At 63.1% G+C, this 57,042-nt stretch carries 53 protein-coding genes and 1 tRNA gene (1 of these 54 only partly in view); 25 read left to right on the top strand and 29 right to left on the bottom strand.

Annotated features, from left to right (window positions below; all coding sequences use genetic code 11):
• Positions 1-1,201, bottom strand: the 5' portion of a protein-coding gene (locus NKI17_RS28470; RefSeq protein ID WP_352457561.1) for a DUF3422 family protein. It extends 134 nt beyond the left edge of the window; the window shows 1,201 of its 1,335 coding nt (coding positions 1-1,201); it begins with the start codon at positions 1,199-1,201; the stop codon falls past the left edge of the window.
• A 315-nt stretch (positions 1,202-1,516) separates the two neighbouring features.
• On the opposite strand from NKI17_RS28470, the gene NKI17_RS28465 reads away from it, so the two are divergent.
• The 3 genes from NKI17_RS28465 to NKI17_RS28455 are packed head-to-tail and all read left to right on the top strand — an operon-like array spanning position 1,517 to position 4,324.
• The gene (locus tag NKI17_RS28465; RefSeq protein ID WP_352457560.1) at positions 1,517-2,320 is read left to right on the top strand and encodes an FCD domain-containing protein; all 804 of its coding nucleotides are present in this window, start codon (positions 1,517-1,519) and stop codon (positions 2,318-2,320) included.
• A gap of 58 nt (positions 2,321-2,378) precedes the next feature.
• Positions 2,379-3,515, top strand: a complete 1,137-nt coding sequence (locus NKI17_RS28460) for an alpha-hydroxy acid oxidase (protein ID WP_352457559.1) — start codon at positions 2,379-2,381, stop codon at positions 3,513-3,515.
• Positions 3,516-3,553: 38 nt separating this feature from the next.
• Positions 3,554-4,324, top strand: coding sequence for a metallophosphoesterase (locus NKI17_RS28455; protein WP_352907109.1), 771 nt, complete (start codon positions 3,554-3,556; stop codon positions 4,322-4,324).
• 28 nt (positions 4,325-4,352) lie between these two features.
• Here the strand turns inward: NKI17_RS28455 and NKI17_RS28450 are convergent, their stop codons facing one another.
• Entirely contained in the window at positions 4,353-4,484 is a 132-nt protein-coding gene (locus tag NKI17_RS28450; RefSeq protein ID WP_280952144.1) for a hypothetical protein, read from the bottom strand.
• A gap of 296 nt (positions 4,485-4,780) precedes the next feature.
• The gene (locus tag NKI17_RS28445) at positions 4,781-5,479 is read right to left on the bottom strand and encodes a type 1 glutamine amidotransferase (protein WP_352457097.1); all 699 of its coding nucleotides are present in this window, start codon (positions 5,477-5,479) and stop codon (positions 4,781-4,783) included.
• Between the two features lie 74 nt (positions 5,480-5,553).
• Between NKI17_RS28445 and NKI17_RS28440 the strand changes: the two genes are divergently transcribed.
• From NKI17_RS28440 to NKI17_RS28425, 4 genes are all read left to right on the top strand, one after another.
• Entirely contained in the window at positions 5,554-6,201 is a 648-nt protein-coding gene (locus NKI17_RS28440) for a hypothetical protein (protein WP_023680464.1), read from the top strand.
• A gap of 32 nt (positions 6,202-6,233) precedes the next feature.
• The gene (locus NKI17_RS28435) at positions 6,234-6,968 is read left to right on the top strand and encodes a 16S rRNA (uracil(1498)-N(3))-methyltransferase (RefSeq protein ID WP_023680465.1); all 735 of its coding nucleotides are present in this window, start codon (positions 6,234-6,236) and stop codon (positions 6,966-6,968) included.
• Between the two features lie 186 nt (positions 6,969-7,154).
• A complete protein-coding gene (locus NKI17_RS28430; protein ID WP_023680466.1) occupies positions 7,155-8,528 on the top strand; it encodes a glutamate--cysteine ligase in 1,374 nt (457 codons plus the stop codon).
• 102 nt (positions 8,529-8,630) lie between these two features.
• Positions 8,631-9,689 carry a DUF937 domain-containing protein gene (locus tag NKI17_RS28425; RefSeq protein WP_352571612.1) on the top strand — a complete coding sequence of 353 codons (1,059 nt, stop codon included), beginning with the start codon at positions 8,631-8,633 and terminating at the stop codon, positions 9,687-9,689.
• A gap of 175 nt (positions 9,690-9,864) precedes the next feature.
• On the opposite strand, the gene NKI17_RS28420 is transcribed toward NKI17_RS28425, so the two are convergent.
• The gene (locus NKI17_RS28420; protein WP_352571613.1) at positions 9,865-10,155 is read right to left on the bottom strand and encodes a DUF1127 domain-containing protein; all 291 of its coding nucleotides are present in this window, start codon (positions 10,153-10,155) and stop codon (positions 9,865-9,867) included.
• 178 nt (positions 10,156-10,333) lie between these two features.
• Between NKI17_RS28420 and NKI17_RS28415 the strand changes: the two genes are divergently transcribed.
• The 3 genes from NKI17_RS28415 to NKI17_RS28405 all read left to right on the top strand — a co-directional run bounded on the left by NKI17_RS28415 (position 10,334) and on the right by NKI17_RS28405 (position 14,061).
• Positions 10,334-11,290 carry a LysR substrate-binding domain-containing protein gene (locus NKI17_RS28415; protein WP_023680469.1) on the top strand — a complete coding sequence of 319 codons (957 nt, stop codon included), beginning with the start codon at positions 10,334-10,336 and terminating at the stop codon, positions 11,288-11,290.
• Positions 11,291-11,360: 70 nt separating this feature from the next.
• A complete protein-coding gene (gene xseA / locus NKI17_RS28410; protein WP_352457093.1) occupies positions 11,361-12,926 on the top strand; it encodes an exodeoxyribonuclease VII large subunit in 1,566 nt (521 codons plus the stop codon).
• Between the two features lie 7 nt (positions 12,927-12,933).
• On the top strand, positions 12,934-14,061 hold the full coding sequence (locus tag NKI17_RS28405; RefSeq protein ID WP_352571614.1) for a DmpA family aminopeptidase: 1,128 nt from the start codon (positions 12,934-12,936) through the stop codon (positions 14,059-14,061).
• Positions 14,062-14,122: 61 nt separating this feature from the next.
• Here NKI17_RS28405 and NKI17_RS28400 read toward each other — a convergent pair whose 3' ends face one another.
• The 4 genes from NKI17_RS28400 to NKI17_RS28385 form a co-directional block, all read right to left on the bottom strand.
• Positions 14,123-14,377, bottom strand: a complete 255-nt coding sequence (locus NKI17_RS28400) for a DUF768 domain-containing protein (RefSeq protein ID WP_023677464.1) — start codon at positions 14,375-14,377, stop codon at positions 14,123-14,125.
• Between the two features lie 510 nt (positions 14,378-14,887).
• A complete protein-coding gene (locus tag NKI17_RS28395) occupies positions 14,888-15,232 on the bottom strand; it encodes an Atu4866 domain-containing protein (RefSeq protein ID WP_352571615.1) in 345 nt (114 codons plus the stop codon).
• Positions 15,232-15,960, bottom strand: coding sequence for an SDR family oxidoreductase (locus tag NKI17_RS28390; protein WP_352541770.1), 729 nt, complete (start codon positions 15,958-15,960; stop codon positions 15,232-15,234). The genes NKI17_RS28395 and NKI17_RS28390 overlap by 1 nt, the downstream gene beginning before the upstream one ends.
• A 92-nt stretch (positions 15,961-16,052) precedes the next feature.
• Positions 16,053-16,805, bottom strand: a complete 753-nt coding sequence (locus NKI17_RS28385) for an SDR family NAD(P)-dependent oxidoreductase (RefSeq protein WP_352571617.1) — start codon at positions 16,803-16,805, stop codon at positions 16,053-16,055.
• Between the two features lie 138 nt (positions 16,806-16,943).
• On the opposite strand from NKI17_RS28385, the gene NKI17_RS28380 reads away from it, so the two are divergent.
• Entirely contained in the window at positions 16,944-17,852 is a 909-nt protein-coding gene (locus NKI17_RS28380; RefSeq protein WP_352571618.1) for a LysR family transcriptional regulator, read from the top strand.
• A gap of 60 nt (positions 17,853-17,912) precedes the next feature.
• On the opposite strand, the gene NKI17_RS28375 is transcribed toward NKI17_RS28380, so the two are convergent.
• A tRNA-His gene (locus tag NKI17_RS28375) sits at positions 17,913-17,989 on the bottom strand.
• A gap of 339 nt (positions 17,990-18,328) precedes the next feature.
• The gene (locus tag NKI17_RS28370; RefSeq protein ID WP_254819298.1) at positions 18,329-18,787 is read right to left on the bottom strand and encodes a phasin; all 459 of its coding nucleotides are present in this window, start codon (positions 18,785-18,787) and stop codon (positions 18,329-18,331) included.
• 253 nt (positions 18,788-19,040) lie between these two features.
• Here NKI17_RS28370 and NKI17_RS28365 point away from each other — a divergent pair, with 253 nt between their 5' ends.
• Complete coding sequence (locus tag NKI17_RS28365) at positions 19,041-22,787, top strand: PAS domain S-box protein (protein ID WP_352907098.1); 3,747 nt, start codon at positions 19,041-19,043, stop codon at positions 22,785-22,787.
• Between the two features lie 283 nt (positions 22,788-23,070).
• Here the strand turns inward: NKI17_RS28365 and NKI17_RS28360 are convergent, their stop codons facing one another.
• On the bottom strand, positions 23,071-25,029 hold the full coding sequence (locus NKI17_RS28360) for an acetoacetate--CoA ligase (RefSeq protein ID WP_352907097.1): 1,959 nt from the start codon (positions 25,027-25,029) through the stop codon (positions 23,071-23,073).
• A 182-nt stretch (positions 25,030-25,211) separates the two neighbouring features.
• Here NKI17_RS28360 and NKI17_RS28355 point away from each other — a divergent pair, with 182 nt between their 5' ends.
• On the top strand, positions 25,212-27,062 hold the full coding sequence (locus NKI17_RS28355) for an AsmA family protein (RefSeq protein ID WP_352907096.1): 1,851 nt from the start codon (positions 25,212-25,214) through the stop codon (positions 27,060-27,062).
• A gap of 7 nt (positions 27,063-27,069) precedes the next feature.
• Here NKI17_RS28355 and NKI17_RS28350 read toward each other — a convergent pair whose 3' ends face one another.
• From NKI17_RS28350 to NKI17_RS28320, 7 genes are all read right to left on the bottom strand, one after another.
• Entirely contained in the window at positions 27,070-27,888 is an 819-nt protein-coding gene (locus NKI17_RS28350; RefSeq protein WP_023677454.1) for an ABC transporter permease, read from the bottom strand.
• Positions 27,885-28,853: an ABC transporter permease subunit gene (locus tag NKI17_RS28345; protein WP_352907095.1), complete on the bottom strand. Its 969-nt coding sequence runs from the start codon at positions 28,851-28,853 to the stop codon at positions 27,885-27,887. Before NKI17_RS28345 ends, NKI17_RS28350 begins: the two co-directional genes overlap by 4 nt.
• Positions 28,854-28,862: 9 nt before the next feature.
• Positions 28,863-30,002: an ABC transporter ATP-binding protein gene (locus NKI17_RS28340; protein ID WP_352634656.1), complete on the bottom strand. Its 1,140-nt coding sequence runs from the start codon at positions 30,000-30,002 to the stop codon at positions 28,863-28,865.
• 73 nt (positions 30,003-30,075) lie between these two features.
• Positions 30,076-31,173, bottom strand: coding sequence for a polyamine ABC transporter substrate-binding protein (locus NKI17_RS28335; RefSeq protein WP_352907094.1), 1,098 nt, complete (start codon positions 31,171-31,173; stop codon positions 30,076-30,078).
• A gap of 352 nt (positions 31,174-31,525) precedes the next feature.
• Complete coding sequence (locus NKI17_RS28330; protein WP_352907093.1) at positions 31,526-32,479, bottom strand: DMT family transporter; 954 nt, start codon at positions 32,477-32,479, stop codon at positions 31,526-31,528.
• A 182-nt stretch (positions 32,480-32,661) separates the two neighbouring features.
• Positions 32,662-33,639 (bottom strand): DUF2167 domain-containing protein, encoded by a 978-nt coding sequence (locus NKI17_RS28325; protein ID WP_352907092.1) that lies wholly within the window; start codon positions 33,637-33,639, stop codon positions 32,662-32,664.
• Positions 33,640-33,756: 117 nt separating this feature from the next.
• Positions 33,757-35,208 (bottom strand): helix-turn-helix domain-containing protein, encoded by a 1,452-nt coding sequence (locus tag NKI17_RS28320; protein ID WP_352907091.1) that lies wholly within the window; start codon positions 35,206-35,208, stop codon positions 33,757-33,759.
• Positions 35,209-35,447: 239 nt separating this feature from the next.
• Between NKI17_RS28320 and aceA the strand changes: the two genes are divergently transcribed.
• A complete protein-coding gene (aceA, locus tag NKI17_RS28315) occupies positions 35,448-36,737 on the top strand; it encodes an isocitrate lyase (RefSeq protein ID WP_352907090.1) in 1,290 nt (429 codons plus the stop codon).
• A gap of 78 nt (positions 36,738-36,815) precedes the next feature.
• Positions 36,816-37,058, top strand: a complete 243-nt coding sequence (locus NKI17_RS28310; protein WP_023719402.1) for an SMc00767 family acetate metabolism repressor — start codon at positions 36,816-36,818, stop codon at positions 37,056-37,058.
• Positions 37,059-37,123: 65 nt separating this feature from the next.
• Here NKI17_RS28310 and NKI17_RS28305 read toward each other — a convergent pair whose 3' ends face one another.
• Positions 37,124-37,585, bottom strand: a complete 462-nt coding sequence (locus NKI17_RS28305) for a RidA family protein (protein WP_352571628.1) — start codon at positions 37,583-37,585, stop codon at positions 37,124-37,126.
• A 431-nt stretch (positions 37,586-38,016) separates the two neighbouring features.
• Between NKI17_RS28305 and NKI17_RS28300 the strand changes: the two genes are divergently transcribed.
• Positions 38,017-38,406, top strand: coding sequence for an ANTAR domain-containing protein (locus NKI17_RS28300; RefSeq protein WP_352571629.1), 390 nt, complete (start codon positions 38,017-38,019; stop codon positions 38,404-38,406).
• A gap of 32 nt (positions 38,407-38,438) precedes the next feature.
• On the opposite strand, the gene NKI17_RS28295 is transcribed toward NKI17_RS28300, so the two are convergent.
• A complete protein-coding gene (locus NKI17_RS28295; RefSeq protein WP_352571659.1) occupies positions 38,439-39,155 on the bottom strand; it encodes an HAD family hydrolase in 717 nt (238 codons plus the stop codon).
• 167 nt (positions 39,156-39,322) lie between these two features.
• Here NKI17_RS28295 and NKI17_RS28290 point away from each other — a divergent pair, with 167 nt between their 5' ends.
• The 4 genes from NKI17_RS28290 (at position 39,323) to NKI17_RS28275 (ending at position 43,586) form a co-directional block, all read left to right on the top strand.
• A complete protein-coding gene (locus NKI17_RS28290) occupies positions 39,323-40,756 on the top strand; it encodes a glutamine synthetase family protein (protein ID WP_352571630.1) in 1,434 nt (477 codons plus the stop codon).
• Positions 40,757-40,813: 57 nt separating this feature from the next.
• Positions 40,814-41,182 (top strand): four helix bundle protein, encoded by a 369-nt coding sequence (locus NKI17_RS28285; RefSeq protein ID WP_352571631.1) that lies wholly within the window; start codon positions 40,814-40,816, stop codon positions 41,180-41,182.
• 57 nt (positions 41,183-41,239) lie between these two features.
• Entirely contained in the window at positions 41,240-42,526 is a 1,287-nt protein-coding gene (locus NKI17_RS28280) for an NAD(P)/FAD-dependent oxidoreductase (RefSeq protein WP_352571632.1), read from the top strand.
• Between the two features lie 211 nt (positions 42,527-42,737).
• Complete coding sequence (locus tag NKI17_RS28275) at positions 42,738-43,586, top strand: SH3 domain-containing protein (protein ID WP_352907089.1); 849 nt, start codon at positions 42,738-42,740, stop codon at positions 43,584-43,586.
• 63 nt (positions 43,587-43,649) lie between these two features.
• On the opposite strand, the gene NKI17_RS28270 is transcribed toward NKI17_RS28275, so the two are convergent.
• Positions 43,650-44,396, bottom strand: a complete 747-nt coding sequence (locus tag NKI17_RS28270; RefSeq protein ID WP_352907088.1) for an SDR family oxidoreductase — start codon at positions 44,394-44,396, stop codon at positions 43,650-43,652.
• 270 nt (positions 44,397-44,666) lie between these two features.
• On the opposite strand from NKI17_RS28270, the gene zwf reads away from it, so the two are divergent.
• From zwf to edd, 3 genes are all read left to right on the top strand, one after another.
• A complete protein-coding gene (gene zwf, locus NKI17_RS28265; protein WP_352907087.1) occupies positions 44,667-46,136 on the top strand; it encodes a glucose-6-phosphate dehydrogenase in 1,470 nt (489 codons plus the stop codon).
• Entirely contained in the window at positions 46,118-46,831 is a 714-nt protein-coding gene (gene pgl / locus NKI17_RS28260; RefSeq protein WP_023677436.1) for a 6-phosphogluconolactonase, read from the top strand. Before zwf ends, pgl begins: the two co-directional genes overlap by 19 nt.
• A gap of 73 nt (positions 46,832-46,904) precedes the next feature.
• On the top strand, positions 46,905-48,728 hold the full coding sequence (gene edd, locus NKI17_RS28255) for a phosphogluconate dehydratase (RefSeq protein ID WP_352571635.1): 1,824 nt from the start codon (positions 46,905-46,907) through the stop codon (positions 48,726-48,728).
• A 45-nt stretch (positions 48,729-48,773) separates the two neighbouring features.
• Here edd and NKI17_RS28250 read toward each other — a convergent pair whose 3' ends face one another.
• The 5 genes from NKI17_RS28250 to NKI17_RS28230 all read right to left on the bottom strand — a co-directional run bounded on the left by NKI17_RS28250 (position 48,774) and on the right by NKI17_RS28230 (position 53,414).
• Positions 48,774-50,441, bottom strand: a complete 1,668-nt coding sequence (locus NKI17_RS28250) for a vWA domain-containing protein (protein WP_352907086.1) — start codon at positions 50,439-50,441, stop codon at positions 48,774-48,776.
• Positions 50,442-50,553: 112 nt separating this feature from the next.
• Complete coding sequence (locus NKI17_RS28245) at positions 50,554-51,552, bottom strand: GlxA family transcriptional regulator (RefSeq protein ID WP_023677433.1); 999 nt, start codon at positions 51,550-51,552, stop codon at positions 50,554-50,556.
• 16 nt (positions 51,553-51,568) lie between these two features.
• A complete protein-coding gene (gene folD / locus NKI17_RS28240) occupies positions 51,569-52,468 on the bottom strand; it encodes a bifunctional methylenetetrahydrofolate dehydrogenase/methenyltetrahydrofolate cyclohydrolase FolD (RefSeq protein ID WP_352571637.1) in 900 nt (299 codons plus the stop codon).
• Between the two features lie 37 nt (positions 52,469-52,505).
• Positions 52,506-52,640: a hypothetical protein gene (locus NKI17_RS28235; protein WP_023677431.1), complete on the bottom strand. Its 135-nt coding sequence runs from the start codon at positions 52,638-52,640 to the stop codon at positions 52,506-52,508.
• A 36-nt stretch (positions 52,641-52,676) separates the two neighbouring features.
• Positions 52,677-53,414 carry a hypothetical protein gene (locus NKI17_RS28230; RefSeq protein ID WP_352571638.1) on the bottom strand — a complete coding sequence of 246 codons (738 nt, stop codon included), beginning with the start codon at positions 53,412-53,414 and terminating at the stop codon, positions 52,677-52,679.
• Between the two features lie 306 nt (positions 53,415-53,720).
• Between NKI17_RS28230 and proC the strand changes: the two genes are divergently transcribed.
• A complete protein-coding gene (proC, locus tag NKI17_RS28225) occupies positions 53,721-54,536 on the top strand; it encodes a pyrroline-5-carboxylate reductase (protein WP_352571639.1) in 816 nt (271 codons plus the stop codon).
• Positions 54,537-54,550: 14 nt separating this feature from the next.
• Here proC and NKI17_RS28220 read toward each other — a convergent pair whose 3' ends face one another.
• The 3 genes from NKI17_RS28220 to NKI17_RS28210 all read right to left on the bottom strand — a co-directional run bounded on the left by NKI17_RS28220 (position 54,551) and on the right by NKI17_RS28210 (position 56,601).
• Positions 54,551-54,943 (bottom strand): type II toxin-antitoxin system VapC family toxin, encoded by a 393-nt coding sequence (locus tag NKI17_RS28220; protein WP_023677428.1) that lies wholly within the window; start codon positions 54,941-54,943, stop codon positions 54,551-54,553.
• On the bottom strand, positions 54,943-55,185 hold the full coding sequence (locus tag NKI17_RS28215) for a type II toxin-antitoxin system VapB family antitoxin (protein WP_352571640.1): 243 nt from the start codon (positions 55,183-55,185) through the stop codon (positions 54,943-54,945). Before NKI17_RS28215 ends, NKI17_RS28220 begins: the two co-directional genes overlap by 1 nt.
• 87 nt (positions 55,186-55,272) lie before the next feature.
• Positions 55,273-56,601, bottom strand: coding sequence for an NAD(P)H-dependent oxidoreductase (locus NKI17_RS28210; RefSeq protein ID WP_352571641.1), 1,329 nt, complete (start codon positions 56,599-56,601; stop codon positions 55,273-55,275).
• A 164-nt stretch (positions 56,602-56,765) separates the two neighbouring features.
• On the opposite strand from NKI17_RS28210, the gene NKI17_RS28205 reads away from it, so the two are divergent.
• Positions 56,766-57,042: TadE/TadG family type IV pilus assembly protein (locus tag NKI17_RS28205; RefSeq protein WP_502894640.1), on the top strand; the 277-nt coding region annotated here is incomplete at its 3' end.

The following is a 57,042-nucleotide window of genomic DNA, read 5'->3' as shown; positions in this document are numbered from 1 at the left end:
AGGCGCCCTTGGCGACGTAGCCGATGAGGCCGACGACATAGTAGGAAACCGCGGCGACCGAGAGCCCCTCCACCGTCTGCTGCAGCCGCAATTGCAGGCGGGCGCGATTGTTCATCGATGCCAAAAGATCGCGGTTCTGCTTCTCGACCTCGACGTCGACCCAGGTGCGCAGCAGTGTGGTGGCACGGGTGAGCTTCGTTGACAGGTTGGCCTGACGCTCCTCGACCGAACGGCAGGTACGCATCGCCGGCGCCACGCGGCGCTGCAGAAAACCGCCCCAGGTGTCGTAGCCGGGCACCGCCTCTTCGTCGAGCGCCTCCAGCCGTTCGCGCACGATGCCGTCATAGGCGCGGCTGGCGCCGAAGCGGTAGAGGCTGGAGGCGGCATCGGCCTCCAGCTCGGCGGCCAGTTCGGTCAAGTCGGCAAGTAGCGTCTGGCTGTCGCGGGTCTCGGCGACCTTCATTTCCAACGTGGTCTGGGCCAGCCTGTCTTCGATGCGGCGGGCGCGACCGGACAGCGTCAGGGCCAGCGGCAGCCCAAGCATGGCCAGCGTGCGGTAGGTCTCGATGTCGATCAGCCGCTGCGACAGTGCCCCGGTGCGCGCCGGGGTCAGGCCGCGGTCGAGCACCAGCATGCGGGTCAAGCCGTCGCCATCCTGACGGAAATCGGTGACGATGGCCGCGTTGCCGCGCTCGACCAGCGAATAGCACAGGCTGGTCGGGTCGAAGCCGGCGATCAGTTTTTCGTTCGCCGGCGTCCAATTGCGGATCTCCAGCCTGATGCCGGAAATCACCGTGCCCGGCGGCGAAAACCCGTTGCCGAAGGGTGTGTCTTCTTGCCCCCTGCCGTTTTCGGCGAGCGGGCCTTCCCAGAGATAGGTCGAGAATTCCGTGTGGCGTTCCCAACGCAGCGAGCCCTTGCCCCATTTCATCGCGTGATGGCGGGCGTGAGGGTCGGGCGCGGCAATGCCGAGGCGTCGCGACAATTCGGAAAGCACGGCCTGATCGATCCCGGATCCAGCTTCGGTCATGAAGGAAAGCTGCACCAGCACGCGCGGCTTTTCGACCAGCGGCTGCGGCCGGGCGTGGACCTCGCCGAGCGCGCCCGGCCGACCTTCATGCGCCGGAAAGCCCATGACGGTGCCGCCCACGGCTTTGGCGCGCAACTGGAATTCGAGGCTGGACGGGTCGGCGTCTGGCACGGCTGGTCCCCCAGGCTTCTCTGAGCCCTTTGGCAATGATGTCCCTCTAGAGCGGCTCATTGTTTCATGGAAACGCCGAACCGCTCTATCTCTTTTATTCTGCGCAATTCCGGACGGAAAACCGTTTCACACTTTTCCTGGAATTGCTCTAGAGACAATCTCCAGAGGACGCAAACAGCCAGTTTAGCTGAAGGTGATATGAAGCCGCGGCTGTGAAACCGACCCGGCGCCCGGGGCGAATTGGATAAATAATTTGACCAGTTGGCGACGCTGGCTTTATCGTGCGCGACATCGGTTCAACCCCAGGCATTCCGTTTGAGCGACATTTTCTCCCGGATCGAGCATTCGCGCACCGCCGACGAGGTGGTGCAGCAGATCGAGAGCCTGATCCTCGAAGGCGTCCTGCGCACCGGCGACCGGCTGCCGGGCGAGCGCGAACTGGCGCGCCAGTTCGAGGTGTCGCGGCCGATCCTGCGCGATGCCTTGAAAGCCTTGGAAGGGCGCGGGCTGTTGACGACACGGCCAGGCGGCGGCACCCATGTCGCCGATGTCATCGGCCAGCTGTTCACCAAGCCGGTGACCGACCTGATCTCGATGCATCGCAAGGCGGTGACCGACTATCTGGAGTACCGCCGCGAGATCGAGGCGGTGGCGGCGGAATATGCGGCGCGGCGTGCCACATCGGACGATCTGGCGCTGCTCGACCGCATCATGGCACGTATGGACGAGGCGCACCGGACCGGCAATTTCGACGACGAGGCGGAAATCGACGTCGAGTTCCACCACGCGATCTGCGAATGCGCGCACAACATCATCCTGCTGCACACGCTGCGCTCCTGCTATCGGCTGCTGTCGGAAGGCGTGTTCCAGAACCGGCGGCTGGTGTTCAGCGTGCCGGGCGCGCGCGAGACGCTGCTTTCGCAGCACCGGGCAATCTACACGGCGGTCAAGGCCGGCGATGCAGCCGCGGCGCGGCAGGCGGCGATGGACCACATCTCCTACGTCGAACGATCGATGGCCGAGGCCGAGCGCAGCGGCGACTGGCAGCGCGTGTCGCGGCTGAGGCTCAGGCAACGCTCCGAGCCCGGTGACGGTGAGGCGGCAAGAAAACAGCCGTAGGCCCCGCCCAGAAAATTCAACGACGAACCAGCGAAGAACCAGCGGAAAAAAAAGATCCATGAGCAGCATTCTCACCATCGCCGACCTCAAGGACCTAGCGCGCCGCCGCGTGCCGAAGATGTTCTTCGACTACGCCGATTCCGGCGCCTGGACCGAAAGCACCTACCGGGCCAACGAGGAAGATTTCCAGAAGATCAAGTTCCGCCAGCGCGTGCTTGTCGACATGGACAACCGCTCGCTGGAATCGACCATGATCGGCGAGAAGGTGATGATGCCGGTGGCGCTGGCGCCGACCGGCATGACCGGCATGCAGCATCCGGACGGCGAGATGCTGGCGGCGCAGGCTGCGGAAGAATTCGGTGTGCCGTTCACGCTGTCGACAATGAGCATCTGCTCGATCGAGGATGTCGCGTCGGTGACCAGGAAGCCGTTCTGGTTCCAGCTGTATGTGCTGCGCGACAAGGACTTCGTCTTCGATTTGATCGATCGCGCAAAAGCGGCGAAATGTTCGGCGCTGGTGCTGACGCTCGACCTGCAGATCCTCGGTCAGCGCCACAAGGATATCCGCAACGGGCTTTCGGCGCCGCCGCGAATGACGCCGAAGCACCTCTGGCAGATGGCGACAAGGCCGCGCTGGTGCGTCGGCATGGCCGGCACCAAGCGCCGGAGCTTCCGCAACATCGTCGGCCATGCCAAGGGCGTCGGCGACCTCGCCTCGCTGTCGTCCTGGACGAAGGAGCAGTTCGATCCACATCTGTCGTGGAAGGACGTCGCCTGGATCAAGGAGCGCTGGGGCGGCAAGCTGATCCTGAAAGGCATACTCGACAAGGAAGATGCGCTGATGGCCGCCAGAACGGGCGCCGACGCGATCATCGTTTCCAACCATGGCGGCCGCCAGCTCGACGGCGCCTCGTCGTCGATCATGGCGCTGGAAGAGATCGCCGACGCCGTCGGCGACACGATCGAGGTGCATATGGACGGCGGCATCCGTTCCGGCCAGGACGTGCTCAAAGCACTGTGCCTTGGCGCCAAGGGCACCTATATCGGCCGGCCTTTCCTGTACGGCCTCGGCGCGCTCGGCAAGGAAGGCGTTACCAAGGCGCTGGAAATCATCCGCAAGGAGATGGACATAACGCTGGCACTGTGCGGAAAGCGTCTGGTCACCGACATGGGCAAGGATCAGCTTCGGCGCTAAAGTCCCGTGACGGCATGACCACGGAGGCGACGCAGGCATTGACGGAGCCCGGCATCAGTTTCTACGAGGCGCGCGGACCGCAAGGCATGCGCCTTTACGCGATCGGCGATGTGCACGGCCGGCTCGATTTGCTGACCGCCATGCACCGGCGGATCGAGGCGGAGCTCGGTCAAAGGCCGTCGGCCGATTGGCGCGTGATCCATCTCGGCGACTATGTCGACCGCGGCCCGGACTCCAGGGGCGTCATCGATTTCCTGATCGACGCACAAAGACGCGATCCGCGTCACCTGATGCTGGCCGGAAATCATGATCTCGGCTTCCTCGATTTTCTCGATGTCCCCGACCCGGACGGCCTGTTCATGCGCTATGGCGGCATCCAGACGGCGCTGTCCTATGGCGTGTCGCTCGGTGGGAGCAGCGCCTGGTTTGGCCGCGCCGATGCGGCATTGCGGCAAGGACACGCCGCGCTGATCGAGGCCGTGCCGCAGAACCATGTCGAGTTCCTGCGCTCGCTGGCCTTTTCAGTAACGTTCGGCGATTTCTTCTTCTGCCATGCCGGCATCCGGCCCGGCATTGCGCTGGAAAGCCAGACCCGGCAGGACCTGATCTGGATCCGCGAGGTCTTCCACGACCACACCGGTCTTCATCCGAAGATCGTGGTGCACGGTCATACGCCGGTGCCCAAGCCCGAGATCACCGGCAACCGCGTCAATGTCGACACCCTCGCCTGGCAGTCGGGAAACCTCACCGCGCTTGTCGTGGACGGCGCTGACAAGCATATCCTGACAGTGACGGGTGAGCGGGCGTAGGTAAGGCGTGAGGTTATGTGTAGAGGGTCTAGCGAAGCGCGGCGGTGACGCCGTAGCCGTCAACGGCATTGTGGTTGTTGGCTGCGTCGGCGGAATAAATGCCGAGGCCGCACAAGACGATGGCCGACAACATGGCAAAGGACAAAAAGGCTGCTTTCACGGACGTCATCTCTTGTTGAGCTTTCTGCATCTATGCACGAGCGGGTTACCAATGCGTTGAAACGCGAAATACGTCGCAAATGTCTGACGGTTTCGCGCTTCTAGGCATGTTCTGTATCGGCGGTGTGTCGCGCGGGTCACAGGAAAGGTTCATCGCGGTTGCACGCAAGATGCAGAGCGGGCGCCTTTTAGGCTGGCGGACAGACACAGGCCAAGGATGAAACGCGTTTTCCCCGGCGGATTTGCCGCCGCGTGCCAAATATGCAACGTCGCCAAATACGTTGACTATATGGGCCGTCAGATCGTCGCCACCCAGGCGCGGGCGATGGCCAGGCCGGCGGCATCGGCTTGCGGTCCGTTGCGGGCCATTTCATCGTCGAGCCGGCCCGCCCATTCAGGATGCCGCTCGGCGATCAGCGGTGCGAAGGAGGTGCTCCAGTCGCACACCATCGGACTGTCGGCCTCGAAATGGAACTGGAAGCCGTAGACGGCGCGGCCGATGCGGAACGCCTGGTTCTCGGCGACGGCATTGCCGGCCAGCCGAACGGCAGTCTCGGGCAAGACAAAGGTGTCGTCGTGCCATTCGAAGATCGGGAATTTTTCAGGCAAGGCGGCGAGCACCGGATCGGCCTGCGCCGCCGCGGTGAGCGCGACCTCGTGCCAGCCGAACTCCGACGCGCCGCCGATCTGGTTCTCGCCGCCAAAGGCGCGCGCGACCAACTGGCTGCCGAGGCAGATACCAAGCACCGCGCGATCCCTCTCGGCAAAGTCGCGCGTCAGGTCGAGCAGGCCCGGAAAATAAGGACAGAGCTCGTCGTCCAGCGCATTCTGGGCGCCGCCGAGCACTACCATGGCGTCATGCCCGCCGCTATCTTGCGGCAGCGCGTCGCCGCAGTAGGGACGGCGCAGGTCGATATCGACGCCCGCCTCGACAAGGGCCGCGCCGATCTGGCCAAGGCCCTCATTGTCGAAGTTCTGGACAACCAAGACCCGCATCGAAACCTGCTGACATGAAATTGATGCAACGAGCGATATCATGGCGCCAGCATTGCAGCCAACAGGGAACGCCTATGCCACTGCAAAACCGGGTCGACCCGTTCGGCGCCATCCATGCCGTGCCGGAGCGCGGCCTGTTCATGGGCAATCGCGGCATCATTCACGACCCCGAGACGAGAACGCTGTTGAAGAAGCGCTGGGCGCTGCAAGCCTGGATCATCTGCGTCTGCGAATTCCATAACGTGCGGCGCGAGCCGATGGGGCGCAACCGGGCTGGCGGCAAGGCCGGCTGGACCGAACTGTTTTTCCTCGACGAGGTGACGGCACTTGCCGCCGGGCACCGGCCCTGCTTCTTCTGCCGGCGCGAGCGGGCCAGGGATTTTGTCCGGCGTTTCGGCGACGCCTTCGGCATTGCCGAGCCACGCGCGCCGCAACTCGACAAGCGCCTGCACAAGGAGCGCGTGGCATCGGGCGGGCGGGCGCCGAGACTGGAACCGGAAGCGCTTGCGGACTTGCCGGACGGCACGATGATCTCGTCAGGAAACAGGGCGTACGTCCTGTTTGACGGCGCCGCGCTGCCCTGGAGTTTCGGCGGTTATGGCGAACCGGTGGGGTTCGGCGGTTTTACCGACAGTCCAATCCGCCTGCTCACGCCAGCGACAACTGTTTCGGTGCTGCAGAAAGGCTACGAGCCTGTCTGGCATCCTTCCGCCGAGGCTTGACGCCGAGGGTGACGTTGCCGCATTCCTCGGCGATGCGCGCCAATTACAAGATGCAGCGGCTGTTCGTGCCGGACGGGCTTGGACCGGACATCGAGTTCGACATCGGCCCGCAGCAGAGCCATTATCTCTCGCACGTGCTGCGGCTCGGCGAAGGCGCCGAAATTCTGGTCTTCAACGGCCGCGACGGCGAATGGTCGGCGGCGATCGCGGCAAAATCGAAGAAGGCGTTGCGCCTGAAGTTGCTGGCATTGCAGCGGCCGCAGCCGCCGTTGCCCGATCTCGTCTACTGTTTCGCGCCGCTGAAGCAGGGGCGGCTCGACTACCTCGTGCAAAAGGCGGTCGAGATGGGCGCTGGCATCCTGCAGCCGGTCATCACCCAGCATACGCAGGTGGCAAAGCCCGGCATCGAGCGCCTGCGCGCCAATGTCGTCGAGGCGGCCGAACAATGCGGCATATTGGCGGTGCCGGAGCTGCGCGAAGCGGAAAAATTCGAGCGCCTGCTCAGCAACTGGGACCGTGAGCGGCGGCTGATCTTCTGCGACGAGGATGCATCGACCAACAGTCCCCTGCCGGCATTGCAGGCGGTGCGGGAGAACAAGCTCGGCCTGCTGGTCGGGCCGGAGGGCGGCTTTTCCGACGAGGAGCGCAGGATGCTGAGAGCCCTGCCCTTCGTTACCGCCATTCCGCTTGGGCCGCGCATCCTGCGGGCGGACACGGCGGCCGTAGCGGCACTGGCGCTGATCCAGGCGACAATCGGGGATTGGTGATCAATTCCAGTTACCCTCTGGCTCAGGATTTTTCGCTTGATCGGCTACTGACATTTCGTCCATCTAGCGCCGGCAGTGGCCGCGCGTCCTTTCGGGCGCGCAAAGGACGCTGTAACATATTGATTGGGCACATGATCCTTTCCGAAAATCGAAGCCGGTTTTCGGGGCCATGTGCGGAGGGCTATTATGGCGCGCGATACTACCGATTTCCGGCCGATCGAAGGCGTCGACGAACTCGTCGAGCACCTGGCCGAAGGCAACAAGCCGCGCGACAAATGGCGCATCGGCACCGAGCACGAGAAATTCCCGTTCTATGTTGACGGCAATGCCCCGGTGCCCTACGGCGGCGAGCGCGGCATCCGCGCCATCCTCGAAGGCATGCAGGACAAACTCGGCTGGGACCCGATCATGGATGCCGGCCGCATCATCGGACTGGTCGAGCCGACCGGCCAAGGCGCGATCTCGCTGGAGCCCGGCGGCCAGTTCGAACTGTCCGGCGCGCCGCTGGAGACGATCCACCAGACCTGCCGCGAAGGCAATGCGCATCTGGCGCAGGTGCGCGAGATCGCCGAACCGATGGGCATTCGTTTTCTCGGCCTTGGCGGCAGCCCGAAATGGTCGCTGGCCGAGACGCCGAAGATGCCGAAATCGCGCTACGAGATCATGACCCGCTACATGCCCAAGGTCGGCACCAAAGGTCTCGACATGATGTACCGGACCTGCACGATCCAGGTGAACCTCGACTTCGAAAGCGAAGCCGACATGCGCCGCAAGATGCAAGTGTCGCTGAAATTGCAGCCGCTGTCGACGGCGCTGTTTGCCAACTCGCCCTTCACCGAAAGCCGGCCGAACGGCTTGCAGAGCTGGCGCGGCGAGATCTGGCGCGACACCGACAATCAGCGCTCCGGCCTGCTCGAATTCTGCTTCTCGCCCGATTTCGGCTTTGCCGATTATGTCGAATGGGCGCTCGACGTGCCGATGTATTTCGTCATCCGCGACGGCCAGTACCATGACATGACGCACATCACCTTCCGCCAGTTCATGGCGGGCGCCGCCCGCAACGAACTGCCGGACGGGCTCCCGACGATGGGCGACTGGGCGAACCATCTGTCGACGCTGTTCCCGGACGTGCGGTTGAAGCGCTTTCTCGAAATGCGCGGCGCCGATGGCGGGCCGTGGCGGCGCATCTGCGCGCTGCCGGCCTTCTGGGTCGGGCTGCTCTATGATGCGGCTGCGCTCGACGCGGCCGAGGCGCTGACCTCGAGCTGGAGTTATGACGAGGTGCTGGCGATGCGCAACGCGGTGCCCGAACAGGGCATTTCGGCGCCCTTCCGCAACACGACACTGCGCGAGATAGCCCGCGACGTGCTCGTCATCTCGCGCATGGGACTGAAGAACCGCGGCCGCAAGAACCGCGACGGCTATGACGAGACCTCGTTCCTCAACACGCTGGACGAGGTCGTCGCGCGTGGCACCACCAGCGCCGAAGAGATGCTCTCGGCCTACCACACACGCTGGGGCGGCTCGATCGAGCCGGTGTTCATGGAATACGCGTATTAACGCTTCGCTATCCGCTTGGCCGATGGTCCGGCAAATTCGCTTCAATCAGTGATGGAAACGAATTAGGCTTCTCCAACGAGGATTTTCCCGGAGGAGAAAACAATGCCTTCCTTGTTCGATATTCTGGCACAGGCCCAGAACGGCAACGGCATGCAGGCGCTGGCCCAGCAGTTCGGGCTTTCGCAGCAGCAGACTCAGGCGGCGGTCGCGGCGCTGCTGCCGGCCTTTTCGCAGGGGCTGAAGCGCAACACGGCGGACCCTTATGGGCTCGGCTCCTTCATGACGGCGATGGCCAGCGGCCAGCACGCCAAATATTTCGAGGATGCAAGCCGGGCCTTCTCGCCGCAGGGCCTCGATGAAGGCAAGGGCATTCTCGGCCATTTGTTCGGCTCGAAGGACCTGTCGCGGGCCGTCGCCAGCCAGGCCGCGCAGGCGAGCGGCGTCAGCCAGCAGGTCCTGCAGCAGATGCTGCCGGCAATCGCCTCGATGATGATGGGCGGGCTATTCAAGCAGACCACCGACCAGCTAGGCGGGCAGATGCATGCGGCAGGCGGTGGCGGCAATCCGCTTGGCGAGCTCATCGAGCAGATGATGCGGCAGGCTGGCGGCGGCAGCCAGGCACCGACCCCTCAGCCTGCAGGCCCCACGGATAACCCGCTCGGCAAGGTGCTGCAGGATATGTTCGGCGGGCAGCAGCCGCAACAGACGCAGAGCCCTTACGGCGACAACCCGCTGGGCAAGGTGTTGCAGGACATGTTCGGCGGCGGGCAGCAGCCACAAAGCCAGCCGCAGCAGACACAGAACCCTTATGGTGACAATCCGCTCGGCAAGGTGCTGCAGGATATGTTCGGCGGCGGTGCACCACAGCCACAGCAGCCGCAGAACCAACCCCAGCAGACACAGAACCCTTATGGTGACAATCCGCTCGGCAAGGTGCTGCAGGACATGTTCGGCGGTGGCGCACAACAGTCTCAGCCGCGTCAGGCGCCGCAGCAACCCCAGGCGCCGCAGCCGCAGGCCAATCCGAGCGGCAGGCCGAGAAATCCGTTTGACGACCTGTTCGGCAAGATGTTCGAGACAGGCGCCCAGCAGCGCGACGACTACCAGAAAGGCATGGAGTCGATCTTCGACCAGTTCAAGCAGGGCATGGGCCGGCGGTAGACCAGACACCGGCAATCAATCATCAGTGCCGCCCAAAAAAGAAAGCCCGGTCCTGGGAGGACCGGGCAGCGCGCAGGCTGGCCGGGGGGATCCGGCAGGGAGTGGGGAGCCTGCGTAACTTAGTGGCGTCGTGCCTCAAAAAGGTTCAACGCGCCCGAACGGCGAAACCACGCGATCACACCACCTTGCGGGCAATATCCTCGATCGTTTCGGCGCGCTCGACCGCGATGACGCGAAGCCTTTCTGTCGGATCGCGGCCAAAGGGTACACCGACAGCGACGTGCAGGTCGGCGCGGGTCAGGCCGATGTCGGCGAGCTCGGCATCCGACATCTCGCCGAGGCGATAAAAGGCGCGGCGGTTTCTCCAGGCGCGGTAAACATTGGCAGCGGCATTGGCCACGCGCGTCGCAACGGCCGGACGCGAGGTGATGCGCGAGGTCTCGGTAGCGAAATCAAACGTAGCCATGTCGGTCTCCTTCACATTCGAACGGGCGAAACCGGTCGATCGGGCGCTGGCGACAGCGGCCGTTCCGGCTTCGATTCACATGCCTTCATGTGGACAATCGGAATTTGCCATGGCCCGATTGATTAATCCAACGAATGTTTCTAATCTTTAGCATCAGCATCAATGATGGATTAGGCCAATGAAAGCGCCGCTCGATCTCGATCAGTTGCAGACCTTCATCTCGATTGTCGACACCGGCAGCTTTACCCGCGCGGCGGAAGCGGTGCATCGCACCCAGTCTGCGGTGTCGATGCAGATGCGGCGGCTGGAGGAACGGATCGGCAAGCCGCTGTTCGAAAAAGACGGCCGCACCAACAGGCTGACCGAGGAAGGCGACAGACTGCTCTCCTACGCAAGGCGGCTGCTCTATCTCAACAAGGAAACACTGGCCGCCTTCGACGACCGCCGGCTCGAAGGCACCATCCGCATCGGCACGCCGGACGATTATGCCGATCGCTTCCTGCCAGAGATCATGGCGCGGTTTGCCCGTTCCAACCCGCATGTCGAACTGACCGTTATCTGCGAACCGACGCCGGGACTGGTCGAACACATCAAGCGCGGCAATCTCGACCTGGCGCTGGTGACGCACAACGACGCGCGCGGCCAGTCGGAAGTGGTGCGGCGCGAACCGCTGCTGTGGGTTACCTCGGCCAACCATGCGACGCATGAGCAGCCGATCCTGCCGATGGCCTTCGGCCGGCCGAACTGCATCTGGCGGCGGGCCGCCGCCGACGTGCTCGATCAGCAGAGCCGCGACTATCGCATCCTGTTCACCAGCTTCTCTGCCACCGTCATCGCCGCCGCGGTGCTTTCCGGTCTGGCGATCTCGGTGCTGCCGGAATGCGCGCTGCGGCCCGGCATGCGGGTGCTGGGCGAGGCCGACGGTTTCGGCGCCCTGCCCGATTGCCGCATCGGTATCATGCGCGGTCAGACCTCGCGGCCGGAGATCGTCGACGCGCTTGCGCGCCACATTTCGGAGAGCCTCGACAATATTTCCGTGCCACTCGGCGAGGAGACCGGCACGTTCGATTTCGCCGCCCTCGCCTTCGCCAAGATGAAGCGGACCAAGCCGAACCAGATCCTGCCGGGCTGGTGATCGCGCGTTTGGGGCGGACATCGAACACGGCCGCCTTGACGCCGGCCAGCAATCGTCCCCCAATCGGCCGATGAGCGACGCAGCATCCGAATCACGCACCAACGCCACCGAATATACGGTGAGCGAGATTTCCGGCGCGCTGAAGCGTACGGTCGAGGACGTCTTCGGCAATGTACGGGTGCGCGGCGAGATTTCCGGCTATCGCGGACCGCATTCCTCCGGCCATGCCTATTTCTGCCTGAAGGACGATCGCGCGCGGCTCGACGCCGTGGTGTGGAAGACCACGATGAGCCGGCTGAAATTCCGTCCAGAGGAAGGCATGGAGGTGATCGCCACCGGCCGGCTCACCACCTATCCCGGAAAGTCGAACTACCAGATCGTTATCGACAATCTCGAGCCGGCCGGTGCCGGTGCGCTGATGGCGCTGCTGGACGAGCGCAAGCGCCGGCTGCAGGCCGAAGGCCTGTTCGACGCGGCGCGCAAGCGCAGGCTGCCGTTCATGCCGTGCGTCATCGGCGTCGTCACCTCGCCGACAGGCGCCGTCATCCGCGACATCATCCACCGCATCAAGGACCGGTTTCCGCTGCACGTGCTGGTCTGGCCGGTGCGGGTGCAGGGCGAGACGGCGGGTGCGGAAGTGACCGCTGCCGTCAACGGCTTCAACGCACTGCCATGGGACGGCGCCATCGCGCGGCCCGATCTGTTGATCGTGGCGCGCGGCGGCGGCAGCCTGGAGGATCTGTGGGGCTTCAACGACGAAGCGCTTGCCCGGGCCGTCGCCGCTTCGGGCATTCCGGTGATTTCCGCGGTCGGCCACGAGACCGACTGGACATTGATCGATCTGGCGGCGGATGTGCGGGCGCCGACGCCGACAGGCGCCGCCGAGATCGCCGTGCCGGTCAAGGTCGACCTCGAAGCGACGCTTGCCGGCCTTGGCGCGCGGTTGAAGACCGCACTGTCGCGCAATTTCGAACGCAAGCGGCAGGCGGCACGCGCGGCCGCCCGTGCGCTGCCCTCGCCCGACCAGTTGCTGGCGCTGCCGCGGCGGCGCTTCGACGAGGCGACGAGCCGGCTCGGCCGGGCGCTGTCGGTCAGCGTCGAGCGCAAGCGAGCCAGGCTTCTGGGGCAGCGGCTGACGCCGGCGACTTTGTCGCGGCGCATGAACGAAGCCCGCACTCTGACCCGCCGCGACCTCGCCCGTGCGCAAGCGGCTTTCTTCGCCATCGTGCGCGAGCGTCGGGCGCGGTTTTCGCGCACGGCGACCAGACTGTCACCGGCGCCGATCGCAAGACGGCAGAAACTGCAAGGCGATGCCCTGCTGGCACTGACGCGGCGGCAGGACCAGGCGATTTCGCGGCGGCTGGACCGTCTGCGTGGAAAACTGACGCAGGCCGACCGGCTGCTGGCGACGCTCTCGCACAAGGCCGTGCTGGCGCGAGGCTTCGCGCTGGTCAAGGATGCGGACGGCGCGGTGGTCAAGCACGCGGCAGAAGTTGTGTCGGGGATGGCGCTTTCGCTGGAGTTCGCCGACGGCACCGCCGATGCAGTCGCCATCAGTGGCACGGCGCGGCCGAAGACGGTTGCCAAGCCCGCGGCCAAGCTCAAGGCGCCGGGCGGCCAAGGTTCGCTTTTCTGAGGAAAAAATGACCGACCCGCATCTTGCGACGCCCTCGGGCAAACTGCGCGCCCGCGCCTTCGCGATCCCATTCGATGGCACGCCAGGCCGCTTCAATGCCATCACCGATGTGCCCGGCGTGACGGTCGGCTATACCACGCTGATCTCAGGGGATGGGCCGCTCGTCGTCGGCAAGGGTCCGGTACGCACCGGCGTGACCGCGATCCTGCCACGGCCCAGAGACGAGTTGGCCGTCCCGGCGTTTGCCGGGATGTTCAGCGCCAATGGCAATGGCGAACTGACCGGCTCGCATCTGATAGAGGAGCTCGGAGCGTTCAATCTTCCCATCACCATCACCAACACGCATTCCTGCGGCGTCAGCCGCGACGCAACGCTGCGCTGGATGCAGACGGTGCTGCCGCAATCGCTCGACAGCGCCTGGGCGCTGCCGGTGGCGGGCGAGACTTACGACGGCTTCCTGAACGATATCAACGGCCACCATGTGAGCTTCGAGCACGTGTTTTCCGCGCTCGAAACGGCTGATAGCGGGCCGATCGAAGAGGGCAGCGTCGGCGGCGGCACAGGCATGATCACCTTCGGCTTCAAGGCAGGGTCCGGCACATCCTCGCGCAGCGTCGACTGGAATGGAAAGCGTTTAACGATCGGCTGCTTCGTCCAGTCGAATTTCGGTGCACGGCGAAACCTCGTGATCCGTGGCATCAGAGCCGGAGCGGAACTCGCCGATCCGGCGGCCCGGGACAACACGCCGCGAGCGGAGAAGAGCTCGATCATCGCGATCGTCGCCACCGATGCGCCATTCATGCCGCATCAGTTGAAACGGCTGGCGAAACGCGTGCCGCTCGGCGTGGCGCTAACCGGCGGCTATGGATACAATTCGTCCGGCGATATCTTTCTGGCCTTCAGCACGGCCAATCCCGACGCGGCGCGCGGCGCGGCCGGCAAGCTGGTCAGCGCCGGCTACATACCGGATGCCGATATCAACCCGTTCTTCGACGCCGTCGTTCAGAGCGTGGAGGAAGCAATCCTCAACGCGCTGGTCGCCAATGAAGACATGACCGGGCGCGACGGCAATTTCGTGCCGGCATTGCCGAAAGAGTGGCTCGAGGAGAGATTTGGCAAGGCTGCGCGGCGATAGGACCGCGCAACTGCATCAGACAGGCAATGTTCGCCCGGCAGGTTTTGCCGGAGGCGATCCGTCAGCCGGCAGGCTTGTTGGAATTCCGCTCGTCCTGATCGGCCTCGGCCGCCTCTTCGAGCCTCGAAGCAATGAGCTCCTGAATGTCGCCGACCTCTTCCTGGATATCCTCCAGGGGTATGCCGGCTTCGGCAGCCTTGGCCGCACATTCCCTGGCGAGGGTCTCGGCCTGCTTCTCGATTCTGGCTGGCGAGGGCTGGCAGTGGACTTTTTCGCCGATCCACCCGCGCAAGAACTCGATCGCGTGTTCACTCATACTGCTGTTTCCCTAGCGGCTATGCCGGTTGGTAATCATAAACGTCGGCATCTTCGAAAAGATGCGTGCTGCCATTCGAGCCGAGTCGGCTTCGCCCGGCAAGCCGAACTTGTCCGAGGTCCACAGAGCTGAAGGGAATGGAGGGTTCAAGGAGCACGTTCTAGTTCTTGAGGACTGATTCTCTCGACGAAACTCGTTCGACCCGCGCTATTGTTTCTATTTGCTTTTTTTCGATTTTCAAGCCGTTTTAGATCACAATAGATGTCGCAATGACTAGCACATTTACCGCGCTCTCGCCGGCACCATGTAAGAGGCGAGCCGTCAAAGCCGCCGCTATATAGTGACAACCATTTGCAATGTCGACTCTGCTCGCGGTCCTGCTTCTTTCCGCCGCGCTTGCTGGGAGATATGTGGTGTGACGGGTCTTGCAGTGCAAGCTGCCGAGCGCCTCATGCAAGGCATGCAATAGCGTCTTGTGGAAACCCTGAAGTGCTTGTCTAGGGCGGCTCTCTACCGCTGGCGGTAAAGGATCATGCCGGCATGATAGAGGACGCCTTCGACGAACTCACCATCCGCGGTGAAGCCCGTATCGTCCCAGTATTCTATGTGGTTGCCGTGCACTTCATAGCGTCCCCGGTAGGCGCTCTCGCGGTCACCGCGCGCTTCGTCATAACGGCCGTTCGGCAGGAGTTCGTGCCTGATATAGCGATCCTCGGTGACCCACATTCCGACATAGGGATGATCTTGGCGCGTCATTCGTTCCTCCGCAAGGATTGGAGTTGCAGGAAGGGTCAGGCCGGTTGGAGCTACAGCAACGGCAATACGCGTAAGCACTGCGGCCAAAGTGGATCGCATCAATGCGCCGCCTTCGTCGGACGCACGACGATCTCGTTGACGTCGACATCGTCGGGCTGTTCGATTGCGTAGCGCACTGCCCTGGCGATGGCATCGGGTTGCAGGGCAATAGCACGCCAGGTTTTCATGGCGGCGGCAGCGGCTTCGTCGGAGATCGTGTTCGCCAGCTCGCTTTCCACCACGCCAGGATGAATGCAGGTTACGCGGATATCGTCACTCTCCTGGCGGAGCCCATCGGAAATCGCGCGGACAGCGTATTTCGTTGCGCAATAGACGGCGGCCGTGGGCGAGACGGCCAGTGCGCCGATGGAACCGATATTGATGATGTGACCGGAGCCGCGTGCCGTCATCTCGGGCAGAACCGCCGCGACGCCGTACAGAACACCCTTGATGTTGACGTCCACCATCAGCTCCCACTCGTCGACCTTCATGGCTGCCATGGCTGACAGCGGCATGACGCCAGCATTGTTGACGATGACATCGACCTGGCCCCATTCGGCCCGGGCTGCGTCGGCGAATGCTGCGACATCCGCCCTCCTGGTGACGTCGAGCGCTCGCACGCGAACCGTTCCACCAGCTGCCTCGATTTCGGCCGCAAGCGCTTCAAGGCGGTCGGTGCGGCGTGCGCCGAGCATCAGCTTCGCACCTGCCGCGCCAAGCTCGCGGGCAATGCCAGCGCCGATGCCGCTGGAGGCACCGGTGATCAGAACAACTCTGTTCATGGTCATCGAGATGATCCTTTTGGTCTGTGATTATTTTCACGATGTGAAGGGATTGGGTGCGGGTGAGCTCCCGCGGCGCGCCGGCCCTATTGGGGGGCTCACTGGGCGGTGTAGCCGCCATCGACCAGAAGCAAGGCCCCGGTGATGAAGCTGGATGCCGGCGAGGCAAGAAAGGCGATGGCCTCGGCAACTTCTTGCGGCTGGCCGATCCGGCCGATTGGATGCGCGCCGCCGAAGCTGCGCAGCATCTCCCGGCCATTCTCCACCACGCCTTCCATGATGTCGGTTTCGATCACGCCAGGGGCAACGGCGTTGCAGCGAATGCCCGTGCGCCCGTATTCGATCGCGATCACCTTGGTCAGCTGTGCGACAGCCGCCTTGGAGGAGGCATAGGCCGCCTGCGTCTCGAAGGCCGCGACGGCCGAGATCGACGAGACATTGACGATCGCGCCGCTACCGCCGGCGGCCATCAATTCCACTGCGGCACGGGCAGTGACGAAGCTGCCGCGCGCGTTGATCTGCAGGATGCGGTCATAGTCGTCGACCGAGGTCTCAGTCAGTCGTTTGTTGAGCGTGCGACCGGCATTGTTCACGACAATGTCCAGTCGTCCGAAGCGCTTCGCGGCGAGTTCGACCGAGCGTCTGGCCAGATCCTCGTCGGCGACATCGCCGACCAGGGTCGCCACATCCTCGGCTTCCAATTCGCGTACGCTGTCGCTGAGATCGCTTGCCACGATCCGGGCGCCCCGCGCCCGCAGCAGTTCCGCCGTGCAGCGGCCGATGCCGCGTGCCGCGCCGGTCACGAGGGCGACTTTTCCATCCAGGTCCCAGGGGGAAGGAAGTGATGTCATGGGGGTATCTCCTTGGTCAGCCGGCATCGACTTGGATCGGGGGATCAAGCCTTTCTTGCCGTTGCGACAGAGATAGAGCCATGGCATTGTCGCGATAACCCGCCCGCCGTTAACCTAGATGGTAAGTTTGACTAACCAATGGACATCGATCTCAATGCGATTGCCGTCTTCGTCACCGTGGCCGAGGAACGCAATTTTCGCGCTGCGGCAGACCGTCTGGGCGTGACGCGCTCAGCGGTCAGCCAGAGCATCCTCAGGCTTGAACAGCGCCTTGGCATCGCATTGCTGCAGCGCACGACACGCAGCGTCAACCTGACCGAAGCGGGCGAACGCCTGCTGGCGAGCGTCGCACCGGCGATCGCCGACGTGAACGCGGCAATCGAAGCCACCACGGAGTTTCTGGACCGCCCGCGCGGCCGCCTACGGATCGCGGTTTCGTCTATCGCAGAGGCCTTTCTGTCAGGACCGCTGCTGGCGTCCTTTGCAGAAAGGTTTCCCGAGGTGCATCTGGATATTGTGGTCACCGACGAGGAATTCGACATCGTTGCCGAAGGCTATGATGCGGGAGTGAGGCTCGGCGAAGTGATCGAGCAGGACATGATTGCCGTGCCGGTATCGGGCGATCAGCGGCAGATGGCCGTCTGCGCCCCGCGCTATCTCGAGAAGTTCGGAGCACCCGCCCATCCGCGCGAGCTTGTGGCACATCGCTGTATCGGCTGGCGGCCGGCGCCGGGAGTTTCGCCCTATCGGTGGGAGTTCGGCGAGGACGGGCGCGAGTTCGACGTGGCGGTTGCGCCCGAGATCACTACCAACGACATGTGGCTGATGATCCGACTGGCCGTTGCAGGCGCCGGAATCACGTTCGGCATGGCCGATACATTCCGCCCCTGGCTCGACCGCGGCGAGCTCGTGCCAATCCTCGACGGCTATTTTCCGCCGTTTGCGGGTTTCTATCTTTATTTCCCCAGCAGACGGAATATCGCGCCGAAGCTGAGGGGCCTCGTGGACCACCTGCGCGCCACGCGCCAGGCGCGGGATCGCAGGTAACCGCAACCGGATCGTAGAGATCGCTTGCGCTATTGGTCAGAAGCCTGGCTGAAAGCTGAATGGTACCGTTGGCTGGGATCGAACCAGCGACCTCCGGATCCACAATCCGGCGCTCTAACCATCTGAGCTACAACGGCACGTTTGCCTGAGCGGGATCGAGATGAAACGTTCGGGATCCGCTCTGTCGTTCGGCGATGCGTCCATACGGGCTATCGGAGTTTAATTCAAGGCTTTTGGCAAGGCAAAAGCTCGCTCCGGCATCGCGTCATTTTCCGCCGGACAAAAGAAAAGGCCGGCGGGAGGAGGTGCCGGCCTTTTCCTGTTACGAGCCAGCGGGAGGAGGTGCTGGCTGGTCACCCCGGTGAGCAGAGGGAGGAGGTTCCACCCGCCGGGTATTCACTTAAACCACTATATCGCACATCTATTTGTCTGACGAAATGCGACCTTTTGATGCATCGTCAAACTGTGCGCAAATATTAGGCGATCTTGATTTCTTTCACGGCCTTCTCGAAGGCGGTCTTGATCGGCTTGGATACGTCCTCGGCCGCCTTGGCAGCAACCGCCTGGAAGTCCTTAGCCTGCTCGACGGTCATTTCAACGCGCTTGCGCAGGAAAGCGGTCTGCAACTCGACGACTTCCGACAGCGACTTGGCGCCGATCAGGGCTTCGAAATGCGAGAAGCCGGCTTCGGCATTGGCGCGCAGGGCGGCGATGGTCTTGAGCGACAGGTCGCTGGAAACGGACTTGGCGGTCTCGTAGGTCGATTCCAGAGCCTTCTGGGTCTCCTCGGCGCCGGTCTTCAGCTTGGCGTAGGCCTCTTTCGACTGCTCAACGCCCTTTTCGGCGAAGGCACGGATCTGGTCGGTCGCCTTCGAAGCGTCGAAGCTCGGGAATTCAACGTTTTCGATCGTTTCAGCGGTCTTGGTCCTGGACATTTTCCATCCTTTTCAGCGGCAGCGGCTTTGACAAAATGCCGTCTCGTTCATCTATCATGGCAATATAAAGGCAAATTTTGTGCGTTGCAACATGTTTGTTGCATCGCACCATAAAATATTTGGTTCGCAGCGTTAACCACGCGCCTAGAGATTCCGCTGGTTGCACGCTATGACTTGTGGACCTTCGCGCCGTCGGCTTTTATTAACAAAGCGTTAACCGCAAATTGCCCGCTCTGTGAGGGTCGCCAAGCGCATGCCGGCTGAAAACTACTCCTTCCTTGACGTCGCCGTGCTCGACGCCGTCCGCCTGCGCTTCGCCGCAGGCGACGCGATCGCCATTCTGTCGGCAGATCTCGAGCAGGTGATCTGGGCCAACGGGCCCGGCGCGGCGGTATTCGGCTATCCGGACATCGGCGCTATCATCGGCGCCTCGGCAGGGTTGCCGCTGATCGCCCGGCGCCAGATCATGGCAACCAGCGGTTTTCCGCAGATCGGCCGCGACCGTGCCATCACGGTCCGGCTGGCGACCGGCCTGACCAGCCGTGCCGTCGGTTTCCTGGCCAGCGCGGTGACCATGCCCGATGGCGAGGAAGCAATCATGCTGGCGCTGCAGGCGGCGCAGACCGGCTCGCGAAGCGCCGCCGAGATCGCCGACCGCGCCATCGGTGGCTTTACGGAAGACGGCCACTACATCGCCTTTGTCGATGCCAAGGGCAATATCGACGCCGCATCGCACGGCTTTTCGGCGCTCGGCATCCGGCCTGAGACGCTGGCCGCACTTGTCGCCGATGTGGCGAACGAGAGCGACCGCATCGTCAAGCGCCTGGTTCCGGGTGGGTCCAGCTCCTATCCCGCGGGCCTTGCCCGGCTGACGGAAGAGCGGCACCTGCTGGTGGTGATCGACGAGGACCGGCTTGACGGCGAGGCCCCCGATGGCGAGCGCGCCGGCGGGGAAACCGAGGCGGCAGCGGCACTGAGCGGTGGCGATCTTCCCCAGCCAACGGACCAGGACAACGAGCAGCCAATCGCCAGCACCGGCGCGGCGGAGATCGACCTTGCAGCGATGGAAGGCACCTCGGCATCGGCCGAGCACGAACCTGCCGACGCGGCCGACGATCACCGCACGGTTGGCGAAGCGCCGACGCAGCATGACCATTGGTACTTCAATGCCGGCGACGACGCGCAGGTCCCGCCCGGGGCAGCTGCGTCCGGCAAAGTCGAGACCAGCCCGGACGCTTCGCAGGCCGGCGCGGATACTTCGCCGGAAAGCGCCGCAAAGGCCACCAAAGCCGCCTCGCCGGCCGAACACCGCGCTTCGGCGATCGATCGCACCGCCGCGCCCATGCGTTTCGTCTGGCGTACCGACGCGGAGGGCCATTTCAGCGCCCTGTCGCCGGAATTTGCCGAGCTCGTCGGCAAGCCTGCCGCCGACGTGATCGGCCGCCGCTTCGAGGATGTTTCGGCCGCCTATGGCCTCGATGCTTCTGGCGAGATTGCCGGCCTGCTCGAACGGCGCGACACCTGGTCCGGCCGCTCCGTGCTGTGGCCGGTCGCCGGCACCGATCTGAAGATACCCGTCGATCTGGCGGCGCTCCCGGTTTACAGCCGCAGCCGCGTTTTCGAAGGTTTTCGCGGTTTCGGCGTGGCCAGGAGCGGCGATGCGGTGGTCGATCCGGATGCCGTCGGCATGGCCCTTGTCGCCGAGGAGAAACCTGCCGCGACCATCGGGCCGAAAGCCGTCGAACCTCTCCCCGAGACACCTAAACCCGCCGATCCGTTCAGGGGCGAAGTGCCGGCATTGACCATCGTGCCAAAACCCGAGCGGCGCTTTGCCGACAAGGTGATCCGGCTGGCCGAGCACCGGCAGCCGGCCAACGACAAGGGCCTGTCGACGCTGGAACGCAGCGCGTTTCGCGAGATTGGCGAGCGTCTCAAGAAGGACAGCACCCCGGCCGAAGAACAGCCCGGCGCCGGAAAGCAGAAGCCGGTTGAGAAAGTCGAGGCAGCCGGCAAGGCCGACGAGCCAAAGCTGAAAGAAGCCGGGCTGGCGGACAAGGGTGAGATGCCGGCGCGAGGTCCGGAAAGCGGGGCGGCTGCCGCCGAACCGCCCGAGGCCGATACCGAAGACCAGAAGGATCTTGCCCGGCTCGACGGCGAGCAGCCCGATGAGGCGGAAGCAGAGGCGCAAGCCGGCGAACCCGTCACACGCCCTGTTTCCGGATCGCTGCTCGACTATGCCGACCGCGAACCCAGCGACGAAGCGCAGGAAGGCATTGAGCCCAGCACGAACCGTCGAACGATCATCGCCGAAGCGCCGCGGGATGGCGACGACGACAGCATGACGGCCGAAGATTTCCGTGACGCCGAGGACAGCGAGGATTGGTCCGAGGACAGCGCAGCCGCAGCCGACGTTGCCGGCCAGGTGCCGCCCATCGCGCGGCTGCAGGCACCACCGCTCAAACTCGACGGCTTCGTGCCGTCGGCGTTTGCCGGAGAGGACAACAAGGGGCCGGATACCTCGATCCTCGGCAAGCTGCCAGTGCCGGTGCTTATCCATTCCGGCGACCAGCTGCATTACGCGAATGACGAATTCCTCGGCTTGACCGGCTATGCGACGCTCAATGCCCTGGACGAGGCCGGCGGGCTCGGCGCGCTGTTTGCCGACCCTTATGCCGACGACGGCAGTTCGGACGGCGGCGACCGCGCTCTGCGGCTGAAAACGCGCGAAGGTCAGGAGTTTCCGATCGATGCGATTTTACGCTCCGTGCCCTGGGGAAACGGCAAGGCGCTGATGCTGGTCGTACGTCGTTCCGGCGACGACGAGGCAGCAGCCATTCCACATGGCGCCGCCGAAGACCAAACGCAGCCGGATGTTTCCGAGCTCAAGGCACGCATTGCCGAAATGCGCACCATCATCGACACCGCCACCGACGGCGTCGTGCTGATCGGCCGTAACGGAACGATCCGTTCAATTAGCCGTCCGGCGGAAGCGCTGTTCGGCTTCGACAGCGACGAGGTGACCGGCAAACCGTTCGTCTCGCTGTTTGCGATCGAAAGCCAGCGCGCGGCGCGTGACTATCTCGAGGGGTTGTCGGAGCCCGGCGTTGCAAGCGTGATGAACGATGGCCGCGAGGTGATCGGGCGCGAGGCGCAGGGGCGTTTCATTCCGCTGTTCATGACCATCGGCAGGCTGCCCAACGACAGCGGCTTCTGTGCGGTGGTGCGCGATATCACCCAGTGGAAGCGGGCCGAAGAGGACTTGACCCAGGCGCGCGCGGTCGCCGAACGCGCCTCGTCGCAGAAGACCGATTTTCTGGCCCGCATCAGCCACGAGATCCGCACGCCGCTCAACGCCATAATCGGCTTTTCCGAGCTGATGGTCGACGAGAAATTCGGGCCGGTGGCCAATGACCGCTATCGCGACTATCTGCGCGACATCAACCGTTCGGGCAACCACGTGCTCGATCTGGTCAACGACCTGCTCGACATTTCGAAAATCGAGGCCGGCCAGCAGGAGATGGCCTATGAGGCGGTGTCGCTTAACGACACGCTGGCCGAAACCGTGGCGATGATGCAGCCGCAAGCCAACCGGGAACGCGTCATCATCCGCTCCAGCTTCGCCTCGCGGCTGCCGGAAGTGGTGGCCGATCTGCGCAGCGTGCGGCAGATCGCGCTCAACATCCTGTCGAACGCCGTCCGCTACACGCAGGCTGGCGGCCAGGTGATCGTGTCGACGGCTTACGAGATCTCCGGCGATGTCGTCATGCGCGTGCGCGATACCGGCATCGGCATGAGCCAGTCCGAGATCGAGCAGGCGCTGAAGCCGTTCAAGCAGATCAATGCGCTGAAGCGCGGCCGTGGCGACGGCACGGGTCTTGGGCTGCCGCTGACCAAGGCGATGGTCGAAGCGAACCGGGCCCGGTTCACCATCAACTCGACGCCCGGCGAGGGAACCCTGGTCGAAGTCGCCTTTCCCTCGACCCGCGTGCTCGCCGGTTAGCTATGGTTGCGCAAAGAAAAAAGGCGTCCAACAGGACGCCTTGAGAAATTGGAATTGCTGTCACAACGGGGCTTGAGCGAATCAGATCCTCTCGGGGCTAAGAGGAACGGGATTTCTCCCTCAAGTTACGCACGACTATTGATGCCGGGCCTTAACAAATCCTTACCGGCACGCCGGAAAATTTACCAATGTGTACCACTCATGAAATCTAGGTAAATTCCGAAGAGGTAATTTGTTAACGATACCTGAGACCTCAAAACGGCTCCCACCTTGGATCCCGGGGTCAGTCGGCAAGCTGCGGCAGGTTGCGGAACAGCTCGAGCGCTTCGGGATTGGCGAGCGCTTCCTTGTTCTTGATGGCGCGGCCGTGCACCATGTCGCGTACCGCGAGTTCGGTGATCTTGCCCGATTTGGTTCGCGGAATATCGCTGACGGCGACGATCTTGGCCGGCACGTGGCGCGGGCTCGCCCCGGTGCGGATTTTCGCGCGGATGCGTTTTTCCAGCTCGGCATCGAGATCAACGCCGGCCGCCAGCCGCACGAACAGCACGACACGCACGTCATTGTCGAAATCCTGGCCGATGCACAGCGCTTCGAGGATTTCCGGCATCTGCTCGACCTGATTGTAGATCTCCGCCGTGCCGATCCTGACACCGCCCGGATTGAGCGTGGCGTCGGAACGGCCATGGATGATCAGGCCGCCATGGACGGTCCATTCGGCGAAATCGCCGTGGCACCAGACATCGTCGAAACGTTCGAAATAGGCGGCTTTGTATTTCCTGCCGTCAGGGTCGTTCCAGAAGCCGATCGGCATCGCCGGAAACGCCTTGGTGCAGACGAGCTCGCCCTTCTCCTGGCGGAGCGGGCGGCCGTCATCGTCCCAGACATCGACGGCAAGGCCGAGCCCGGGCCCTTGGATCTCGCCGGTCCATACCGGTTCGATCGGCACGCCGAGCACGAAGCAGGAGACGATATCGGTGCCGCCGGAAATCGAAGCCAGATGCACGTCCTTCTTGATGCCTTCGTAGACGAAGCGGAAATCTTCCGGCGATAGCGGCGAGCCGGTCGATGAGATGGTGCGCACGCTGGAAAGATCATGCGTGCGGATCGGCTTCAGGCCGGCCTTGCGCACGGAATCGATGAATTTGGCCGAGGTGCCGAAATAGGTCATCTTTTCGGCATCGGCGAAGTCGAACAGCGCATTGCCGTCCGGGTAGAACGGCGAGCCGTCGTAGAGCAGCAAGGTGGCGCCCGATGCCAGGCCCGACACCAGCCAGTTCCACATCATCCAGCCGCAGGTGGTGAAGTAGAAGAAGCGGTCGCCGTCGAGCAGGCCGGCATGCAGCCGTTCTTCCTTGACGTGCTGGATCAGCGTTCCGCCGGCCGAATGGACGATGCATTTGGGGATGCCGGTCGTGCCCGACGAAAACAGGATGTACAGCGGATGCGAAAACGGCAGCCTCTCGCAGCTGACAGACCTGGCGGCAAAGGGTGACAGCGCCTCTTCCAGCGCGGCCGCCTTGCCGATGGTCGCGGCGACGTCGAGCGAGGTGCCGAGATAGTCGACAATGAGGACTTTGCGGACGGTGGCGAGCTTGCCCGCCACGGCCGCGATCTTGTCGGCGACTTCGATCGCCTTGCCATTGTACCAGTAGCCGTCCGGCGCGATGAACACGACAGGCTCGATCTGGCCGAACCGGTCGAGAACCCCCTGCTCGCCGAAATCTGGGGAGCAGGACGACCAGACCGCGCCGATCGACGCGGCCGCCAGCATCGCAGCAACGGTCTCCGGCATGTTGGGCATCATCGCGGCGATGCGGTCGCCCTTCTTCACCTTGAGCGACAGGAAAAGCTGCTGCAGCCGCGAGGTCAGCGCATGCAGCTCGTTCCAGGACAGCCGCCGCTCGACCTTGTCCTCGCCGCGAAAGACGATTGCGTCGCCAAGCCCGGTTTTCTTGAGGAGATTCTCGGCGAAGTTCAGCTTCGCCTCAGGAAAGAAGGTCGCGCCGGGCATCTTGTCGCCATCGACCAGCACGCGTTCGCCCTTGTCGCCGACGATGCCACAAAAGTCCCAGACCAGGCTCCAGAAGGTCTCGCGGTGATCGATCGACCAGCGATGCAGGTCGGTATAGGAGGAGAAAGCCTCGCCGGCTATGCTCGCCGCGGCGTTCATGAAGGCGGTCATCGGCGCTGCGTCGATCTGCTCTTGCGTCGGGATCCAGAGCGGTGTGTCGTCAGCCATCATTGTTCCTCCGCAGACTGCGTCGCTTATGCATATCGCGATGCAGCAGAGCAAGATTTTGTTGGACCGCGCCGGTCAGGGTGTGCGCAAATGCCATCGCCGGGCCATAAAGACTTGAAATGCGTCAGCCGTCGGTTACACCCGTCGGGCGATTTTGTCGGAATGGAAGCATACGGGGCGATATGCCATCACCTTTGATCCGACGCGGAATATGGGCGATCGGCGCAGCCGTCATCGTCATCGCGCTGGTTGTCGCAGCCTTGCCGTTGATCGCCTCGACCCGCATCGTACGCGACCGTATCGCGTGGGAAATGAGCGCGTGGAGCGGTTTCCGGGTCACCATCGACGGCGCGCCGCGCATCGAGGTCTGGCCGAATTTCCGGGCGATCCTGAGCGACGTGACGCTGTCGCAATGGACAGAGACGGATGCGCCGCCCGTGGTCGAGGCCGAACGGGTCGAGGTCGACCTCTCGGCGATGGCGGCGCTGCGTGGCGATGTGGTGTTTTCGACGGCGCGGCTGGTACGACCGACGATCCGGGTTCAGCGTACCGCGAGCGGGTTTTTCCTGCCTGCGATTCCCAGCGGCGGGCGCATTACGCGTTCGATCGATGCTGCCCGCGCGGTGATCAACACAAATCCCGCCAAGCCGGATCTCGGCAAGCTGCCGACAGATCCGTTCGGCACAGTCGAGTTCAGGGACGGCCGCGTAGTGGCTGCCATCGGCGGCAAGGACCAGGAGATATTGAGCAGCCTGAGCGGCCAGGCGAACTGGGCCGCGATGAACAGCAATGCGACGCTGTCGGCGACCGGGATATGGCGCGGCGAAAGTGTTGCCATCGACGCGGCATCGCCGAACCCGCTCGTACTGTTTGGTGGCGGCACAGCACCGGCCACATTTTCCTTCAAGGCGGCGCCGGCCAGTTTTTCGTTCGACGGCCGCGCCAGCATGTCGGAAAACGGCTATTTCGACGGCCAGGCAAAATTCGTCGCACCTTCGCTGCGACGCGTGCTCGAATGGTCGCAGGCCGGCATCGCGCCCGGTGCCGCAATCGGCTCGATCGCGGTTTCGAGCAAGATCACGGCGACGGCCGGGCGCATCAAATTTGAAAACACGGCCCTGACCCTCGACAACAACCCCGGAATGGGCGCGCTTGACTTCACCTACGGCGAGGCACTGCCGGTGATCTCCGGCACACTTGCCTTCGATACGCTCGACCTCAGATCGTTTCTCTCCGCCTTTACCCCGGTGCCATCCGCCGGCGGCGCCGGCCCGGGCGAAATCGACACAAGCTTCGCCGACCGGATCAATCTCGATCTCAGGCTATCGGCGGCGCATGCCACCGCCGGCGCCATCCAGCTTGCCGACGTCGCCGCCACCGCCCAGGTCAAGAACGGCCTTGCCGTCTTCGACATCTCGGATGCATCCGCCTTTGGCGGCAACGTCCAGAGCAGCGTCCGCTTCGACCGCAAGCCCGCCGGCACGGAAGTCGAAATCCGGCTGCTTGCTTCCGATATCGACGGCGGCGCTTTCGGCACCGCGGCCGGGATGACGCGGCTGGTGCCGATCGGCACTGGCACCGTTTCGGTCATCCTCAAGGGGCCTGGCAGAACCTGGGACTCGATTTTCGAAAACGCCAATGGCTCGCTGTCCGCGACGTTCGGCGCGGGTGCGCTGAGCCGGCTTAACCTGCCGGCGTTCCTCAAGCACACCGAACAGGGCGGATTCTTCGCGCTGGACGACGTCTCGGACGGAACGCTGCCGATCGACGGGGCCGAACTCAAGGCGAGCGTTTCGAACGGCGTGGCGCGCATCGACAAGGCCGAGGTGAATTCCGCGCAATACAAGATCTGGCTTTCCGGCATCGCATCCTATGCCGGACGCGGGTTGGCGCTGTCCGGCGGCATCGTCCAGCCGAGCCAGGCTGCCACGCAGACGAACGGCCAGCCGCCCAAGCAGTCGTCGTTCTTCGTCGGCGGCACGTGGAGCACGCCGTTCATCTCGCCGATAAGCCGCGGCGTTTCGGGAGAGTAGCGAGCCTTCAACCTCGCTGCGCCGCCTGCTCGTCGCGCTGGCGCTGCACCTCGCGGCGTTTGTTTGCGAGCGAAGCGATGATCACGCCAACTGCGACGACCGCGATCAGGATGGTGCACGCTGCGTTGATTTCCGGCGTCACGCCAAGGCGGACCTGGCTGTAGATCTTCATCGGCAGCGTCGTGGCGCCGGGTCCCGAGGTGAAGCTGGCAATAACCAAATCATCGAGCGACAGCGTGAAGGCCAGCATCCAGCCGGAGACGATAGCCGGCATGATAACCGGCAGCGTGATCTGGAAGAAGGTCTTCACCGGTGGCGCACCGAGGTCCATCGCGGCCTCTTCCAGCGAACGATCGAACGTGATCAGGCGCGACTGAACCACCACCGCAACGAAGCACATGGTTAGCGTGGTGTGGGCAAGCGTCACCGTCAGAAAGCCGCGGTCGAGGCCGACGGCGACGAAGAGCAGCAGCAGTGACAGGCCGGTGATGACTTCCGGCATGACCAGCGGCGCAAACACCATGCCGGAAAACAGAAGCCGGCCGCGAAAGCGCGTGTAGCGTGTCAAGGTGAGCGCCGCCAGCGTGCCGAGCACGGTCGCCACGCTTGCCGAGATGACGCCGACGCGGGCCGTCACCCAGGTGGCGTCCATCAGACCCCGGTTGTGGAACAGCGACACGTACCATTTCGTCGAGAAGCCACCCCAGACGGTGACCAGCTTCGATTCGTTGAAAGAGAACACGACGAGCAGGACGATCGGCAGGTAAAGAAAGGCAAAGCCGAGCACGATCGAAATGATGTTGAAGCGGCTCCAGGTCGCGTTCATTGGTCCTGCTCCTGGGCGCGCGCCTGGGCTCGCTGGAAGAGCATGATCGGCACGATCAGCAGCAGCAGCAAGATGACGGCAACCGCGGACGACACCGGCCAGTCACGGTTGGCGAAGAACTCGTTCCATAGCGTTCTGCCGATCATCAGCGTCTGCGAGCCGCCGAGCAGGTCGGGGATGACGAACTCGCCGACGGCGGGAATGAACACCAGCAGGCAGCCAGCGATGACGCCTGGCAGCGACAGGGGGAAGGTGATCTTCCAAAAGGCGCTGGTCGGCGGACAGCCGAGATCCTTGGCCGCCTCGATCAGAGAATGGTCCATCTTCTCCAAGGACGAATAGAGCGGCAGCACCATGAACGGCAGATAGGAGTAGACGATGCCGATGAAGATCGCCGTATAGGTGTTGAGGATGATCAGCGGTTGGCTGATGGTGCCGGTGGCGAGCAGCAGCTGGTTGAGCAGGCCCTCGGGCTTGAGGATGCCGATCCAGGCGTAGACACGGATCAGGAACGAGGTCCAGAACGGCAGGATCACCAGCATCAGCAAGGTCGGGCGAATCGTCGCCGGAGCGCGTGCCATGCCATAGGCAATGGGATAGCCGACCAGCAATGTCAGGACCGTCGAGATGGCGGCGACGATGACGCTCGTCACATAGGCATTGAAGTAAAGCGCATCCTGCGTCAGCCAGGTATAGTTGTCGAAATTGAGCGCGCCGAATTCCGAGATAAACCCGGAAATGCCGCTGCGGAAATCGAGCACCGGCGTGTAGGGCGGCATGGCGATCGCAGTCTGCGACAGCGAAATCTTGAAGACGATGATGAAAGGGACGAGAAAGAAGAACAGCAGCCAGAGGTAGGGGACGATGATGACGAGCCGGCTAACGAAGGCCGCTCCCAGCCTGACCAAGGCGGATTTGCCGGCAGCGCTTGCCGGAGAGCTTGTTGCGGCGGTGACAGCGGACATGATCAGTCCCTACCGTGCCAGGACGACGCCGGCGTCGGGGCGGAAAGAAACCCAGGCGCGGTCGTTCCAGGTCAATGGGTCCTCGGTGAGGCGTGCCGCGTTCATGGTGCTCGCCCGCACCACCTGACCGTCGTCCAGCCTGACGTGATAGACGGTCATGTCGCCGAGATAGGCTATGTCGTAGACCTCGCCCTCGATGGCGTTGACGGCACCGGCCGGTTTCGTGGAGGACACCTTGATCTTCTCCGGCCTGATGGCGAAGGTGACGGATGTTCCGGCGGCGGCACTGCCGGCATTTTCGGTCCGGATGGTGATGCCGTTGCCGGCATCGATGCTCGCGCTGCCGGCCTCGCCAGCCGCGATCTTGCCGTCGAACATATTCACATTGCCGACGAAGCCGGCGACGAAGCGGGAACCCGGCGCCTCGTAGACCTCGGCCGGCGTCGCCACCTGCATCACCTCGCCCTTGTCGATGATGGCGATGCGGTCAGCCATCGTCATCGCCTCTTCCTGATCATGGGTGACGACGACGAAGGTGAGGCCGAGGTTCTGCTGCAGGTCCATCAGCTCGAACTGGGTTTCCTCGCGCAGCTTCTTGTCCAGCGCACCAAGCGGCTCGTCGAGCAGCAGGACTTTCGGCCGCTTGGCCACCGAGCGCGCGAGCGCGACGCGCTGGCGCTGGCCGCCCGACAATTGGTGCGGCTTGCGCTTGGCGAACTGCTCGAGCTTGACCAGCTTCAGCATCTCGGCGACGCGCTTGTCGATGTCGGCCTTGGCCATGCCTTCCTGCTTGAGGCCGAAGGCGATGTTGTTCTCGACCGTCATGTGCGGAAACAAGGCGTAGGACTGGAACATCATGTTGACCGGCCGCCGGTAGGGCGGAATGCCGCGCAGATCCTGGCCATCGAGCAGGATGCGGCCGGCGGTCGGCTCCTCGAAGCCGGCAAGCATCCTAAGCAGTGTCGATTTCCCGCAGCCTGAGGCCCCCAGCAAGGCAAAGAATTCGCGTTCGAAAATGGTCAGCGACAGGTTGTTGACCGCTGTGAACTCACCGAATTTCTTGGTGACGTTGTCGAACTGGATGTATGGCTTGGCGTTCGGATCGTTCCATGGCGCAAAATCCCTGCGGATGCTGCCAAGCGATTTCATGTCCCACTCCGTCCTGCTGCTTGCCCCATGAGAAAGCGGCCCCGGCAACGGCTGCCGGGGCCTGGTCAGATTGCTATTGGCCGGTGACGATCTTGGTCCAGGTGCGAGTGATGATGCGCTGGGTCTTGGGATCGTAAGGCGATACGGTGTAGAGCTTCTGCAAGGTGGCTGCATCCGGATAGATCGCCGGATCTTCCAGGATCGCCTTGTCGATGAACTGCTGCGAAGCCTTGTTGCCGTTGGCATAGAGCACATAGTTCGACGATTTGGCGATCACTTCGGGCTTCATCATGTAGTTCAGGAACTCATGGGCTTCGGCGACATGCGGCGCATCGGCCGGGATCGCCATCTGGTCGAACCACATCTGGGCACCTTCCTTCGGCACGGAGTAGCCGATCTCGACGCCCTGCTTGGCTTCGTCGGCGCGGTTGCGGGCCTGGAAGACGTCACCCGACCAGCCGACCGCCAGGCAGATGTCGCCATTGGCAAGGGCGTTGATGTATTCGGAAGAGTGGAACTTGCGGATATAGGGCCGGACCTTCAGCAAGGTTTCTTCGGCCTTGGCAATCTCATCGGGCGACGTGCTGTTCGGATCGAGGCCCAGATATTTCAGTGCCGCCGGTATGATGTCGGCCGGCGAATCCAGCACATAGACGCCGCAGTCCTTCAATTTGGCCAGGCTTTCGGGATTGAAGAACATGTCCCAGCTGTCGATCTTGTCGGTGCCGAGCGCTGCCTGCACCTTCTTGATGTTGTAGCCGATGCCAACAGTACCCCACATGTAGTTGATCGAATATTCGTTGCCGGGATCATATTTGGCGGTCCGTTCCATGACCGTGTCCCACATATTTGAAATGTTCGGCAGTTTCGACCTGTCGAGCTTCTGGAACACACCCGCCTGGATCTGGCGTGCAAGGAAATTGCCGCTAGGCACGACGACATCGTAGCCGCTGCCGCCGGCGAGCAGTTTCGTTTCAAGGATCTCGTTGGAATCGAAAGTGTCGTAGACGACCTTGATGCCGGTTTCCTTGGTGAAGTCGTCGATGATCGAACTGTCGATATAGTCCGACCAGTTGAAGACGTTGATGACGCGATCCTCGGCATGCACGCCCAAGGTGAAAACTGCCAGAAACGCCGAAGTCGCCGAAAGCCAGAGCGCTTTGCGGGTCATGCTATTCTCCTTTGATGAGTGTTCCGTCGCCGGCTCGTCGCGGCGTCCGCGCGGCTGGGCATTTGCTTCAAGGTATTGGGCTTGCAGGCAGGCGACAAGCGCGAATTGCCGGCGCCATTATCGTTCGGCGGCGAGCCGACAGCGAAGACCTGGCGTGGCGTTGGTGGTGTTCCGACGCCGTCGGAAGCTTTCGCTACGGCGCGGGCAGGGAGACGACGATATTGTCCGGCCTCGATGCGGCCGGCATGGAGACTTGGCAAGATACGCCTGTCTTGTTGTTGCCGTGATCGCAGCCTGCCCGCGCGGCTGCGACGTTGTCAATGGTTCATCTCGCTTTGACGCGCGCACTGCATCAATTAGGTGACGGCACACCGGTGACGCCCGCTCGCGCGGGCCGCGTCTGACGCTTGAACTCGAGCCCGATATGGACGAGCAGCGCGGTGACCACGACCGCACCGCCGACGATGGTGCGCGCCGACGGCACCTCGGAATGGATGAGCCAGACCCAGATCGGGCCAAGGATCGGTTCGAACGTGCCGAGCAGCGCCGCGACGGCGGCCGGAACAAGCCGGGCTCCGGTGGCGAAGAAGGCGAGACCGAGGCCCAGATTGATCACGCCAAAGGCAAAGAGGAAGCCCATATCGTGGCTGGAGACGCCCAGCGCCGACGCCTGCGATGCCGCAAAGGCGGCCGCCAGCATCGTGCCGAGGCAGGTCGCCGGCGTCATGCGCACATGGGCAAAGCGGCGCGTGATGACGGTGGCGATCGAGAACATGACAGCGATGAGCAGCGCCAGCCCGTCGCCGATCGGCGACACCGCGCCATCGAGCGATTCCGACACCATGATGGCGACGCCGACAATGACGGCGGCGATCGCCACCCAGGTCGCCACCGCCACCCGTTCGCGAAACAGCGCCCAGGCAAACAGCGCTGCCAGAAGCGGCACGCCGGCCTGCATCAACAGGATGTTGGCGACCGTGGTATACGCAAGCGCCACGACGAAAGAGGTCGACGCCGTGGCGAAGCAGAACGCCACCGCAAGGCCGGCCAGGCCCATGCCGCGAAACAGCTTCAGCGTGCCACGCCAGCCGTCGCGCCAGACCATGAAGCAGAGCAGGAAGGCGGCGGCCCAGACCGAGCGCCAGAACACCACTGTCCAGCTGTCGACGTTGTCGATGAAGCGCGCAATGCTGCCGCCGAAGCTCCACATCAACGCCGACAGGAATACCAGCAGGAAGCCGACGCGTTCCCCTTGCGGCGACACGATCGGCGAAGCGGCAACCGGAGATGATGCGGTATCGGTCATGGGTACGACTGTCGGCGAATTCGGAGCAGCACGATGTGCAATGGACGACAGAGACGTGCCTAATTCGCGTAACGCAAAGCAGAAGGCCGGGCGTGATCCAGTTCGATGTTCCGTTTGGCGCACTGATGAGGGCGCCTCGCCCCTCGCCCGGCGATGCTCCGAGGCGACCTGTCGATGATGCGTTACGAGGTGCTCTTGTTGCCGCGGATAAAACGCCAGAGACCGGCCAGCGGAATCAGCAGGAGCAGGCCAAACTTTTTCAGCGCGATCAGCGCCACGACCAGAAAACCTGCTTTCGCCGCCAGCTTGCCGGCAATCAGACCACCGACGCCAATCGCCGCAACCGTATCGACGCCCGGCACGAAATCGGCGTATGTCTTGCCGGTATTGAAGTCCGCGAGGCCAAGCACTTCATCCAGGCTTTGCCTTATCTCCGGCAATTGTTCCACCGTCGCGATATAGCTCATCACGAAGACGCCCTCCCTGCCAAGGAAACGGACGTCGTAGTTGAGCGTATGGGCGGCATCGTTGCCAAATTGCAGCTCCTTGGCCCAGTGCAGGCGCTTGTGGGCCGCATCATAAACCGGCGGCGACGCCCAGCCGATCAGCGTAATGGGCGCATAGCCATCCTTTACCCTCTGATCGTTGCCGGACAGAGTGTCTGACTGCATGTTGCGCAGCAGTTCATTGTAATCGATGGACGCGGCGTCGCTGTCGTCGACGTAACCGATCTTTTCCCAGCGCAGCTCTATCCCCCAATTGTTGTCGGCAATGGGATCATGGGAGACTGGAAAGATCATGCCGAGGGCATCGGAACCAGAGTCGGGCGGATTGCCCCAGGCTTCGGTGAGGACGGAGAGCGTGTCCTTCTTGTCCAGAAAATAGAACTTGTCCTTGAGGTCGAGATGGATGCCTTCGGCAAGATTTATCGCGCCGGTCTTCGGATCGATCTTGTCCAGGAACGCCTTGCCGGCATCATTGTAGTGTTGATAGGAATTGAAGAAATCCGAGGACTTTTCAGCCAATGCGGGATCGGCCGAAAACGCGAGCGCCAAGCCAAGCCAAAAAACTGTCCTGCCCATCATTGATCCCCCGACCGTTGCGCAGTTCTTTTTTTGATACCGTACCGTCAATGCTGAATCAATATTCGGCTGAATCAATATTTTGGCTGAACCAATATTTTGGCCGGCAACCGCGAACCAGCTTACTGGTTGCCGCCGCAGGAACAGATGAGGTCCTTTGGTCGAAGATTCAGCCGCAATATTGCTGGAGCCGAATCACTGGAAATCGAATGCCGACAGTCCAGTCACCATTTCGTCGAGGCCGAGCGGGCGTGTAACGGGTGGCTCGGCGCGGGCGAGGCAGCCGATGCGTTCGCACAGCCGGCAGGCAGGGCCTATCGGCGTCGCCGGTGCAGCGGCGCTTTGTCCGGTCTTGCCGATGGCGGCCGGCCCCGGCAATGCCGCTCCGTAGACGACCTCGTCGCGAAAGCCGATGTCGCAGCCGAGCAGCAGCGCCGTGCGCCGCGGTCGCTCGGCAAACGAGCCCTGCGGCCCTTCGAGCGTGCGGGCCATGCACAGGAACGCCGCACCGTCGGGCATTTCCACTGCCTCGACCAGGATCTGGCCGGGCTGGGCGAAGGCGGCATGGACCGGCAGCTTCGGACAGCCGCCGCCGAAGCGGTTTTGCGGAAAGCCGTGGCTGCCCGCCTTGCGGAACCGATTGCCGGCACTGTCGACCTCGAGCATGAAGAACGGCACGCCCGACGCACCGGGCCGCTGCAGCGTGGTCAGCCGGTTCGCCGCCTGCTCGAAGGAGACGCCGAAGCGCGCCCGCAACATGTCGATGTCGTAGCGGGCACGGACCGCTGCGGCGTGAAAAGGCTGATAGGGCATCATCAGAGCGTGCGCGGCATAGCGGCCGAGCTCGAAACGCGCCAGCCGCCGGGCCTCGTCCGTGGTCAGCTTCAGCGCCTGGATCTCGGCGGCGACAGCGACGCTCATGCGGATCAGGCAGGCCTCCATAGCCACCTCGCGCAGCTGATCGAATGGCGACAGGCGCTCGGACAGGAACAGGCGCTGCGAGTGACGGTCATAGCGACGGCGCCAGTTGGGCATGGTGGCAACCGGCAGTACCTTGACGACGATGCCGAATTCACGTCGCAGCCAGGCCTTCAACGCACTGGACAGATCGTCGCCGGGATCGAGCACCGACGTGAATGCCTCGGCTTCCTCTTCGAGCGCGGTAAAATGGTTCGGCCGGCGTTCGAAAATCTCATGCACCTCGTCGATCGGAAGCCGGGCGCCGGAGAGTGCGGTGGCCTTGCCCTCGCGCGCGAGCAGCTCGTTGAGATCCGATAATCGCTCGGCCTGCTCGCGATAGGCGCGAAACAGCTTTATGACAGCGGCGGAAGCGTTGGGCGCGGCCTCGGCAAGCTCGATGAGTTCCTGGTCGCCCGGCAGTTCGCCGGCCAGCAACGGATCTGAAAACACTTCTTTCAAATCGGCGACCGATCCCCTCGCCTCGCCCTGCAATTCGTGCGGGTCGACCTTGTAGACGGATGCCAGCCTCAGGATCAGTTGCACCGTCAGCGGCCGTTGGTTGCGCTCGATGAGATTGAGATAGGACGGCGAGATGCCGAGCCCTTCGGCCATCGCCGTCTGGGTCAGCCCCTTGGCGTTGCGGATGCGGCGAATGCGCGGCCCGGCGAAGATTTTATGGTCGGCCAATCGACTGCCCTTGACAGAAATTTACATCCGCCAATGACATGGCGGTCTTTTACAATCATGACAGATTTACAGCTCTCATCAGTCAAACACAACACAGGTTTTCTCTTATTTTTTGGCCAATCTGAAGCTTTACCTCGCTTGCATCGTGCCGGCATGTAAATGGTGTCACACGTATGGCGCAGATATTTTCCCTCTGTGACGCCTTCCGAAATCGGCATCAAAACCGCCTGGAGTGACCAATGACCGACTTTTACAACCTTGTCCCGTCGGCGCCGCAAGGCCGCTTTGATGGCATCGAAAGGCCCTATTCGCCTGACGACGTGAAACGGCTGCGCGGCTCGGTGCAGATCCGGCAGAGCCTTGCTGAAATGGGCGCAAACCGGCTGTGGCAGCTCATCCACGGAGAAGATTTCGTCAATGCGCTCGGTGCCATGTCGGGCAACCAGGCGATGCAGCAGGTGCGGGCCGGGCTGAAAGCGATCTATCTGTCGGGATGGCAGGTCGCCGCCGATGCCAACACGGCTTCCGCCATGTACCCGGACCAATCGCTCTATCCCGCCAATGCGGCGCCCGAACTGGTCAAGCGCATCAACCGCACCCTGCAGCGCGCCGACCAGATCGAGATTTCGGAAGGCAAGGGGCTGTCGGTCGACACCTGGTTCGCGCCGATCGTCGCCGACGCGGAAGCCGGCTTCGGCGGGCCGCTCAACGCTTTCGAGATCATGAAGGCGTTCATCGAGGCGGGTGCGGCCGGCGTCCATTACGAGGACCAGCTGGCTTCGGAGAAGAAATGCGGCCATCTCGGCGGCAAGGTGCTGATCCCGACCGCCGCACACATCCGCAACCTCAACGCGGCGCGGCTTGCCGCCGACGTCATGGGTACGCCGACGCTGGTCGTGGCGCGCACTGACGCGGAAGCGGCAAAGCTCCTGACCTCCGATATCGACGAGCGCGACCGGCCCTTCGTCGATTATGACGCCGGCCGCACCGCGGAGGGCTTCTACCATGTCAGCAACGGCATCGAGCCCTGCATCGCCCGCGCCATCGCCTATGCGCCCTATGCCGACCTGATCTGGTGCGAGACTTCCAAGCCCGATCTGGCGCAGGCCAGGACGTTTGCCGACGGCGTGCGCAAGCATCATCCGGGCAAGCTGCTTGCCTATAATTGCTCGCCGTCTTTCAACTGGAAGAAGAATCTCGACGACGCGACGATTGCGAAATTCCAGAAGGAACTCGGCGCCATGGGTTACAAGTTCCAGTTCATTACGCTGGCCGGTTTCCACCAGCTCAATTTCGGCATGTTCGAGCTCGCCCGCGGCTACAAGGAGCGGCAGATGGCAGCCTATTCGGAACTGCAGGAGGCGGAATTCGCCGCGGAAGCCAATGGCTATACCGCCACCAAGCACCAGCGCGAGGTCGGCACCGGCTATTTCGACGCCGTCTCAATGGCGATCACCGGTGGCCAGTCTTCGACCACGGCCATGCATGGATCGACCGAGCACGCCCAATTCAGGCCGGCGGCGGAATAGCGGAACAGCAGACAAACAGAGGGAACGCCCAAGCGGGCATGGCAACACAACAGGCATGGCAACACAGGGAGAAGACCAATGGCATCGATAAGCCGCGTCAAGGAACGGGCCGAAGAGCAGGCCACAAGCATGAATGTCGATCAGCAGGCGACCATCCGCATGCTGGCGAACGATCTGCACAGGCTCAATCAGTCGGTAATGAAGGCGGTCGAGGCCGGCGTCTCGGTCGAGCTGGTGCGCTCGGCACGACACCATGGCGGCGACGGCAACTGGGGCGATCTGCTGATCCCGGTCATCGTCACGCAACGGAGCCACGACTGATGAATTCTACCGCACCGCGCCTCTTTTGAGCGCATGCTATCGCACCTTGCACGCCGCGGCTTTGCCTAATCCGGCAGAGCCGCTAATGCAACGATTTCAATGACAAGATCAGGCTGCGCAAGCGCTGCAACGCCAATAATTTCCGAGGGCGGCGGGTTGTTGTAGCTGCAGTGCTTCGGGCAGTGCACCGCAAAGAATTCGTCCAAGACGTCCAGGCGGAAATTGGGAGAGCTCAGAACACCGCCATCGGGAAATGGCCCCTTAACAAAGAAGGTCAGCCTGATGAGATGCTCGAGCGCAGTGCCAAGCTCTTCCAGATCTGATTTGATGTTGGTGAGAATCTTGCGCCACTGCGCCGCGGCATCTCCAACGGCGCCGCCACCGCTTTTGCCGATCGGATCGTAGTCGTCGGCCGTCGCGGTGTTTCCGGAAAGGTAGACAAACCCCTTTGCGCCGGTAACGACCGTACCCTTTCCCCATGGCATCAACCGGCCGTTTTTAAATTTCTTGTGAGTCACGAGTTCCATTGTCATCTCCCGTCGCCCAAAGAGACGTGCTTAGCCAACGAGGAAGGATAGTCCAGCGAGACGGTGCGACAAGCTCGCGACAGACTTGCCTCGCCTTCATCCAACCTGCGTCAATCCGGCTATGGCTGCGAGTTGATGCGTTCGCGCTGCACAGCCAAACTTCGCTGAAGCCTGCCCAGTTGCAATGGCGACTTCTCCTTTCGAGCGGCGGCAAAGAAAAGCACTTAATTTAAATTTTAATGTTTCTTGCGATATTCTCCTGATATGCCATTTCAGCTTGACATGAGCAGCGATCTCACGCCAATTACCTCCAAGTTTCAACCCTGCATTGAAACATTGAACAACGGCCTGCCCCCGCCATGTGCCCAGCGAATCGCGATATCGAGACTGCAAAACAGCTGGCTTTCGGTAGCCGGGACGTGGAGACCGGCATGCTTCCGGATTTCTCGCGTGTGCTGGTGGTCGGAAAATCACCGATCAACCGGGTCGTGGTTTCAAAGATCGTCGAGCGGTCCGGCCTCAAACCGATCTCGGAAACGCCAGAAACCGCGGCAAAGGCCTTGCACGCACTGGTTCCCGGCACTGTCGTTCTCGACGGCGGAGCGGAGAACGGGGACTGCGACGCTTTGCTGTCGGGTATCGATGCACTGCGAAGGGCGTCAGGCAAATCGCTTCCGTCGGTGATCCTGCTTTCAGTCAAGACCGGCACTCCGGAGACCCTGGGCCTGTCGAGCGTCATCGATGCGGTGGTCGTCAAGCCGATCACCACCGAACGGCTGCAGCCGGTGATCGACCGGCTGGTCGGGGTCGGCCGCAACTGACTTCTACCGCGACGCGTCGACTGCAGACCTGATTAATCAATCTCGCCGATACGCTCGATCAAGCCCGGCAGTTCACCGAGATTGGCTATCTGGCGAAAGCGTGGTGCCGAGACCGGCGGCTCGACATGTTCCAGCACCCAGGTCAGATCATGCGGAACGTGGATGCCCCAACTGCCGGCTTCGATGGCCGGTACGACGTCCGATTTGAGCGAGTTGCCGACCATCATGCCCTTTTCCGGGCCGTCGCCGTGGCGGCTGAAGATGCGGCTATAGGTGGCTGCGCTCTTGTCGCTGACGATCTCGACGGCATCAAACAGCTCGCCCAGCCCGGATTGCGCGAGCTTGCGTTCCTGGTCGAACAGGTCGCCCTTGGTGATCAGCACCAGGCGGTAGGCGCCGGCCAGCTTTTCCACGGTTTCGCGCGCATGGGGAAGCGGCTCGATCGGATGGTTGAGCATCTCGCGGCCCGCGGCGAGAATTTCGGCGATAGTCGAGGCCCGCACCTGGCCGTTGGTGACCTCGATCGCCGTCTCGATCATCGACAGCGTGAACCCCTTGATGCCGAAGCCGTAGACCGCGAGGTTGCGCTTCTCGGCCTCCAGCAATCTTGCTGAAATCCGGTCCTCCTCGGCGTGATCGGCGAGCAGTGCGGCAAAGCGCTTCTCGGTCACGCGGAAGAACTGTTCGTTCTGCCACAGCGTGTCATCGGCGTCGAAGCCGATCGTCGTCAGTTTGCGGCTGTGTTGCATGGGGACCATTAATTGCAGCCTTGCGGGAGGCCGACCCTAGACCAGGAGGCTTTTATCCGGAAGTCGTTGTGTTCCCCCGGTTATCGAGGCGCACGCCAGCCGGCTCCCCTTCCCTTTCGTCGTCGGCAACGGCTATACTCCACAATCTGCAACAAATCTGGTGATTGATGCCGCCTGCAAAAAAGGAAGTCCGTCCGTCGAGCCGCGGAGGACGCGCCCGCACGCCTGCCTTCGTGAAAAACCAACGTGGCGTCAAGAACTGGAAGGAAGTCAGCGCCTGGCTGGAATGGCGCGGCATCGAAGATATCGAATGCATCACACCCGACCAGGCCGGGGTTGCGCGCGGCAAGATGATGCCATCGAAGAAGTTCACCTCCAACACCTCGCTGGCGCTGCCTTCGGCGGTGTTCATGACAACGATTTCCGGCGGCTATCCGGAGGACGGCAACGGCTTCCACTATCCGGAGGACGACGGCGACCTCAAGCTGATGCCTGACCTCTCGACGCTGACGGTGGTGCCGTGGGAGGAGGACCCTACCGCGGCGGTTATCTGCGACCTCGTCCACCAGGACGGCCGCTCGGTCGAGTTCACGCCGCGCAACGTGCTGAAGCGCGTGCTTGCCGCCTATGACAAGCGTGGGCTGAGGCCGGTCGTGGCACCCGAGATCGAGTTCTACCTGGTGCGCAAGAACCCCGATCCGGACTATCCGCTGACCCCGCCAGTAGGTCGATCGGGACGGCCGATCGGCGGCGGCGCCGGCTATTCGATCGCCGGGGTTAACGAATTCGACGAATTGATCGACGACATCTACCATTTCTCCGAAAGCCAGGGCCTGGAGATCGACACGCTGATCCACGAGGAGGGCGCCGGCCAGCTCGAAATCAATCTGCGTCACGGCGATCCGATCGAGCTCGCCGACCAGGTGTTCATGTTCAAGCGAACCATCCGCGAGGCGGCGCTCAAGCACGAGATCTACGCCACGTTTATGGCCAAGCCGATCCAGGGGCAGCCCGGTTCGGCCATGCATATCCATCAGTCGATCATCGACAAGAAGACCGGCAAGAACGTTTTTTCGGCGGAGGACGGCTCGGAGACCGAGGCCTTCTTCCATTTCATCGGCGGCATGCAGAAACATGTGCCCAACGCGCTGGTGATGTTTGCGCCCTACGTCAATTCCTACCGGCGGCTGACGCAGTCGGCCTCGGCGCCGGTCAACAACAAATGGGGCTACGACAACCGCACCACCGCCTTCCGCGTGCCCCGCTCCGACCCGGCGGCGCGGCGCGTCGAAAACCGCATCCCCTCCTCCGACGCCAACCCCTATCTGGCGCTGGCGGCATCGCTTGCCTGCGGACTGATCGGCATGACCAACAAGATCAAGGCCGAGCCGCCGGTTCTGACGACCGCCAACGAGGACCAGATCGACCTGCCGCGCAGCCTGCTCGAAGCCGTCGACCTGTTCGAGGCTGACGAAGAACTCGGCACGCTGCTCGGCAAGTCATTTGCCGCCACCTATGCGGCGATCAAGCGAGCGGAATTCGAGACCTTCATGGAAGTGATCAGCCCGTGGGAGAGGGAGTATTTGCTGCTGAATGTGTAGTAGGGGAGTAGGGGAGTAGGGGAGTAGGGGAGTAGGGGAGTAGGGGAGTAGGGACGAATGGCTGAGAAAACGGGTTCCTACAAGGATTTGATAGTCTGGCAGCAGGCAATGGACCTTGCTGTGGCCGTTTACGGCGCGGCGAAATCATGGCCCAAGGAAGAACTTTATGGACTCACCAGCCAAGTGCGGCGCGCTGCAAGCTCGGTGCCGTCGAACATTGCGGAGGGATATGGCAGAGAGATCCGAGGTTCCTATCAACAATTTCTCCGTATCGCTCAAGGATCATTGAAGGAACTGGAAACTCAGCTTCTGATCGCCGAGCGTACCGGCATCGCGCCGAAGGCGACGGCGGCTTCATTGTTGGCGAGTACCGAAAGCGTTGGGAAGCTTCTTCGCCTCCTGATCCGCAAACTGTCACCCGACTAGCTCCCTACTCCCCTACTCCCCTACTCCCCTACTCCCCTACTCCCCTAGCCAAGCATCATGACCTACCAATCCCCAATCTCCCCCGGCCGCTCCTGGTACGAAGACACGGCCGGGCCAAGGCCCGAATATCCGGCGCTCGATGGCGACCGGACATGCGATGTGGTGATTGTCGGCGGCGGCTTTACCGGCCTGTCGGCGGCGGCTCATCTCGCCACGACAGGCGCGGATGTCGTGCTTATCGAAACGCATCGTTTCGGTGACGGCGCATCGGGCCGCAATGGTGGCCAGCTCGGCACCGGACAACGGGCCTGGGCAGAGGAACTGGAAGCGGAATACGGCTTTTCCCGCGCCAAGGCGCTGTTCGACCTGGCCGAAGAGGCCAAGGCGCATCTGCTCGACTTTGCCGCGATGCACCAGATCGAGATCGACTATATGCCCGGCCAGATGTCGGTGGCGCACAAGAAGCGCTATGTCGACGACTACAAGGCGCATGCCGAGATCATGGCGAGCCGTTTCGGCTATCCGCACATCTCATTCATGGATGCCGCGGAGACAGCCGAGCGGCTGGGCTCGACGCATTATTTCGGCGGCACCCGCGACACCGGCACCGGCCACATCCATCCGCTGAAACTGGTCATCGGCACCGCAAAGGTGGCGGCAGAGGCCGGCGCAAAGCTATTCGAGCAGACGTCGTCAACCGGCATCACCTCCGGCGGCGGCAAGGTCAGGGTTGCGACGCCGAAGGGCACGATCGCCGCCGCTAAATGCCTGATCGGGGTCAATGCCTATGGCGGCACGCTCGAACCGGTGAGTGCCGCGCATATCATGCCGATCGGCTCGTTCATCGGCGCGACGGTACCGCTGGGAGCCGATTCCAAAGTGTTGCCGGGTGGCGAGGCGGTCGACGATTCGCGCTTCGTCGTGCGCTATTTCCGCAAATCGAAGGATGGGCGGCTGCTGTTTGGCGGCCGCGAGATCTATGCGGTCAACGATCCCAAGGACATCCACATCCACATCCGCCGGCAGATCGCCGAAATCTATCCGGCACTGAAGGACGTCGAGATCACGCATGGCTGGGGCGGCTATGTCGGCATCACCATGCCGAGAAAGCCGTTCGTGCGCGAAGTGATGCCCAATGTGACCTCGATCGGCGGTTATTCCGGCCACGGCGTCATGCTGTCGAACTTTTTCGGCAAGCTTTATGCCGAGACGGTCGCCGGCAACCGCGACCGGCTGAAGCTGATCGAGGACCTGAAAATTCCACCCTTCCCCGGCGGCCGGCGTTTGCGCGCGCCACTGCTCTTTCTTGCGCTCAACTGGTACGCGTTGCGGGACAGGATTTAACCAGACGTTGCAGAATCCTTAACCAGGGCGCAGAATTCCAGCCAAGGGCGCAGTGATGCCACAATCGCGGGCGAAAGATGATGCTCGTGGGCAGCTGAACGGGGAATTTTTGCGGGCCTGCCCGCTTTTGGTTTGGGACCGATGCCGATCGAAATGCCGGCTCTCCGGCATGGGTCGTAAGAACATCGGCCCGCAAATGGAGGTGGCAAGTGTGAGAGAGCCCTTCAGTTTCGGCGCGCCGGAACGACGGCGCCTTGCGATGCAATTCGGTTACGATATGCGGCCGACGTTCTGGCACGGGGTCCGGTCGAACGCGCATCTGGTGATAGCCGCGCTTGGCACGGCCGCACTGCTCGGCGTTGCCGCGGTGGCACTGTGGCTGGCATTGCCGGCAAATGAGCGACAAGCGGCCGCAAGTCCTGAGCAGATCGTTCCGACCATCCCGGTCAAGACGACGAAGATCATGCCTGCCAAGGTTGCTGCGGCGCCGCGGACGACGGGCAAGGCAGATGCGGTTTCCCCAGCGGTGGCCGCAGCGGAAGCCGAGATACCAGCGCTGGCTCCCAACGATCCGCGCTGGACGGGGCCAAAGACGGCATCGGCCGCCGCCACGGCAGCATCCGACCAGCTGGCAAGCCAGACCGAGCAGGCGACCGATAAATCGTCTGCTTCGGTGGCATTCGCCGACCCGGCAGCAAAACCCGACGCTGCGGCATTGTTTGCCAAGGTCGCGGCTCCCGGCAGCTCAACGAAAAACAGCGGGCCCGATGGCGCGCAGACCGCCGCCATCCCCACGCCCAAGCCGCAACTGCCGACGCAGGCCGCGAGCGAAGACGACAACAGCACCAAGGCTAAATCCGGAAGAGCCAATACTGCCGGTACCGGACGCATCCTGAGATCCGTCACCATGCGCACCGGCCCAAAAAAGAATGCGGCCGCCATTCTCACCGTGCCGGCCAAGACATCGGTGCAAGTGATGAGCTGCAAGCAATGGTGCCAGATCGTCTACAACGGCAAGCGCGGCTGGATCTACAAGAGCTACGTCAAAACCGGGGCGTAGGGCCGGCAGAGCGATTGCGGGTCGCTCGCCATCAGCCGGTCCTCCGCCGGATAACCGGACCGTTCAAATACAACGCCCGCCGTCGACTTCCAGCGCCACGCCGGTGATGAAAGCCGCCTCGTCCGAAGCGAGCCAAAGCGCGGCATTGGCTATGTCGAGCGGCGTCGAAAGCCGGCCGAGCGGGATCGACGCGCGGAACTTCTCGCGGATCTCGGGTGTGTCGGCGCCCATGAATTTCGCGAGCATGCCGGTCTCGCCGGCAACTGGGCAGAGGCAGTTGACGCGGATGTTCTTCGGCGCGAGTTCCACCGCCATCGATTTGGTCGCGGTGATCGCCCAGCCCTTCGATGCATTGTACCAGGTGAGGCCGGGCCGCGGTCTGATACCGGCCGTGGAGGCCGTCGTCAGGATGACGCCACCGCCTTGCCGCTCCATCACCGGTACCACGGCAAGCGCTGCGTGGTAGATCGCCTTCATGTTGACTGACGTGATCAGGTCGAAGGTCGCCTCGTCGACTTCCAGCATGTCACCGTTGCGATGGGTGTAACCGGCATTGTTGACCATGATGTCGATGCGGCCGAAGGCGCTCATTGCAGCATGGACCATGTCGTCGAATTCGGACCGCAGCGAGACGTCGGTCTGGGTCCAGATCGCCTTTTCGCCGATCTCGCCGGCAACGCGCTCTGCGCCCTTGGCGTTCAGATCGGCGACGACTACGCGCGCGCCCTCCTCGGCAAAGCGACTGGCCATGCCCTCGCCAAAACCCGAGGCAGCGCCAGTGATGATGGCGACTTTGTTTTGCAGGCGCATGCTTTTCTCACTCATCGTTGAAGGCGATCGACGCGTTTGGCCATGGCCATCGAAAGATGTGCGTCCATCGACGATTTCTTCTTTGGCTTTCGCTGCCATCCGGCTCTATGCTGCACCTGCGAAGGCTCCGGAAGCATCGCTTGCCGACAAGCCTCCGGCCAGCGCCGGTGTCAAGAGCACACGCGGATGTGACGCAATGGCACTGGCAAGTTTAAATCGATTAGATTATATCAGCCGCGTTATCGCGACCGGCGTCACAGCGGACAGACCATGACCAGCCAGATCATTCCCGTCGACCCTTTCGACTTCATCATTTTCGGCGGCACCGGCGACCTGTCGGAACGTAAGCTTCTGCCGTCGCTGTACCACCGGCAGCGCGACCACCAGTTTTCCGAGCCGACGCGCATCATCGGCACATCGCGTTCGAAGATGACAGACGAGGAGTTCCAGTCTTTCGCCAGGCAGGCGATTGCCGACCACGTGAAGCCGGAAGATATCGACGCCACGGAACTGAAGACGTTCCTCGCACGGCTTTCCTATGTCCCGGCAGATGCAACCACAGGTGCCGGCTTCGACAGGCTGAAGCAGGCGATCGGCGACAGCGAACACATCCGCGCTTTCTATCTGGCGGTGGCGCCGGCACTGTTCGGCGACATCTCGCACAAGCTGAAGGAGCACGGGCTGATCACGCCGAATTCGCGCATCGTGCTGGAAAAGCCGATCGGCCGCGATCTAGCTTCGGCGCGCGCGCTCAATGACCTGGTCGGCGACGACTTCCATGAAAGCCAGATTTTCCGCATCGATCACTATCTCGGCAAGGAGACGGTGCAGAATTTGATGGCGCTGCGCTTTGCCAACGCGCTCTACGAGCCGCTCTGGAATTCCGCCAATGTCGATCATGTGCAGATCACCGTGGCCGAGACAGTCGGCCTGGAAGACCGCGTCACTTATTACGACAAGGCCGGCGCATTGCGCGACATGGTGCAGAACCACATGCTGCAACTGCTCTGCCTCGTCGCCATGGAGGCGCCGTCGTCGATGGACGCCGATGCCGTCCGTGACGAAAAGCTGAAGGTGCTGCGGGCGCTGAAGCGCATCAACGGCAACGAAGCGCCGAAGCACACGGTGCGCGGACAATACCGTGCCGGCGCCTCGGCCGGCGGGCCGGTGAAAGGCTATGTCGAGGAGCTCGGCAAGAACAGCAACACCGAGACTTTCGTTGCGCTCAAGGCCGAGATCGGCAACTGGCGCTGGGCGGGCGTGCCGTTCTACCTCCGAACCGGCAAGCGGCTGGCGACCCGCGTTTCGGAGATCGTCATCGAATTCAAGCCGATCCCGCATTCGATCTTCGGCGAGAGCGCCGGGCCGATTTCCGCCAACCAGCTGGTCATCAGGCTGCAGCCCGACGAGGGCGTCAAGCAGTTCATCATGATCAAGGATCCGGGGCCGGGCGGCATGCGGCTGCGCCAGATTCCGCTCGACATGAGTTTTGCGCAATCCTTCGACGGCCGCGCCCCCGATGCCTATGAGCGGCTGATCATGGACGTCATCCGTGGCAACCAGACGCTGTTCATGCGCCGCGACGAGGTCGAGGCGGCGTGGAAATGGATCGACCCGATCCAGGACGCCTGGGAAAGCGGCAGGCAAGAGGCGCAAGGCTACACCGCCGGCACATGGGGCCCCTCGGCCTCGATTGCGCTGATCGAACGCGACGGGCGGACATGGCACGAGAGCAATTAGGCGGCGCCTACAACTGGCACGAATTTGCCGGACGCCAGGAGTTGGCGACAGCGCTTGCCGGCCACGTCGCCGGCCGTCTCTCAAAGGCGATCGCCGAGCGCGGCATGGCGCTGCTTGCGGTCTCGGGCGGCACGACGCCGGCGAAATTCTTCGCGGCGCTTTCGACCGTTCCGATCGCCTGGGAAAAGGTGACGATAACATTGGTCGACGAGCGCTTCGTGCCGCCCTCATCGCCGCGCTCCAATGCCGGCCTGGTTGCCGCCAACCTGCTGCAGAACGCGGCCGCCGCCGCGAATTTCGTGCCGCTCTACCACGCCGCGGCAACGATCGAGGGTGCAGCGGTCTCCGACAGTGAGGCGCTGCAAGTGCTGCCCTGGCCACTCGACGTTGTTGTGCTCGGCATGGGAACTGATGGCCACACCGCCTCGTTCTTTCCGGATGCCGACAACCTGGCAAGATTGCTCGATCCGTCGTCGCAAAAGATCGTGCTTCCGGTTCACGCGGCAAGCGCCGGCGAGCCACGGCTGACGCTATCACTGGCGCGGATCATCAATGCCGCCTTCATCGCGCTGCATATCGAGGGCGCGGAAAAACGCACCGCATTCGAGGCCGCGCTTGGAACTGGAGCACGAAAGCCCATTCGCGCCGTGCTCGATGCCACTCAAAAGCCCGTAGAGGTTTTCTGGGCACCCTGATCTCAACTTGGCTGCAGGTCCCGGCAATAGCCGGAAGGTGTTTGCGGGACCTCGCCTGAAAGGACCGACCGCCATGACCGCAAGACGCGATATCGAAGCCATCACCCAGCGCATCCGTGAGCGCTCCAAGCCCGGTCGCGAGGCCTATCTCGGCCGCATCGCCGAAGCCTCGAACCGCACCGCCAACCGGGCCGTGCTGTCCTGCGGCAACCTGGCCCATGGCTTTGCCGTCTGCAGCCCTTCCGAAAAGGTAGCGCTTGGCGGGGACCGGGTGCCGAATCTCGGCATTATCACCTCCTATAACGATATGCTGTCGGCACATCAGCCTTTCGAGACGTTTCCGGCGCTGATCAAGGATGCGGCGCGCGAGGCCGGCGGCATCGCCCAGGTGGCCGGCGGCGTGCCGGCGATGTGTGACGGCGTCACCCAGGGCCAGCCCGGAATGGAGCTGTCGCTGTTCTCGCGCGACGTGATCGCCATGGCCGCGGCAATCGGCCTGTCGCACAACATGTTCGATGCCGCCGTCTATCTCGGCGTCTGCGACAAAATCGTGCCCGGGCTGGTGATCGCGGCGCTGACCTTCGGCCATCTGCCGGCGGTCTTCATCCCGGCCGGGCCCATGACGACCGGCATTCCGAACGACGAAAAGGCCAAGATCCGCCAGCTCTATGCCGAGGGCAAGGCCGGGCGGGCCGAACTGCTCGAAGCCGAATCAAAATCCTATCACGGGCCGGGAACCTGCACTTTCTACGGTACCGCCAATTCCAACCAGATGCTGATGGAGATCATGGGCCTGCACACGCCTGGCGCTTCCTTCGTCAATCCCGGCACGCCGCTGCGCGACGCGCTGACCAGGGAAGCGACGAAGCGGGCGCTGGCGATCACCGCGCTCGGCAACGCCTACACGCCGGTCGGGCGGATGATCGACGAGCGCTCGATCGTCAACGGCATCGTCGGCCTGCACGCCACCGGCGGTTCGACCAACCACACCATCCACCTGATCGCCATGGCAGCGGCGGCCGGCATCGCCATTACCTGGCAGGATATTTCCGACATCTCGGAAGCCGTGCCGCTGCTGGCGCGAGTCTATCCGAACGGCCTTGCCGATGTGAACCACTTCCACGCCGCCGGCGGGCTCGGCTTCCTGATCCGCGAACTGCTCGACGCAGGCATCCTGCACGAGGATGTGCAGACGGTGTGGGGCGAAGGGCTGCGCCCCTACGCGGTCGAGGCCAGGCTCGGCGCCGACGGCGGCGTCGTGCGCGAGGCTTCGCCGCGCGAGAGCGGGGACGAGAAGGTGCTGGCGCCGTTCAAGAAGGCGTTCCAGCCGAGCGGCGGTCTGAAAGTGCTTTCGGGCAATCTCGGCCACGCCGTCATCAAGACATCGGCGGTCAAGCCGGAGCGGCGCGTCATCGAGGCGCCGGCCAAGGTGTTCGACAGCCAGCAAGGCCTGAACGAGGCGTTCAAGGCGGGGTCGCTGACCGGCGACTTCATCGCCGTCATTCGGTTCCAGGGACCGAAGGCCAACGGCATGCCGGAATTGCACAGGCTGACCACCGTGCTCGGCATCCTGCAGGACCGCGGCCAGCATGTGGCGTTGGTCACCGACGGCCGCATGTCGGGCGCTTCAGGCAAGGTGCCAGCGGCGATTCACGTGACGCCGGAAGCGGCGGAGGACGGGCCTATCGCCAGGATCCATGACGGCGATATCATCAGGCTCGACGCCGAGGCCGGGACGCTGGAGGTACTGGTGCCAGCCGGCGATTTCGCACTGCGCCGCCCCGCGGACAGCGACCTCATAGGCAATGAATTCGGCTTCGGCCGCGAGCTTTTCGCCGGGTTCCGGCAGTTGGTGGGACGCGCCGACCATGGCGCCAGCGCCTTCGGTACGGCGTGACTTTTCGACCATGGAAGAGCGGCTGGCGGCCGCTCTCCCTTAGATCTACTGAACGGTCAGCTCGGCTCGCGCGCCGGCCCTGACCGTTACCGTGCCTTCCCTCGAGCTGTTGTCCGATTTCTCCGAAACCACCGCGTAGTCGCCGGCCGACAGAGTGGCTTGATACTTCTGGTCGTAGGCGTAGCCGACCGACTTGCGGGTTCCGTCGATGGCCTTCCTGGCCTCGAATATCTCGATCTTCGAGGCCCCTGGCGCGGTTATCGTCAGCATGCCGGCGTTCATCGCGATCTTCAGATCCTGATGGTCGCCAACCTTGACGCTGAACGGCTGCTCGGCCACCGCAAGGTCGACCGTCGCGACCATTACATAATCGTCGGGCGGCAGATCGAACTTGCTGTCCGGACCGTAGGCATAAGTCACCTCCTGCCTGGTTCCGTCGACGTTCTTTTTCGCCTGGAGCACTTTGAAGCCGACGCCCGAACCCTCGGCCTTGTCGCCGCCGGCAGCATAATAGGCGTTGGCGACGATACGCCCGACGCCGACGATGATGTCCTTGTCGATGACCCTGCCGGCGGCAAGCGGGATCGTCTCGATAACCATGCCCTGGCCGATCGTGACCGTCACCTTCTGGTCACCGGCCGGCAGCACGACTTTCGTGTCACCGTAATAGGTCGGCGGGGTGTCGACGCCGGGATAGCCAATTACGACAGCCGCGCCGTCATCAACGTCCGCTCCTTCGCTTGGCCGCGGGTGGATGACCAGCGTGCCGGCATTCAAGTTGAAGTGCGGTTTGGCGACCTGGCCAGGCTCTATCTTGATCTTCTGTTCGGCCCTGGCCTCGCCGGCACGCGCGACGACGATATAGTCGCCCGGCTCCAGATTGCCCTTGTAGGTGCCATATTCGGTGGTGACGGGATCGCCGCGCGTGCCGTCGGAATTCGCCTTGTAGATCTCCCAGGCATTGCCGTCGGTGACGGGATCGCCACCCTCGGCAAGCACGACGGTGGGCACGAAATTGGACTCCGCCGGCTGGGCGGGCGCCGGCTGGGGAGCAGGCTGCGGGGCGGGAGTCGGTTCAGGGGCGGGTGGCGGAGGCGCAACGGTCTCGACGAGGGCGTCCTGCAATGCCTTTTCATCCGACGCTTCGATATATTTGCCGCCGGTATTGTCGGCGAGGCAACCGACCTGCTTGCCCTCGGCCGCCGTCAGGCCGAAGCCGACGACATTGACGGTGAAGTCGACGCCAGCAGCCTCCAGTTCCTTGCCGAGCGCACAGGGATCGCCGCTACATGTCTCGATGCCATCGGTGATGAGAACGACCGTCGCCTTGTCCTCGGTGTATTTCAATGCTTCCGCCGCTTGCTTGACCGCAGCGGTCAGCGGCGTCTTGCCCTGAAATTTCAAGCTGTCGGCCGCGGCTGAGATCGCACTTGCCGAGCCTTCCTGCGGTGGCACGATGAGTTCGATGTCGTCGCAACTGGCCTTCTCGCGATGGCCATAGGCCATGAAGCCTATTTCCTCCTCGGCCGGGACCGATTGCAGCACGTTCCGCAGCGATTGACGGGCGATTTCGAGCTTGGGCTTGCCGTCGATCTGCGCCCACATCGAGCCGGAGGCATCGAGAATGACGATGACGCGATCGGCGGCGAAGCCGAACCCCGTCGTCCACAGCAACAGGGCGGCCGCAGCGACGCTCTGCACAAATCCCGCCATCAAAAATCTCCCCCGTCAGTCGCCGCCGCTCGGCGCCGGAAAGCTATTTGACGCCGGGTCGCGACACAAGCCCGGACGGAGTACGAAGCTGCGTCGCCTCTCTGCCAAACCCTCAATAGGCCGTGCGGCGTTCCTCGGAAGGCGGCCGGCCGAATTGCAGCCGGTAGCTCTGGGCAAAATAGGAATGCGAGGTGAAGCCGGTGGCGATTGCCACGTCGAGGATCGGCATGTTTGTCTGGCGCAGCAATTCGCGCGCCCGCTCGAGCCTGAGCCGCATATAATAGCGCCCGGGCGTCACACTGAGATGGCGCAGGAACAGGCGCTCGACCTGGCGCACCGACAGGCCCGCCGACTTGGCGAGTTGCACCGCCGACAGCGGCTCGTCGAGATGGTCGGCCATCAGCTCGACGATGCGGCGCAGCTTCTCCGACTTGCCGGTCAGGTCGCGTTCCGGGCCGACGCGCTGGCGGTCCCCGGCCGAGCGGATGCGCTCATGCTGGAACTGGTTGGCGACGCCATTGGCGAGGCTCGAGCCGAAATCACCGCGCACGATCTCCAGCATCAGGTCGATCGATGTGGTGCCGCCGGCGCAGGTGTAGCGCTTGCGGTCGATCTCGAAGACGTTGCCGGTGCAGTTGATGTCCGGAAAGCGTTCGAGGAAGCCGGCGCGGTTTTCCCAATGGATGGTGCAGCGATAGCCATCGAGCTGGCCTGCTTCGGCAAGCAAATAGGAGCCGACCGAAAGCGCGCCGAGCGCATTGCCGCGCCGGCCCCAACTGCGCAGCGCTGCCAGCACCTTGCTCTTGCCGGGAAATTCCGTCGTCAGCCCGACCGAGACGAACAGGATATCGACCGGCGGCAGATCGGCAACCGCGTAGTCGATCTTGAGCGGCAGGCCGTTGGACGCCATGACGGCGTCGCCGTCGGCCGACACCGTAGTCCAGCCATAGAAATCGCGGCCGAGCAGCCGGTTCGCCGACCGGAACGTGTCGATTGCCGCGGCCAGCGAGAACATGGAGAACTTGTCGACCAACAGAAACCCGAACTGCCGCCCGCCCTGAACGGGATCATTGGTGACCGGCCGTTCTAAGGGAACAGTGAGGTTCGGCAAGGACGCTGCTTTCTGGTCAGAAGGAAGGCCGTTCCAATCCGGCTGCGAGATAGGCGGAAGCTAGCGTGTTGGCCATCAGCATGGCAATGGTCATCGGTCCGACGCCGCCAGGCACCGGCGTGATGGCGCCGGCCGTCTTCGCCGCCTCGGCAAAGGCGACGTCGCCGACGAGGCGCGTCTTGCCTTCGCCCTTTTCAGGTGCGGCGACGCGGTTGATGCCGACATCGATGACGGTGGCGCCAGGCTTGACCCAGTCGCCGCGGACCATTTCAGACCGGCCGACGGCGGCGACCAGAATATCGGCGGTGCGGGCAAGCGCCGGCAGGTCCCTGGTCCGGCTGTGTGCGATGGTGACGGTGCAGTTGGCGGCAAGCAGAAGATTGGCCATCGGTTTGCCGACGATGTTCGAACGCCCGACGACGACCGCATTGAGACCGGACAGGTCCTTGCCGCGCACCCGTTCGATCAGCAGCATCGAGCCGGCCGGCGTGCAAGGCACGAAGGCGGTCTCGAGTTCGCCGGTGCCGAGCTTGCCGACATTGATGAAGTGGAAGCCGTCGACATCCTTCTCCGGCGCGATGGTCTGGATGATCTTGCCGGAATCGATATGGCCGGGAAGCGGAAGCTGCACGAGGATGCCGTTGATGGCCGGATCGGCGTTGAGCTGGCCGATGATCTTCAACAGGTCCGGCTCGGAGGTTTCGGCCGGCAGCGTGTGCTGAACCGAATGGAAGCCGCATTCCTTGGCGGTGCGGGATTTGGAGGCGACATAGACTTGGCTCGCCGGATCCTCGCCGACGATGACCACGGCGAGACCGGGCTGCCGTCCACCCTTTTCCGCCAGTTCGGCGGTCAGGGCCTTGACCCGCCGCACCACGTCTTCGGCGACGCTTTTTCCGTCAATCAACTCAGCCATGAACCACCCTCGACGCCTATCGCGTAAGCCTGCCGCGTTAAAACATCCATGCGGCGCGCTCCAGATATCTTTTATGCAGGCCGTTGCCCAGAACCATGCGCTGCGGGCGGACATGCAGCGCGGCATTTTCACGAAAATCGAGCCGGGCAATCCCGTCAATGCGCCGTCCCATGCCGTTAACTCGAAACCGGCATGTTTTATTCGACGCTCAGAAATAGCGGCGGCGCGCGCGGTTTTCGGTGAGCTCGCGAACGACCTCGCGGAATTCGCGCAGGCTGGCGCGGATTTCCTCGATCTGGCTTTGCTGATCGGCGGCTTCCGAGGCCTGATTTGCCTTCCTCGACCAGGCCTGAGTATGGGCCGAATGCGGCGGCGTGGGTTGCTGCGGATAAGGTGCCCGACCGGCATAGAGCGGCTGCGGGTGGAACGCAGGTGGCATCGCTGCGGTGGAATTTGTCGCGGCGGAAGTCTCACCGGACGCCATCTCCTCCGGCGCTCTGCCAGGCATGAGCCGGCTCAGCGCCGACAACACGGCACCGATCGGACCAGGACGTTTGGTACGCGCGATCTCGACCGGCAGAGCAGGAGGCGGCGCTGCCCGATATGCTGGGCGATCGGCGGAACCGGCATCGGGGCCGCCAAGGGAGCCAGCGGGGACGAAAAACCGATCGGCAGCTGCAGCCTCTTCCATCAGCATGGTGCCGGCCTTTGGCTCATCAGGACGGGGCTGGGTAATGCCGGCGGCTGCCAACAGGATCGTGCTGGCACGCGCTTCGCGGCGCGAGCGGGCAAGACGATGGCGTGTGGCGGCATCCTCGCGCCATAACCGGCCTGCGCGGTCCTCTAGCGAAACCAGCGATGCTTCGTCCTCGCCGCGCACCGCCTCGACGAGCGACAGCAAGGACCGCTCGTTCCTCCGGTGTTCACGATTATCCCTGTAAGCCATGATTCCTCGAGCTTTCCCCTCGGGCTGGGACGTAGCGACCGTTCCTGGTTAAGCGATGCTAAACAGGCATAGGAAATAAAAGGTTAATTTGGTCGGCCCACCCCTGCGCGACTACATGCGCATCCCAACCGCAAGGAGAACATCTGTCCCGGCGATTTCTTCATTGATAATGTGGTGTTGCTGGCCTGAGCAAGTATCGTTGCGACCGATCTCAGTCCGGGAATTCCGCGTGATCACAGTCCCAACAGGGGCTTCCCCGCCCTGCCGCGAACGTCTATGGGAAGCCATCTCTATGGGAGGCTTTCGATGACGATCAGGCTTGTTCTCGCCGGTTGCGGCAATATGGGCTACGCCATGCTCTCGGGCTGGCTGAAAGCCGGCAAGCTGGCTCCGGCTGCGGTGTTTGTGGTCGAGCCCAATGCCGAGTTGCGCAAGCGTGCCGAAGCGCTGGGCTGCGCTGCCGGCGCGGATGCCGGCGCCATCCCGGCGGACGCCGTGCCGACCCTCGTCGTCATTGCGGTCAAGCCGCAGGTGATCCGCGACGTGACGGCCGGCTACATCCGCTTCAATGATGGCCGGACCACCTTCCTCAGCATCGCCGCCGGGACACCCGTCGCTACGTTCGAAGGTATTCTCGGCGACCGCGCGCCGATCGTGCGCTGCATGCCCAACACGCCGGCGGCGATCGGCAAGGGCATGATGGTGGTGTTTTCCAACAGCCTGGTTTCCGACGACACCAAGCGTTTTGTTGCCGACCTGCTTTCGGCGAGCGGGCAAGTGGCCGATATCGACGACGAAGCCCTGATGGATGCGGTGACGGCAGTCTCCGGGTCGGGGCCGGCCTATATCTTCCATTTCATCGAAGCGCTGACCGTGGCCGCCGAGAAAGCCGGCCTGCCGACGGGGACTGCCAAGCTCTTGGCCATGCAGACGGTCTACGGCGCCGCCTCGCTGGCCGCCGAAAGCGGCGAGGAGCCCGGCGTGCTCAGACAGCAGGTGACCAGCCCCAACGGCACCACGGCTGCCGCCCTTGCCGTGCTGATGGGCGAGGACCGTCTGACGCGCCTGCTCACCGAGGCGGTGGAAGCGGCGCGGCTGCGGTCTATCGAGCTCGGGAAGTAACAGCCGGTTGCGGATTACGCGAGGTCGGTATGCGAAAAGTCGTTGCCCTTGTAGAGCAGTGCGGAGCCATGACTTTTTGCGCAGGCATAAGAAAGGCAGTCGGCTAAGTTGAGCTGGGCGGGATGTCCGCGCCCCTTTCCGTAGTCTGAAAATGCCTGGATCGCGAGCTTGGCATCGCTGGCGTCGATCGGCACAATTTCGATTTCGGCCTCGCGAAGAAACGCCTCTATCGCATCTCCGGCGACAACCGGCGGCACGGCAAGCATCGTCGAAAGCCGCATCGCCGCTTCAAGCACCACCAACGCCGAAGTTATTCTCGCGGGCGCTGCCTCAATGCGATTACTCAACTCGCGGGCATCCTCTTCGCCTGAAAGAATCGCGACAACCACGGAGGTGTCGATGAACATCAGGGATGGCCCCACATCTCATCGATCTCATCCTTCGTCACAGCCCGACCACCTTGGCCTGCCTTGGCCTTGAAGTCGTTGGCAATGGCAGCAAGCCGCTCAGCCAGGGGAATGCGTCCGCTCTCCCGCTTCAACTCGGATTCAAGCGCTTCGATGACCGCTTCGGTCATCGAAATCTTGCGTTTGGCAGCAAGCTCTCGCGCCAGTTCGCGTGCGCGCGGGTCCCTGATCTGAAGATTCATGTGATCGCCTCCGCCTTCATCGTCAATACAATATAGAGAGTTGTAATGACAATGCCAGTAGGCCCGGCCAAAGGCCACCGCGACAGCTCACCGGTCGACAGCGTCACGCCCATACAGCATCTCGTCCTGCAGCCGGCGCAAGGCGAACAGCCCGGTCGTCGGGTCGGGCGCGGCATTGTCGGCGGTGAGCAATTCGCCTTTCCTCACCGGTTTCAGCACCTTGCCGCCTTCGAGCAGACCGACCGGCACGGCGCGATGGGCGCGGGCTTCTTCGACGGTCATGGTCCAGGAGCGGTAGCAGGTCTCGCCGATCGCGTCGAAAACCTCGCCTGCCGCCAGATCGCGCTTGGCCACCGCGCAGACCTCTGCCACCGGCCGCGGCAGCGGCACCATGTCGGGCTTGCCGTAAAGCGCGATGCGAGCGGCCGTCAGCGGCACTTCCAACGAGGTCAGATGGTAGGGCCTGAAGAAGCTGTAATAGGGACCGTGGCCGATATGCAGATCGTCCATGCGCTCGATGATGCGCGGATGCGTCGCCTCGACGATGACGAAGACACCGGGCGCCACGCCCTTGCCGACGGTGTAGTCGACGACGCCCTTCTTCGACAGAATGCCGCCCTGCTCGCGCGGGATCAGCACCTTGACCAGCTCGTCGCGATCGGCCTTGGGGCCGTGCATGCCGGGAACGTCGGGCACCAGCCCGGTGGCGTTGGCAATGGCGCACATCTCGACCATGGTTTTCGAGCCGTCGACGAACTCGACCAGCATGCGCGGATTCATGTTGCGGCGCAGCGCCTCCTCGCGGTAGTCGTCGGGAACGGCGTCGTGGTTGAGCGGGTTGTTCTTGCCCTTGCCGGCGGAGACGATGGTGTAGCCGAGCGCCGAGGCGAACTCGATCAGCTCCATGCAGCTCGACGGCTCGTCGCCGGCACCGACCGAATAGACGACGCCGAGCCGGTCGGCCTGCTGCTTCAGATAACAGCCGATGGTGACGTCGGCCTCGACATTCATCATCACCAGATGCTTGCCGTGCTGCATCGCCATCAGGTCGAAATCGGCGGCGACCCCGGGCTTGCCGGTGGCATCGATGACGACATCGATAAGCGGATTGGTGACCAGCATTTCGTTCGAGGTGACGGCGATCTTGCCGCTTTCGATCGCCTGGCTGACCTTCGAAGCGCTGTCCGCTTCGGCTGCCATCGCCTGGTCGCCATAAGCAATGCGGATGGCGTCACGCGCCGTATGCGGGCGGCGCGTCGAGATCGCGCAAACCGAAATGCCCGGCATCAGCATGCCTTGCGTCACCAGGTCGGTGCCCATCTCGCCCGAACCGATAACGCCGATGCGCACCGGGCGGCCTTCCGCGGCGCGCTTGGCAAGATCGCGGGCAAGCCCGGTCAAGGCGACATTGGTCATACTGGAAACGTCCACTGCTTTTTGATTTGAAGCGGGAATAGCAGGGAACGGCAACCCATTGCCAATCGAAACCGGCCGCGGCGGTCTTTTCTTGCGCATGACCCCGGAAACCAGAATTGTTCCTATGAAGACATGCACCCGGCCGAAGGACTAACGAGGGTCCTGTGGCGCCAAAGGCCCGCGTTGAAGCGGCGGAACGGGCCGTTAAGCCTGGATGGATCGCAGCCAAGAAATGTACGGAAATTCTTAGTCATTCTTTTATGCAATCCTGCTTTGATAGGGAAATGGACTGGCGTGCCCGCATTTTTAGGTGTTTTTTCCGCGCTATGCGACCGATCGGCGAGAGCGGCAACGTTGCTACTATTTTTGCTCTGTCTTTGCCGATTGTCGTCGGCGGTGCGGGCCTCGGTATCGAGACTTCCTATTGGTATTACAGCAGCC

This window comes from Mesorhizobium sp. M0816 (assembly GCF_040320005.1).
Taxonomy (GTDB): Bacteria; Pseudomonadota; Alphaproteobacteria; order Rhizobiales; family Rhizobiaceae; genus Mesorhizobium.
Note: the sequence above shows the minus strand (reverse complement) of the source record. Positions and strands in the feature narration are given on the sequence as shown.

Bases quoted from the DNA above. Each gene is read 5' to 3' on its own strand.
- NKI17_RS28460 (WP_352457559.1), top strand. From the start codon at position 2,379: ATGAGCAGCATTCTCACCATCGCCGACCTCAAGGACCTAGCGCGCCGC.
- NKI17_RS28445 (WP_352457097.1), bottom strand. From the start codon at position 5,479: ATGCGGGTCTTGGTTGTCCAGAACTTCGACAATGAGGGCCTTGGCCAG.
- NKI17_RS28440 (WP_023680464.1), top strand. From the start codon at position 5,554: ATGCCACTGCAAAACCGGGTCGACCCGTTCGGCGCCATCCATGCCGTG.
- NKI17_RS28435 (WP_023680465.1), top strand. From the start codon at position 6,234: ATGCGCGCCAATTACAAGATGCAGCGGCTGTTCGTGCCGGACGGGCTT.
- NKI17_RS28430 (WP_023680466.1), top strand. From the start codon at position 7,155: ATGGCGCGCGATACTACCGATTTCCGGCCGATCGAAGGCGTCGACGAA.
- NKI17_RS28425 (WP_352571612.1), top strand. From the start codon at position 8,631: ATGCCTTCCTTGTTCGATATTCTGGCACAGGCCCAGAACGGCAACGGC.
- NKI17_RS28420 (WP_352571613.1), bottom strand. From the start codon at position 10,155: ATGGCTACGTTTGATTTCGCTACCGAGACCTCGCGCATCACCTCGCGT.
- NKI17_RS28415 (WP_023680469.1), top strand. From the start codon at position 10,334: ATGAAAGCGCCGCTCGATCTCGATCAGTTGCAGACCTTCATCTCGATT.
- xseA (WP_352457093.1), top strand. From the start codon at position 11,361: ATGAGCGACGCAGCATCCGAATCACGCACCAACGCCACCGAATATACG.
- NKI17_RS28405 (WP_352571614.1), top strand. From the start codon at position 12,934: ATGACCGACCCGCATCTTGCGACGCCCTCGGGCAAACTGCGCGCCCGC.
- NKI17_RS28400 (WP_023677464.1), bottom strand. From the start codon at position 14,377: ATGAGTGAACACGCGATCGAGTTCTTGCGCGGGTGGATCGGCGAAAAA.
- NKI17_RS28395 (WP_352571615.1), bottom strand. From the start codon at position 15,232: ATGCGATCCACTTTGGCCGCAGTGCTTACGCGTATTGCCGTTGCTGTA.
- NKI17_RS28390 (WP_352541770.1), bottom strand. From the start codon at position 15,960: ATGACCATGAACAGAGTTGTTCTGATCACCGGTGCCTCCAGCGGCATC.
- NKI17_RS28385 (WP_352571617.1), bottom strand. From the start codon at position 16,805: ATGACATCACTTCCTTCCCCCTGGGACCTGGATGGAAAAGTCGCCCTC.
- NKI17_RS28380 (WP_352571618.1), top strand. From the start codon at position 16,944: ATGGACATCGATCTCAATGCGATTGCCGTCTTCGTCACCGTGGCCGAG.
- NKI17_RS28370 (WP_254819298.1), bottom strand. From the start codon at position 18,787: ATGTCCAGGACCAAGACCGCTGAAACGATCGAAAACGTTGAATTCCCG.
- NKI17_RS28365 (WP_352907098.1), top strand. From the start codon at position 19,041: ATGCCGGCTGAAAACTACTCCTTCCTTGACGTCGCCGTGCTCGACGCC.
- NKI17_RS28360 (WP_352907097.1), bottom strand. From the start codon at position 25,029: ATGGCTGACGACACACCGCTCTGGATCCCGACGCAAGAGCAGATCGAC.
- NKI17_RS28355 (WP_352907096.1), top strand. From the start codon at position 25,212: ATGCCATCACCTTTGATCCGACGCGGAATATGGGCGATCGGCGCAGCC.
- NKI17_RS28350 (WP_023677454.1), bottom strand. From the start codon at position 27,888: ATGAACGCGACCTGGAGCCGCTTCAACATCATTTCGATCGTGCTCGGC.
- NKI17_RS28345 (WP_352907095.1), bottom strand. From the start codon at position 28,853: ATGTCCGCTGTCACCGCCGCAACAAGCTCTCCGGCAAGCGCTGCCGGC.
- NKI17_RS28340 (WP_352634656.1), bottom strand. From the start codon at position 30,002: ATGAAATCGCTTGGCAGCATCCGCAGGGATTTTGCGCCATGGAACGAT.
- NKI17_RS28335 (WP_352907094.1), bottom strand. From the start codon at position 31,173: ATGACCCGCAAAGCGCTCTGGCTTTCGGCGACTTCGGCGTTTCTGGCA.
- NKI17_RS28330 (WP_352907093.1), bottom strand. From the start codon at position 32,479: ATGACCGATACCGCATCATCTCCGGTTGCCGCTTCGCCGATCGTGTCG.
- aceA (WP_352907090.1), top strand. From the start codon at position 35,448: ATGACCGACTTTTACAACCTTGTCCCGTCGGCGCCGCAAGGCCGCTTT.
- NKI17_RS28310 (WP_023719402.1), top strand. From the start codon at position 36,816: ATGGCATCGATAAGCCGCGTCAAGGAACGGGCCGAAGAGCAGGCCACA.
- NKI17_RS28305 (WP_352571628.1), bottom strand. From the start codon at position 37,585: ATGGAACTCGTGACTCACAAGAAATTTAAAAACGGCCGGTTGATGCCA.
- NKI17_RS28300 (WP_352571629.1), top strand. From the start codon at position 38,017: ATGCTTCCGGATTTCTCGCGTGTGCTGGTGGTCGGAAAATCACCGATC.
- NKI17_RS28295 (WP_352571659.1), bottom strand. From the start codon at position 39,155: ATGCAACACAGCCGCAAACTGACGACGATCGGCTTCGACGCCGATGAC.
- NKI17_RS28290 (WP_352571630.1), top strand. From the start codon at position 39,323: ATGCCGCCTGCAAAAAAGGAAGTCCGTCCGTCGAGCCGCGGAGGACGC.
- NKI17_RS28285 (WP_352571631.1), top strand. From the start codon at position 40,814: ATGGCTGAGAAAACGGGTTCCTACAAGGATTTGATAGTCTGGCAGCAG.
- NKI17_RS28280 (WP_352571632.1), top strand. From the start codon at position 41,240: ATGACCTACCAATCCCCAATCTCCCCCGGCCGCTCCTGGTACGAAGAC.
- NKI17_RS28270 (WP_352907088.1), bottom strand. From the start codon at position 44,396: ATGCGCCTGCAAAACAAAGTCGCCATCATCACTGGCGCTGCCTCGGGT.
- zwf (WP_352907087.1), top strand. From the start codon at position 44,667: ATGACCAGCCAGATCATTCCCGTCGACCCTTTCGACTTCATCATTTTC.
- pgl (WP_023677436.1), top strand. From the start codon at position 46,118: ATGGCACGAGAGCAATTAGGCGGCGCCTACAACTGGCACGAATTTGCC.
- edd (WP_352571635.1), top strand. From the start codon at position 46,905: ATGACCGCAAGACGCGATATCGAAGCCATCACCCAGCGCATCCGTGAG.
- NKI17_RS28250 (WP_352907086.1), bottom strand. From the start codon at position 50,441: ATGGCGGGATTTGTGCAGAGCGTCGCTGCGGCCGCCCTGTTGCTGTGG.
- folD (WP_352571637.1), bottom strand. From the start codon at position 52,468: ATGGCTGAGTTGATTGACGGAAAAAGCGTCGCCGAAGACGTGGTGCGG.
- NKI17_RS28235 (WP_023677431.1), bottom strand. From the start codon at position 52,640: ATGGGACGGCGCATTGACGGGATTGCCCGGCTCGATTTTCGTGAAAAT.
- NKI17_RS28230 (WP_352571638.1), bottom strand. From the start codon at position 53,414: ATGGCTTACAGGGATAATCGTGAACACCGGAGGAACGAGCGGTCCTTG.
- proC (WP_352571639.1), top strand. From the start codon at position 53,721: ATGACGATCAGGCTTGTTCTCGCCGGTTGCGGCAATATGGGCTACGCC.
- NKI17_RS28220 (WP_023677428.1), bottom strand. From the start codon at position 54,943: ATGTTCATCGACACCTCCGTGGTTGTCGCGATTCTTTCAGGCGAAGAG.
- NKI17_RS28215 (WP_352571640.1), bottom strand. From the start codon at position 55,185: ATGAATCTTCAGATCAGGGACCCGCGCGCACGCGAACTGGCGCGAGAG.
- NKI17_RS28210 (WP_352571641.1), bottom strand. From the start codon at position 56,601: ATGACCAATGTCGCCTTGACCGGGCTTGCCCGCGATCTTGCCAAGCGC.